General features: G+C 53.2%; 50 protein-coding genes and 1 tRNA gene (1 of these 51 only partly in view). 29 read left to right on the plus strand and 22 right to left on the minus strand.

Going from position 1 to position 57,405, the window contains the following annotated elements; translation table 11 throughout:
• From OC597_RS13165 to OC597_RS13195, 7 genes are all read right to left on the minus strand, one after another.
• A protein-coding gene (locus OC597_RS13165; protein ID WP_262209004.1) for a lipopolysaccharide biosynthesis protein crosses the window boundary here: on the minus strand, positions 1-97 show its start. The gene continues 1,301 nt to the left of window position 1, outside the view; the window shows 97 of its 1,398 coding nt (coding positions 1-97); it begins with the start codon at positions 95-97; its stop codon lies off the left edge, out of view.
• The gene (rffA, locus tag OC597_RS13170) at positions 94-1,224 is read right to left on the minus strand and encodes a dTDP-4-amino-4,6-dideoxygalactose transaminase (protein ID WP_262209005.1); all 1,131 of its coding nucleotides are present in this window, start codon (positions 1,222-1,224) and stop codon (positions 94-96) included. The genes OC597_RS13165 and rffA overlap by 4 nt, the downstream gene beginning before the upstream one ends.
• Positions 1,225-1,277: 53 nt before the next feature.
• Positions 1,278-2,327, minus strand: coding sequence for a TDP-N-acetylfucosamine:lipid II N-acetylfucosaminyltransferase family protein (locus tag OC597_RS13175; protein WP_262209008.1), 1,050 nt, complete (start codon positions 2,325-2,327; stop codon positions 1,278-1,280).
• An 82-nt stretch (positions 2,328-2,409) separates the two neighbouring features.
• A complete protein-coding gene (gene rfbA, locus OC597_RS13180) occupies positions 2,410-3,279 on the minus strand; it encodes a glucose-1-phosphate thymidylyltransferase RfbA (RefSeq protein WP_262209010.1) in 870 nt (289 codons plus the stop codon).
• Positions 3,280-3,298: 19 nt separating this feature from the next.
• Positions 3,299-4,363, minus strand: coding sequence for a dTDP-glucose 4,6-dehydratase (rffG, locus tag OC597_RS13185; protein ID WP_262209012.1), 1,065 nt, complete (start codon positions 4,361-4,363; stop codon positions 3,299-3,301).
• A 217-nt stretch (positions 4,364-4,580) separates the two neighbouring features.
• Positions 4,581-5,594: a UDP-glucose 4-epimerase GalE gene (galE, locus tag OC597_RS13190; protein WP_262209014.1), complete on the minus strand. Its 1,014-nt coding sequence runs from the start codon at positions 5,592-5,594 to the stop codon at positions 4,581-4,583.
• 636 nt (positions 5,595-6,230) lie between these two features.
• Positions 6,231-7,253 carry a LacI family DNA-binding transcriptional regulator gene (locus OC597_RS13195; protein ID WP_262209016.1) on the minus strand — a complete coding sequence of 341 codons (1,023 nt, stop codon included), beginning with the start codon at positions 7,251-7,253 and terminating at the stop codon, positions 6,231-6,233.
• A gap of 286 nt (positions 7,254-7,539) precedes the next feature.
• Here OC597_RS13195 and ascF point away from each other — a divergent pair, with 286 nt between their 5' ends.
• From ascF to OC597_RS13235, 8 genes are all read left to right on the plus strand, one after another.
• Positions 7,540-8,994: a PTS cellobiose/arbutin/salicin transporter subunit IIBC gene (ascF, locus tag OC597_RS13200; protein ID WP_262209018.1), complete on the plus strand. Its 1,455-nt coding sequence runs from the start codon at positions 7,540-7,542 to the stop codon at positions 8,992-8,994.
• Positions 8,995-9,021: 27 nt separating this feature from the next.
• Positions 9,022-10,452 carry a 6-phospho-beta-glucosidase gene (locus OC597_RS13205; protein ID WP_262209020.1) on the plus strand — a complete coding sequence of 477 codons (1,431 nt, stop codon included), beginning with the start codon at positions 9,022-9,024 and terminating at the stop codon, positions 10,450-10,452.
• 372 nt (positions 10,453-10,824) lie between these two features.
• Complete coding sequence (locus tag OC597_RS13210; protein WP_262209021.1) at positions 10,825-11,142, plus strand: hypothetical protein; 318 nt, start codon at positions 10,825-10,827, stop codon at positions 11,140-11,142.
• Between the two features lie 253 nt (positions 11,143-11,395).
• Complete coding sequence (locus OC597_RS13215; protein ID WP_262209024.1) at positions 11,396-11,938, plus strand: ScoMcrA-related endonuclease; 543 nt, start codon at positions 11,396-11,398, stop codon at positions 11,936-11,938.
• Positions 11,842-12,465 carry a restriction endonuclease subunit S domain-containing protein gene (locus OC597_RS13220; protein ID WP_262209026.1) on the plus strand — a complete coding sequence of 208 codons (624 nt, stop codon included), beginning with the start codon at positions 11,842-11,844 and terminating at the stop codon, positions 12,463-12,465. Before OC597_RS13215 ends, OC597_RS13220 begins: the two co-directional genes overlap by 97 nt.
• Positions 12,458-13,645 (plus strand): DUF4268 domain-containing protein, encoded by a 1,188-nt coding sequence (locus tag OC597_RS13225; RefSeq protein WP_262209029.1) that lies wholly within the window; start codon positions 12,458-12,460, stop codon positions 13,643-13,645. The genes OC597_RS13220 and OC597_RS13225 overlap by 8 nt, the downstream gene beginning before the upstream one ends.
• The gene (locus OC597_RS13230) at positions 13,646-16,780 is read left to right on the plus strand and encodes a type I restriction endonuclease subunit R (protein WP_262209031.1); all 3,135 of its coding nucleotides are present in this window, start codon (positions 13,646-13,648) and stop codon (positions 16,778-16,780) included. It abuts the gene before it with no gap.
• A gap of 61 nt (positions 16,781-16,841) precedes the next feature.
• The gene (locus OC597_RS13235) at positions 16,842-18,047 is read left to right on the plus strand and encodes a DUF3644 domain-containing protein (RefSeq protein ID WP_262209033.1); all 1,206 of its coding nucleotides are present in this window, start codon (positions 16,842-16,844) and stop codon (positions 18,045-18,047) included.
• A gap of 287 nt (positions 18,048-18,334) precedes the next feature.
• Here the strand turns inward: OC597_RS13235 and OC597_RS13240 are convergent, their stop codons facing one another.
• From OC597_RS13240 to OC597_RS13250, 3 genes are all read right to left on the minus strand, one after another.
• Positions 18,335-19,633, minus strand: coding sequence for a type II toxin-antitoxin system HipA family toxin (locus OC597_RS13240; protein WP_262209035.1), 1,299 nt, complete (start codon positions 19,631-19,633; stop codon positions 18,335-18,337).
• Between the two features lie 2 nt (positions 19,634-19,635).
• Positions 19,636-19,884, minus strand: coding sequence for a helix-turn-helix domain-containing protein (locus OC597_RS13245; protein WP_262209036.1), 249 nt, complete (start codon positions 19,882-19,884; stop codon positions 19,636-19,638).
• A 212-nt stretch (positions 19,885-20,096) separates the two neighbouring features.
• A complete protein-coding gene (locus OC597_RS13250; protein ID WP_262209038.1) occupies positions 20,097-20,732 on the minus strand; it encodes a carbonic anhydrase in 636 nt (211 codons plus the stop codon).
• Positions 20,733-21,062: 330 nt separating this feature from the next.
• On the opposite strand from OC597_RS13250, the gene OC597_RS13255 reads away from it, so the two are divergent.
• Positions 21,063-21,764 (plus strand): hypothetical protein, encoded by a 702-nt coding sequence (locus tag OC597_RS13255; protein ID WP_262209039.1) that lies wholly within the window; start codon positions 21,063-21,065, stop codon positions 21,762-21,764.
• Positions 21,765-21,946: 182 nt separating this feature from the next.
• Here the strand turns inward: OC597_RS13255 and OC597_RS13260 are convergent.
• The 3 genes from OC597_RS13260 to lptF all read right to left on the minus strand — a co-directional run bounded on the left by OC597_RS13260 (position 21,947) and on the right by lptF (position 24,500).
• Positions 21,947-22,031: transfer RNA gene (locus tag OC597_RS13260), tRNA-Leu, on the minus strand.
• A gap of 304 nt (positions 22,032-22,335) precedes the next feature.
• Entirely contained in the window at positions 22,336-23,406 is a 1,071-nt protein-coding gene (gene lptG, locus OC597_RS13265; RefSeq protein ID WP_262209041.1) for an LPS export ABC transporter permease LptG, read from the minus strand.
• Positions 23,406-24,500: an LPS export ABC transporter permease LptF gene (gene lptF, locus OC597_RS13270; RefSeq protein ID WP_262209042.1), complete on the minus strand. Its 1,095-nt coding sequence runs from the start codon at positions 24,498-24,500 to the stop codon at positions 23,406-23,408. Before lptF ends, lptG begins: the two co-directional genes overlap by 1 nt.
• A 280-nt stretch (positions 24,501-24,780) precedes the next feature.
• On the opposite strand from lptF, the gene pepA reads away from it, so the two are divergent.
• From pepA to OC597_RS13290, 4 genes are all read left to right on the plus strand, one after another.
• On the plus strand, positions 24,781-26,292 hold the full coding sequence (pepA, locus tag OC597_RS13275; RefSeq protein ID WP_012005018.1) for a leucyl aminopeptidase: 1,512 nt from the start codon (positions 24,781-24,783) through the stop codon (positions 26,290-26,292).
• Between the two features lie 84 nt (positions 26,293-26,376).
• Positions 26,377-26,826, plus strand: coding sequence for a DNA polymerase III subunit chi (locus OC597_RS13280; RefSeq protein ID WP_012005017.1), 450 nt, complete (start codon positions 26,377-26,379; stop codon positions 26,824-26,826).
• A 13-nt stretch (positions 26,827-26,839) separates the two neighbouring features.
• Positions 26,840-29,716 carry a valine--tRNA ligase gene (locus OC597_RS13285; RefSeq protein ID WP_262209044.1) on the plus strand — a complete coding sequence of 959 codons (2,877 nt, stop codon included), beginning with the start codon at positions 26,840-26,842 and terminating at the stop codon, positions 29,714-29,716.
• Positions 29,717-29,920: 204 nt separating this feature from the next.
• On the plus strand, positions 29,921-30,424 hold the full coding sequence (locus OC597_RS13290; protein ID WP_099065048.1) for a GNAT family N-acetyltransferase: 504 nt from the start codon (positions 29,921-29,923) through the stop codon (positions 30,422-30,424).
• 55 nt (positions 30,425-30,479) lie between these two features.
• Here the strand turns inward: OC597_RS13290 and OC597_RS13295 are convergent, their stop codons facing one another.
• Positions 30,480-31,487 (minus strand): acyltransferase family protein, encoded by a 1,008-nt coding sequence (locus OC597_RS13295; RefSeq protein ID WP_262209047.1) that lies wholly within the window; start codon positions 31,485-31,487, stop codon positions 30,480-30,482.
• A gap of 350 nt (positions 31,488-31,837) precedes the next feature.
• Between OC597_RS13295 and OC597_RS13300 the strand changes: the two genes are divergently transcribed.
• A complete protein-coding gene (locus OC597_RS13300) occupies positions 31,838-33,445 on the plus strand; it encodes a GMC family oxidoreductase (RefSeq protein ID WP_261285497.1) in 1,608 nt (535 codons plus the stop codon).
• A 23-nt stretch (positions 33,446-33,468) separates the two neighbouring features.
• On the opposite strand, the gene miaE is transcribed toward OC597_RS13300, so the two are convergent.
• Positions 33,469-34,233, minus strand: coding sequence for a tRNA isopentenyl-2-thiomethyl-A-37 hydroxylase MiaE (miaE, locus tag OC597_RS13305; RefSeq protein ID WP_085119538.1), 765 nt, complete (start codon positions 34,231-34,233; stop codon positions 33,469-33,471).
• Positions 34,234-34,277: 44 nt separating this feature from the next.
• Positions 34,278-34,706 carry a ribonuclease E inhibitor RraB gene (gene rraB / locus OC597_RS13310; RefSeq protein ID WP_099065051.1) on the minus strand — a complete coding sequence of 143 codons (429 nt, stop codon included), beginning with the start codon at positions 34,704-34,706 and terminating at the stop codon, positions 34,278-34,280.
• A gap of 163 nt (positions 34,707-34,869) precedes the next feature.
• Here rraB and argF (OC597_RS13315) point away from each other — a divergent pair, with 163 nt between their 5' ends.
• From argF (OC597_RS13315) to OC597_RS13345, 7 genes are all read left to right on the plus strand, one after another.
• On the plus strand, positions 34,870-35,889 hold the full coding sequence (gene argF / locus OC597_RS13315) for an ornithine carbamoyltransferase (protein ID WP_261257022.1): 1,020 nt from the start codon (positions 34,870-34,872) through the stop codon (positions 35,887-35,889).
• A 618-nt stretch (positions 35,890-36,507) separates the two neighbouring features.
• Positions 36,508-37,728, plus strand: coding sequence for an arginine deiminase (gene arcA, locus OC597_RS13320; RefSeq protein WP_261257020.1), 1,221 nt, complete (start codon positions 36,508-36,510; stop codon positions 37,726-37,728).
• 19 nt (positions 37,729-37,747) lie between these two features.
• The gene (gene arcC, locus OC597_RS13325; protein ID WP_455872215.1) at positions 37,748-38,665 is read left to right on the plus strand and encodes a carbamate kinase; all 918 of its coding nucleotides are present in this window, start codon (positions 37,748-37,750) and stop codon (positions 38,663-38,665) included.
• An 18-nt stretch (positions 38,666-38,683) separates the two neighbouring features.
• Positions 38,684-39,688 (plus strand): ornithine carbamoyltransferase, encoded by a 1,005-nt coding sequence (gene argF, locus OC597_RS13330; protein ID WP_262209053.1) that lies wholly within the window; start codon positions 38,684-38,686, stop codon positions 39,686-39,688.
• A 90-nt stretch (positions 39,689-39,778) separates the two neighbouring features.
• Positions 39,779-41,209, plus strand: a complete 1,431-nt coding sequence (arcD, locus tag OC597_RS13335; RefSeq protein ID WP_261257014.1) for an arginine-ornithine antiporter — start codon at positions 39,779-39,781, stop codon at positions 41,207-41,209.
• 64 nt (positions 41,210-41,273) lie between these two features.
• A complete protein-coding gene (locus OC597_RS13340; RefSeq protein WP_262209055.1) occupies positions 41,274-41,765 on the plus strand; it encodes an arginine repressor in 492 nt (163 codons plus the stop codon).
• A 324-nt stretch (positions 41,766-42,089) separates the two neighbouring features.
• Positions 42,090-43,658, plus strand: a complete 1,569-nt coding sequence (locus tag OC597_RS13345) for an ABC transporter substrate-binding protein (protein ID WP_262209057.1) — start codon at positions 42,090-42,092, stop codon at positions 43,656-43,658.
• Between the two features lie 18 nt (positions 43,659-43,676).
• On the opposite strand, the gene OC597_RS13350 is transcribed toward OC597_RS13345, so the two are convergent.
• From OC597_RS13350 to OC597_RS13375, 6 genes are all read right to left on the minus strand, one after another.
• Positions 43,677-44,291: a 2-dehydro-3-deoxy-6-phosphogalactonate aldolase gene (locus OC597_RS13350; RefSeq protein WP_262209059.1), complete on the minus strand. Its 615-nt coding sequence runs from the start codon at positions 44,289-44,291 to the stop codon at positions 43,677-43,679.
• Positions 44,278-45,189 (minus strand): 2-dehydro-3-deoxygalactonokinase, encoded by a 912-nt coding sequence (locus tag OC597_RS13355; RefSeq protein ID WP_262209060.1) that lies wholly within the window; start codon positions 45,187-45,189, stop codon positions 44,278-44,280. Before OC597_RS13355 ends, OC597_RS13350 begins: the two co-directional genes overlap by 14 nt.
• A gap of 14 nt (positions 45,190-45,203) precedes the next feature.
• Complete coding sequence (locus OC597_RS13360; RefSeq protein ID WP_261285491.1) at positions 45,204-46,694, minus strand: sodium:solute symporter family protein; 1,491 nt, start codon at positions 46,692-46,694, stop codon at positions 45,204-45,206.
• 137 nt (positions 46,695-46,831) lie between these two features.
• Complete coding sequence (locus OC597_RS13365) at positions 46,832-47,230, minus strand: RidA family protein (RefSeq protein ID WP_099065057.1); 399 nt, start codon at positions 47,228-47,230, stop codon at positions 46,832-46,834.
• A gap of 17 nt (positions 47,231-47,247) precedes the next feature.
• Entirely contained in the window at positions 47,248-48,687 is a 1,440-nt protein-coding gene (locus OC597_RS13370) for an N-acyl-D-amino-acid deacylase family protein (protein ID WP_207978054.1), read from the minus strand.
• Positions 48,688-48,726: 39 nt separating this feature from the next.
• On the minus strand, positions 48,727-49,590 hold the full coding sequence (locus tag OC597_RS13375; RefSeq protein ID WP_261432146.1) for a MurR/RpiR family transcriptional regulator: 864 nt from the start codon (positions 49,588-49,590) through the stop codon (positions 48,727-48,729).
• A gap of 192 nt (positions 49,591-49,782) precedes the next feature.
• On the opposite strand from OC597_RS13375, the gene OC597_RS13380 reads away from it, so the two are divergent.
• From OC597_RS13380 to OC597_RS13415, 8 genes are all read left to right on the plus strand, one after another.
• The gene (locus tag OC597_RS13380; protein ID WP_261256998.1) at positions 49,783-51,024 is read left to right on the plus strand and encodes an amino acid deaminase; all 1,242 of its coding nucleotides are present in this window, start codon (positions 49,783-49,785) and stop codon (positions 51,022-51,024) included.
• Between the two features lie 22 nt (positions 51,025-51,046).
• The gene (locus OC597_RS13385; RefSeq protein ID WP_262209065.1) at positions 51,047-51,844 is read left to right on the plus strand and encodes an ABC transporter ATP-binding protein; all 798 of its coding nucleotides are present in this window, start codon (positions 51,047-51,049) and stop codon (positions 51,842-51,844) included.
• A 121-nt stretch (positions 51,845-51,965) separates the two neighbouring features.
• Positions 51,966-52,922 carry an ABC transporter substrate-binding protein gene (locus OC597_RS13390; protein ID WP_262209067.1) on the plus strand — a complete coding sequence of 319 codons (957 nt, stop codon included), beginning with the start codon at positions 51,966-51,968 and terminating at the stop codon, positions 52,920-52,922.
• Positions 52,922-53,926: a FecCD family ABC transporter permease gene (locus OC597_RS13395; RefSeq protein WP_262209069.1), complete on the plus strand. Its 1,005-nt coding sequence runs from the start codon at positions 52,922-52,924 to the stop codon at positions 53,924-53,926. The genes OC597_RS13390 and OC597_RS13395 overlap by 1 nt, the downstream gene beginning before the upstream one ends.
• Before the next feature lie 314 nt (positions 53,927-54,240).
• Positions 54,241-55,176 (plus strand): aspartate carbamoyltransferase, encoded by a 936-nt coding sequence (pyrB, locus tag OC597_RS13400; protein ID WP_099065064.1) that lies wholly within the window; start codon positions 54,241-54,243, stop codon positions 55,174-55,176.
• Between the two features lie 12 nt (positions 55,177-55,188).
• Positions 55,189-55,653 carry an aspartate carbamoyltransferase regulatory subunit gene (gene pyrI / locus OC597_RS13405; protein ID WP_020825003.1) on the plus strand — a complete coding sequence of 155 codons (465 nt, stop codon included), beginning with the start codon at positions 55,189-55,191 and terminating at the stop codon, positions 55,651-55,653.
• 221 nt (positions 55,654-55,874) lie between these two features.
• Positions 55,875-56,261, plus strand: a complete 387-nt coding sequence (gene ridA / locus OC597_RS13410; RefSeq protein ID WP_261285485.1) for a 2-iminobutanoate/2-iminopropanoate deaminase — start codon at positions 55,875-55,877, stop codon at positions 56,259-56,261.
• Positions 56,262-56,471: 210 nt separating this feature from the next.
• Positions 56,472-57,323 carry an AMP-binding protein gene (locus OC597_RS13415; RefSeq protein ID WP_262209071.1) on the plus strand — a complete coding sequence of 284 codons (852 nt, stop codon included), beginning with the start codon at positions 56,472-56,474 and terminating at the stop codon, positions 57,321-57,323.
• The last annotated feature ends 82 nt before the right edge of the window (positions 57,324-57,405 follow it).

Below are 57,405 nucleotides of genomic sequence, written 5' to 3' on the forward strand. Positions count from 1 at the left end.
CCGAGAAGAGCCAGGTAATAACGGGTAAGGTAAGCAGCCCGAGGGCTGCGTTACCTATAGGTCCAATAGCGAATGCAAGTATCTTCCTGGTATTCACTCAAAAAACCCCAACACGCACTCAATGACCTTTTTAAGGTCACTCTCGCTCATGTTGTAATACAGCGGCAAACGAACCAATTTTTCACTTTCACTCGTCGTATATTTATCTTCACCGACGAAGGAGCCGAAGACTTTCCCGGCTGGAGCCGAATGCAGTGGAATATAATGGAATACCGCCATAATTCCCGCTTCTTTCAGGTGAGCGATAAACCGAGTTCTCTGCTCAATGTCGTTTAATTTAACGTAGAACATGTGCGCATTATGCGTGCAATCCTCTGGGATCGTCGGCAGCGTCAACAACCCTTTATCAGCAAGCGGCGAAAGGCTTTCATAATATTTTCCCCACGTCGCCAAACGGTTGTCGTTGATTTCATCAGCCAGCTCTAATTGCCCCCACAGACAAGCGGACTGAAGTTCGCCGGGCAGGAAGCTGCTACCAAAATCGACCCAGGTATATTTATCAATTTGCCCGCGGAGGAACTGGCTGCGATCGGTTCCCTTCTCGCGAAGAATTTCAGCGCGTTTGATAAAGCGCTCATCATTGATCACCAGCGCCCCACCTTCACCGCCGCTGGTGTAGTTCTTCGTTTCATGGAAACTGAAAGCCGCCAGATGACCTTTAGTGCCCAGATAGGCGCCTTTGTATTTACTCATGACGCCCTGCGCAGCATCCTCGACCACCAGGATATTATGCTGATTGGCCAGGCGCATGATCGCATCCATATCACAGGATACACCGGCATAATGCACCGGAACGATAGCCTTCGTTTTTTCGTTGATTGCAGCAGCCAGCAACGCCTCGTCCATATTCATGGTATCAGGGCGAATATCAACAAATTTAATCTTGGCGCCGCGCAGAACGAAGGCGTTAGCCGTGCTCACGAAAGTGTAGCTTGGCATGATGACTTCATCACCCGGCTGAATATCGACCAACAGTGCAGCGATCTCTAACGCAGCGGTACAAGAAGGCGTTAATAATGCATGCAAACACCCCAGTTGATTTTCAAACCATTGCTGACACTGCTTGCCGAAGGGGCCATCACCTGATAGCTTGCCGTTTTCCAGAGCTTTATTGATATACTGAATTTCGTTGCCTGTCACTGGTGGCTTGTTGAAAGGTATCATTTTATCCCTTACTTAAATTCTGAATTAAATTGGTGATTATTTACTGGGCAACATCATGAGCTAAATACTGCCCCCAACTGCCCGGCGAGATTCTCTGCGGAAAAATAGGCTTCGATTTTTTTCTCATTGTCATTCTTTTCGACTTCACTCAGGCTAACCAAAGAGAATCTTTGAAGATCAAAAACATGAATGCCTTTCTCTTCAAAGAAACTCCACTGCGTTGTACCCTTGTTCAAAAATACCGTTTTTCTGAGCCCCAACAGAGAAATAGTATTACCCATCGCTTGTTGTCGGTTGTGATTAAACACCGCAACATCCACCTTACCTAGCAACGCCAAATACTGATTGAAGGGCATAAAGTCGGTCAGAGGTACAAACTTACTCCCAAAACGCCGCTGCCCTTCGGCGACGACTTCAGCAGCATAGCCTTTCACCCCGTAGGACAAAGGGACAATAATCTCAATATTCTCATTTTTATACGTCTCCAATATATCAAACGCAGAAAAATGATTATTGGTCGGGTCAGCAGAATTGCCCAACAAGATAGTTTTTTTGCCATCAGTCGCTGCTACATCGCCATCTATAATATTTTTATTATAAATGTTACTGGTATACATCAGGCATTCGTGCAATCGCCCCGAGCAGCCATACCATTCCTTGGCGAGCGCATAGTCGCCCTTTACGTAGGTAACAAAATTGCCCATTCGCTTAATGGCCGGTCGACGGAATAACTCCGTGAGACGCCATTTTAGATTTCGTTTACCTGTCTGATATTGGTAAAGATCCCCCCCCCACATGAACCAATAACACTTTTTCAACACCCATGGCGTGAGCATCAGTAGCGCTGCCATTTTTATTCCGTGGAAGCTATGCAGGATAACTCTGTCTTTACGCTGGATGTCTTTAAACATCATCAGTGTTTTTTTAGCGCTTCTAAAAAGATCTTCCCCTAGATAGTTCACGTTACCCTGGAGCTCTATGCGATAGCGTTCCAGATCGCCATAAACCCAAAAAGTATGTTCACTGGCATCAAAATTTTCATTTACAAACTCAATAAATGAAGGAATGAATTTATCCAGAGGACAGATATGTACAATACTCATAACCACTCTATAGGCAGATTTATATCACTGACAATAACCATCCGTGACACCGGATGGCTGCATGTTAACCCTGGCGGCGACGTTATTTCTCCGCGATCAGTTGCGAGAGGTATTGACCATACTGGGTCTTGCTGAGTAGTTTTGCCTCAGCCGCAAGCTGTTCCCGGCTCAGCCATCCTTTTCTGAAAGCAATCTCTTCCAGACAAGCAACCTTAAAGCCCTGACGTTTCTCGATAGTATGAATAAACTGCGAGGCTTCGATCAGGCTGTCATGAGTGCCGGTATCCAGCCAGGCAAAACCGCGGCCAAGCAATTCGACGTTCAATGCCCCTCGATCCAGGTACATCTGGTTCAGAGTGGTGATTTCCAGTTCACCGCGCGCGGAGGGCTTGACCAGCTTAGCCATTTCAACCACGTTCTGATCATAGAAATAAAGTCCGGTTACCGCCCAGTTGGATTTCGGCACCGCCGGTTTTTCCTCAAGCGACAGCGCGCGGAAATTATCATCGAACTCCACCACGCCAAAACGCTCTGGATCCATCACCTGATACCCGAAGATGGTCGCTCCTTCAGTGCGCTTAACCACCGTATCTAACTTGTTACCAAAACCCTGCCCAAAGTGAATGTTGTCGCCGAGCACCAGCGCACAACTGTCTCCATTAATAAACTCTTCGCCAATCAAGAAAGCCTGGGCCAGGCCGTCCGGGCTCGGCTGGATTTCATAACTCAGGTTAATGCCAAAACTGCTGCCGTCTCCCAGCAGACGTTTAAACGACGGCATATCCTCAGGAGTCGAGATAATTAAAATATCGCGAATGCCTGCCAGCATCAGAACGGATATCGGATAATAAACCATAGGTTTATCGTAAATAGGCAACAGTTGCTTGGAAATACCGCGAGTGATGGGATAAAGACGCGTTCCTGAGCCGCCCGCTAAAACAATACCTTTCATTTTTCTTCCTTAAATTTGATTAATGGGTTAAGCCCAAGCGTTCACCGGCATAAGAACCATCCTTCACTCGGCTCCACCACGCCTGATTCGCCAAATACCACTGAACGGTTTTGCGAATGCCGGATTCGAAGGTTTCTTGTGGTGCCCAACCCAATTCCGCATCAATTTTGGAAGCGTCTATCGCGTAGCGCATATCATGCCCTGGGCGGTCGGTCACAAAGGTGATCAACTCCTCATAGTTTTTTAACTCACCCGGCTTGTTAGGCACCAGCTCATCCAGCAGGCGGCAGATGCTTTGTACCACTTCGATATTTTTACGTTCATTATGGCCGCCAATATTATAGGTTTCGCCCACCTTCCCCTCGGTGACAACCTTGTATAAAGCCCGGGCATGGTCTTCGACATATAACCAGTCGCGAATTTGCGCACCATTACCGTATACCGGCAATGGTTTGCCTTCTAGCGCATTCAGGATCGTTAGCGGGATTAACTTCTCCGGGAAATGATAAGGGCCGTAGTTGTTCGAGCAGTTGGTGACTATCGTCGGTAAACCATACGTGCGCAGCCACGCGCGTACCAGATGATCGCTGGAGGCTTTCGACGCTGAATAAGGGCTGCTTGGCGCGTAAGGCGTGGTTTCGGTAAAGAGATCGTCGGTTCCGTGCAGATCGCCATACACTTCATCAGTAGAAATATGGTGGAAACGAAACGCCTGCTTGGGTGCATCGTCCAGAGTTTGCCAGTACTGACGAGCAGCTTCCAATAGCGTGTAAGTGCCGACGATGTTGGTTTCGATAAAGGCCGCCGGGCCGTCGATGGAACGGTCCACGTGGCTCTCTGCAGCCAGGTGCATCACTGCGTCGGGTTGAAACTCGTCGAAGACGCGATCCAGCGCCTGACGGTTGCAGATGTCCACCTGTTCAAAGGTATAGCGATCGTTATCTGTAATCGGAGCAAGAGATTCGAGGTTGCCGGCATAGGTCAGGCTATCCAGCACCAGAATGTGATCAGCGGTATCATTGATAATATGGCGGGCAACGGCCGAGCCAATAAATCCGGCGCCGCCGGTAACGATAATTTTCATAAAACCCTCTAAAAATACGATGCGGTCGTCTATACGCCACATTATTTTTCACAGGCGCAAAGCAGAAAGGACATCTTCCCTTTCAGGCACCATGGTGATTTATTGGATAAATCGGCCAGGCGCTGAAGCGCGCAAGCCCAGAGATAATAAGGGGAACACCGCCGCCGGCGATGCAACCCCCGCGGCGGCTTAAAACGCAGACGGACCTAACCGGTGCTTAACGATAGCCTTTCGGGTTCTTGCTCTGCCAATTCCAGGTATCACGCATCATGGCTTCAATACCGCGACTCACACCCCAGCTTAGTTCTTTTCGAGCCAAGCTGGCGTCCGCCCAGAAAGCCGGTAGGTCGCCATCACGGCGCGGCAAAATTTGATAGGGAATAGGTACACCAGAAGCCTTTTCAAAGGCATGCAACATATCAAGTACCGAATATCCTACGCCAGCACCCAGGTTATAAGCTTTAAATCCTTGGACCTTATTCAGATGATCCATCGCCTTCAAGTGACCTTCAGCCAGATCCATCACGTGAATATAATCACGGACGCCAGTACCGTCTTTCGTCGAGTAATCGCCCCCGAAAATACCCAGTTTTTCCAGCTTGCCGATCGCCACCTGAGCAATATACGGCAGCAGGTTATTCGGGATACCGTTAGGATCCTCACCAATCAGCCCCGATTCATGAGCGCCGACTGGGTTGAAATAGCGTAGTGCAATGATCGAGAACTGAGGCTCTGCTTTGGCGAAGTCCTGCAAAATTTGCTCAACCATCAGTTTCGAGGTGCCATAAGGGCTAGTGGTGCCGCCAATAGGCGTGGTTTCCACATAAGGCACCGGCGAATTTGCACCATACACCGTGGCTGATGAGCTAAAAATAAAGCGATGAACACCTGCCTGACGCATAGCCTCCAGCAACACCAGGGTGCCGGAAACGTTATTTTGATAATATTCCAGCGGCTTACGCGTAGATTCGCCTACAGCCTTCAAACCGGCAAAGTGAATAACGGATGTGATGCTGTGCCCATCAAATATGCGATTAAGACACTCGTGATCCTGGACGTCACCCTGATAAAAAACAGCTGCTTTTCCAGTCAGTTGTTCCACTCGATGCAACGACTCTTCCGACGCATTCGAGAGATTATCCAACACCACAACATCCTCACCGCGCTCCAACAATGCCAAAACGGTATGAGAACCAATATAGCCAGCGCCGCCAGTTACTAAAATCGCCATAAAAACTCCTTGTGCACGCCTGTCACGTTCAAGATAACAGGCCTCTGAGAACACTACGCCGGTAAGTGGGCTTTTCACCTTCTTACGGCTTAATGCCACACGATTACGACAATCAATCGTCCTGCAAACGTCGCCAGACTGAAACCGCTTTCCCCTCCACAAACGGAGCGGGCGAAACCGCTCGATGACTGATGCCAGTTTTGTTTCTGAGGCACCCTAGCTCCGCAGGCGATTAGCCTAAAAACGCACGGTATTCGCCGATGTTTTACTCAACTCCGGCCATGACGTCGCAGACATATACCACCTCATACTATGATGGAACGCTACCGCCCTTGGCTCACAGGCACCAATCTCTGATAGTCATCCGACATTTTGCGGCACGGTACTGCCCTGTTTTTAAACCACATCGCACCACAGGTTCAGAGCTACGCGAGCGCGAATAGCTAACCGCAGGACAAGCAAGGAACTTATCCCCAGGTTCTGGATAACAACTGCGACGAGCGATTAGACTCTGGAGGTGGTCGTATTTTCGGGGATAACATAACGTATAGCTGCCTGAAAGAGCACCCTTGAGGCTCTCTTTCAGATTATTACTCAGGGTGATGGGGAAGTTTGTTGTTTTCTTGAACGTCACATTCATTCGGCAGGCAAATACGGCCCCGCCGCGACTGAATCACGCAGCATCAGGCTGGCCGGGAAGGTTGGGCGCTTGCTCAGCTCACCGCCGTCCAGCATCGATAGCAGCCGATGGATGGTTTCCTTAATCATTTCGGTCACCGGCATTTTCATGCTGGACAGCGAGGGAATGGTATAAGGCGCCAACGGAATATCATCGAACCCTATCACTGACACGGCGGACGGCACCGGGATTTGGCATTCCGTCAGCCGCTTGATCGCGCCGATGGCCATTTCGTCGTTGCTGGCAACAATCGCGCTAAAGGTGTGCCCGCTGGCTAACAGCGTATCGACCGCCGCCATGCCGCTTTGCGCATTCCACTTCCCTTCGACAATCAGCGCGTCTTTTACGCCAATATCATGTGCCGCCAGCGCCGATTTGTAGCCCGACAGCCGCTCCAGCCCGGTGGGGGAATCCAGCGAGCCAGTGATGAAAGCGATATCGCGATGCCCCCGGTCGATCAGCTGCTCCACCGCCGTCGCGCTGGCGGCGTGCTGATCGCTAAAGATGCAGTAGCTGTCGTTGAGCCTGAGCCGACGGTTGATAACCAGGATCGGCTGCTGGTGCTGGGAAATGATCTCGTCCATTTCGGCAATCGACAGAAAACGCGGGTAGATGATCACGCCATCGCAGCGCATATCCAGCAGGTATTGAATGGCGGCCTTTTCTTCTGCCGCGGTGTGCTTGCCGTCCGCCAAAATAAGCTGGCGGCCGTTTTCTTCCATAATGCGGGCCGACTGGAACATCAACTCGCTGAAGTAGTTACCGCTGTACAGCGTGTTGGTCACCACCAGCCCGATGGTTTGGGTGGATTTGGTCGCCAGATTGCGCGCCAGCAGATTGGGCCGGTAACCCGTCTCGGCGATGGCTTTATCCACCCGCTCACGCTTTTCCGGGCTGACATAGCCGCTGCCGGACAACACGCGAGACACCGTCGCTTTCGACACGCCCGCCCTGTTAGCTACCTCAAGTATTGTTGCCATCTCTGCGCCGTCAAAGTCGATTGAGTCTGCGCAGTCTACCCAAGACGCCCCCGGTTTGAAATGTTTTCACGCCAGCCCCTGCCGTAGCTGCTGGCTTAAAAGCGATCAGTATCACGAAACGAAAAACCAAAAAATCATAATCCTTGCCACCAACAAGATATCACATCATTATTTTGTGAAACCGGTTTCTTGTGGGCGTTTCATTCAGATGGAACGGCGGATCGCCCAGGCAGTAAAAGTTCGCCTTTGGGCAATCCGAATTCCTATCTAGAGAGACGATAATTCCATGCCGAAGAATTACGCAGAGATCTCCCCCGCTATCGTGAAGGCGTTGGGTGGCCTCAACAATATCGAAGCCGTTACCCACTGCATGACCCGCCTGCGGTTCGTGGTGAAAGACAAGGCGCTGATCGACACCCCGGCGCTGAAGGCCATTGATGGCGTCTTGGGCGTGGTGCACAGCGGCGAGCAATGCCAGGTGATCATCGGCAATGAAGTGTCGAAAGCCTATCAGGCGGTGCTGGCGCTGGGCATGCCGGGTGCGACGCCCAGCGCCACCACCCCGGCAAAACGCAAAATCACCCTGAGAGGGATTGGCGCCGGCATTCTCGACGCCCTGGTCGGCACCATGTCGCCGTTGATCCCGGCCATCATCGGCGGTTCGATGGTGAAGCTGCTGGCGATGATCCTGGATATGGCCGGCGTGTTCGACAAAGGTTCGTCGACCCTGGTGATATTGAACGTAATTGGCGACGGCGCGTTCTTCTTCCTGCCGGTGATGGTGGCCGCCTCTGCGGCGCTGAAATTCAAAACCAACATGTCGCTGGCGATCGCCATTGCCGGGGTACTGCTGCACCCTAACTTTATCGACTTGATGGCCAAAGCGGCGCAGGGCCAGGCGGTGGAGTTCGCCTATATCCCGGTGACGGCGGTGAAATACACCTATACGGTGATCCCCGCGCTGGTGATGACCTGGATATTGTCGTACATCGAGCGCTGGGTGGATCGCATTACCCCGGCGGTGACCAAGAACTTCCTTAAGCCGATGCTGATTGTGCTGATTGCCGCGCCGATCGCGATTGTGTTTATCGGCCCGCTCGGCATCTGGATCGGCAGCGGGATTTCGGCGCTGGTGTACACCGTGCATGGCTATCTGGGCTGGCTTTCCGTCGCCATTATGGGAGCGATCTGGCCGCTGCTGGTGATGACCGGTATGCACCGCGTATTCACCCCAACCATCATTCAGACCATCGCCGAGACCGGCAAAGAGGGCATGGTGATGCCCTCGGAGATTGGTGCCAACCTGTCGCTCGGCGGCTCTTCGCTGGCCGTGGCGTTCAAAACCAAGAACCGCGAACTGCGCCAGACCGCATTGGCCGCCGCTGCTTCCGCCATTGTGGCGGGGATTTCCGAACCGGCGCTGTATGGCGTTGCGGTGCGGCTCAAACGCCCGTTGATCGCCAGTTTGATCAGCGGCTTTATCTGCGGTGCCGTCGCCGGTATCGGCGGGTTGGCCAGCCATTCGATGGCTTCGCCCGGCCTGTTCACCAGCGTGCAGTTCTTCGACCCGGCCAACCCGATGAGCATTGTCTGGGTCGGCGGCGTGATGGTGCTTTCCGTGGTGCTGTCGTTCGTGCTCACGCTGCTTTTGGGCTTCGAAGACATCCCGGAAAACGAAGAACCCCAAACCGCGCCCCCGGCCCCCGCGACGAGTACCGTTAACGCCGCTAATACCCAATAGAACACTATTTAAGTTACAGAGGATTTCATGTCAGATTCTATATTCCCCGCAGGTTTTTTATGGGGCGGCGCCTTGGCCGCCAACCAGTCTGAAGGTGGCTATCTGGAGGGTGGGAAAGGGCTGACCACGGTCGACATGATCCCGCATGGCCCTAACCGCATGCCGGTAAAACTCGGCCTGGAGAAGCGCTTTAGCCTGCGTGAAGACGAGTTTTACCCCAGCCACGACGCCATTGATTTTTACCATCGCTACCGCGACGACATCGCGCTGATGGCAGAGATGGGCTTTAGCGTATTCCGCACCTCCATCGCCTGGAGCCGGATTTACCCGAACGGCGACGAGCTGACCCCGAACCCGGAAGGCATCGCCTTCTACCGCAGCCTGTTTGAAGAGTGCCGCAAATACGGCATCGAGCCGCTAGTGACCCTGTGCCATTTCGACGTGCCGATGCACCTGGTGACCGAATACGGCTCCTGGCGCAGCCGCAAAATGGTCGAGTTTTTCACCCGCTATGCCCGCACCTGCTTCGAAGCCTTTGATGGCCTGGTGAAGTACTGGCTCACCTTCAACGAGATCAACATTGTGCTGCACAGCCCGTTTTCCGGTGCCGGGCTGGTGTTTGAAGCAGGTGAGAACCCCGAGCAGGTAAAATACCAGGCGGTGCACCACGAACTGGTAGCCAGCGCCCTGGCGACCCGTATTGCGCATGAAGTGAACCCCGCCAACCAGGTAGGCTGCATGCTGGCCGGCGGCAATTTCTACCCCTGGTCCAGCAAGCCGGAAGACGTGTGGGCCGCGCTGGAAAAAGACCGCGAGAACCTGTTCTTTATCGATGTGCAGGCCAGAGGCAGCTACCCTTCCTACTCGGCCCGGGTGTTCCGCGGGAAAGGCGTGAGCATCGCGATGGAAGCGGGAGACGCCGAAATCCTGAAGAACACCGTCGATTTTGTCTCCTTCAGCTATTACGCCTCGCGCTGCGCGTCTGCCGATATGAACGACAGCAACAGCAGCGCCGCCAACGTGGTGAAATCCCTGACCAACCCGCATATTCCGCGCAGCGACTGGGGCTGGGGCATCGATCCGCTGGGTCTACGCATCACCATGAACATGATGTACGACCGTTACCAAAAGCCGCTGTTCCTGGTGGAAAACGGCCTGGGCGCACACGACGAGTTCAACGCCGACGGCGAGATAGTGGACGATTACCGCATCAGCTACCTGCGCGAACACATCCGCGCCATGGCCGACGCCATCGCCGACGGTGTGCCGGTGATGGGCTACACCACCTGGGGCTGCATTGACCTGGTGGCGGCTTCGACCGGGGAAATGAGCAAGCGCTATGGTTTGGTTTATGTCGACCGTGACGATAATGGCAACGGCACTCTCGCCCGTACTCGCAAGAAGTCTTTCTGGTGGTACAAAACCGTTATTGCCAGTAATGGGGCGAATTTGGGGTGATGGGGTTGGGTGTGGGATTCGGGGCAGCAAGGGCAAATAATGATGGTGAGAGTTGCGAGCTGGATTCCAGACCTGACAGTAAGACCCTGTAATTCTATACAGCCTGTTTTTTAGCCTTTCCGCCAGCGCTATAGTCTCTTGGCTGCGGCACAATCCGCAGCCGGAGTTAGCGTTCCGAATCCCCCAACCCTGTCCGAATATGATATAAATTCGGGCATGCCGATGCGCACCCAACAATGGTGGCTCGGGTGGTGCTTCCTCCGGGAAGGCCGGGATCCGTTGGGGCCGGTACGCTAACGCCGCTCGAGCTACCACCCCGAGTTTAGCGTCTCTTCTGGTAGCGGTATTTCTCCCCCAATGGAAATGACCGATATGGAAAACACCTCCTCAACCAACACACCTGAAACTGCGCCAAGCACCCTCACCCTCTATCGTCAATTGTTCAATCAGCTCGATCTCAACACTTTAGATGCAACGCAACTCTTAGACCTTGCCGCCCTCTCCGCCGAACAGGCCGAAGGGCTCTGCCAGGGCCTGATGCTGTTCGGCGACCTGCTGCAAAACAATCCACAACCCGATGACACCCAGTGGGAACAACTGAATCATTACCTCAATGCGACGGCTCACTTGGTGCCTGCGCTGTGTAATCTTTATGGCCGTGCACTGCGGCAGATGGAGTGCCAGAGCTGATAAGTTAAGAATCAGAGCAAAAAAATAATAAGAACGGTATTAGTTTTGTACCGTTCTTATCACTCCAGTAAATTTTATAGATCTGACTGACATATCACGATAAACACATTCACGAAGGTAGGCATTTCCCCCTTGGCCTGGCATAGTTAACGCATTCGATAAATCGATGAGTTAACTGCTGGATAACGACGCATGGCCGCTGGCAGTACGCAAACGCATTGATCAGAATCTGTTCTGCAATGAGGGGAATGTTTTGGCTATTAAGATCGCGATGTTATCTTCGAAAGATGCTGTTTTAGACGCAATCAAGGAATATAACAACCAAGGTTATGATAATTTCCTTAAAAAAAACAAAATTGAAAAAACAAGAACACACAAGGTCCGTTATGATAAATCTCTGTACGACATTAATGGGATCGCCACGGCAGCTTATATTCTCCAACTTGGGGAACCATCAGAGAAAATAAAATTCAGTATTCCTCTAGAAACGGTCATCCAAGAGTTTAAAAACCTTGGTTTTGAGGTCGTTGAAACACCGCACCCTCTGGAGAAATTAGAGAAAGGTATACTTTACAAGCGTAAAGACCTCCATGACCTCTATGGCGGACAAGAACAGGGTGGAATATCCGCACCAAAAGAATTCCCCGTGATCTTCATTTTTACTGGTGAGATTGGCGAAACGCATGGGTACAAAGATGGATGGTCTACCAAATTGGAATGGGGCCATTTGGTTCAAACATCAAAGTATCCACCTTTGTTGATGAAGGTGTTCCTATTATCAGCGGGCAGCATTTAAAAGCCCCCCTTCTCAAGGACGGTGATAATGACTTTGTCACATTCGAGCATGCTGATAAATTGAAAAACTCAAATGTATTTAGAGAGGATATTATTTTCACACACGCTGGAAATATAGGTCAGGTTTCAATTATTCCTGAGCTGTCATGTTATGACCGCTATGTTATATCTCAGCGACAATTTTTTTTGCGTGCAAACAATAAAATCACTTCCCCTTACTTTTTATTATATTTCTTTAGATCAAGCTTAGGGCAACATCTGTTGTTATCGAATGCCTCACAAGTGGGTGTCCCTTCTATTGCCCGACCGTCATCTCACCTGAAAAGTATAGAGTTAGTAGCACCCGAGTTTAAGCTAATAAAGATATTCGAAAAGTATTGTAAAACCTTAATCAACGGAGTTGTTCAGCGTAAAAAACAAACAACTTTATTGAAAAATCTCCGAGACACCCTCCTCCCCAAACTCCTTTCCGGCGAAATCACCCTGCTAGAAGCGGAACAAACGGTAAGCGAGGCGGAAAATGTATAAAGTCGATATGCCAACCAACAGCTTGCACTCCCTGCAGGAAGTATCCTTCAACAGCCTCGGCTTTACCGAGCGTTATCACTTACAAGAGTGGTTGGCAAAAAACCCTCAAGCGTTAACGCGCGATAATGACGATGAACTGCTGATTATCCAAAAAGAATTCGCGGGCTTTGACGATACCAAAGAGCGTCTCGACCTGCTGGCGATCGATAAACAGCGCAATCTGGTGATTATCGAAAACAAACTCGATGACTCTGGGCGTGATGTTGTCTGGCAAGCGCTGAAGTACGCCGGTTACTGTGCCAACCTGCGCAAAGATCAGATTCTCGACATCTTCCAGCTTTATCTCGATAAATACGAACCGGAAGAAACCCGTCCGGCTGCTGAGGTAATGGCGGAATTTCTGGAGTGTGAAAGTCTCGACGAGATACAGATTAACCTGAGCCGCACACAGCGAGTAATGATGGTGGCTGCCAGTTTCCGAAAGGAAGTTACTAATACAGCACTGTGGCTGATGCAGTTTGGCCTACGGGTACAGTGCTTTAAGGTTAAACCCTACAAATTTAATGACGATGTGTTTGTTGATATTCGCCAGGTGATCCCAACCCCGGAAGCGGAATCCTTCATGATCGGCATGGCGCAGAAAGAAGCCGAAGAACAGTCTACCAGTGGTGGTGTCAAAGCGATCTTGATGATACGTAAAGCCTTCTGGACCAAAACGCTGGAGCGCCTGAAGGCCAGTACTTGCACGTTGTACAACAATATTAGTCCCTCGACCGACCACTGGCTCAGTGCAGGTTCAGGTATCAGCGCACTTTCTTACAACCTGATTTTTAGTCAGAAAGAGACTCGAGTTGAATTCTGGATTGCCAAAGCCTCTGCCGAAAGCAATACCTTTGCTTTTAACTGGTTGTATGAGCGTAAAGATATAATTGAAAATACCTTTGGTCATGCACTGAAGTGGGAACCTTTACCGGGCAAAAAATCGTGCCGCATATCTTTTGCCACTCCCGCCACCAGCCTTGATGAGAGTAATTGGCCAATAATGATCGATTGGCTACTGGTGAACCTGACCGTATTTGAAAAAGCGCTCGATCCTTTTATTGCGCCGTTAAATATGGCGCTCAAGGAAGTATCAAACGCGCCGGAAGAAATTGAAGCACCAGAGACAGAGGAAGTGTAAATGCTGAGTGAAGACGATTTAGAGCAACTCAGTCTAGGCTGGTTTGCCGGGCAAGGATGGGAAGTACTGCACGGACCGGATATCGCACCTGATGGCGCGAACCCACTGCGTATTTCTTTCCATGATGTGTTCCTACGCCCGGTTTTTCTGGAGCAATTAAAGAAGCTGAATCCTCATATTCCAGCCGGCGTATTTGATGAGGTGATTACCCGCATCATTCGCCCAGAAAGTCCTGATATCGTCGTCAGCAATAAAGCTTTCCATCATCTGCTGTTAACCGGCGTGCCGGTCGAGTTCAAGCGTGATGACAAAGTGATTCACGATACGGTTCTGCTGATGGATTTTAACCATTCTTGTAATAACCGTTTTACGGTGGTTAACCAAGTTGCGATCAGTGGCATTAAACAGTTACGCCGCCCTGATGTGATTTGTTATATCAACGGCCTGCCCATAGCGGTTATTGAGTTGAAAAGTCCAATTGATGTTAACGCCGATATTTGGGCAGCATTTAATCAGCTCCAGACTTATAAAAACGAAATCAGCGATCTGTTTATTTGTAATGAAGCACTGGTCGTCAGCGACGGTTATAACGCACGTATTGGTTCCCTGACGGCCGACGAGGAACGTTATCTGCCGTGGAAAACCATCAGTAACGAAGATGATAAACCATTGCTGGAATGGCAATTAGAAACCGTGGTTAAAGGCTTCTTCAATCGTGAATTACTTCTTGATTACATTCGTTATTTCATCCTGTTTGAAAATGACGGTAAGCACCTTATCAAAAAAATTGCCGCTTACCATCAGTTTCACGCAGTGCGTGAAGCCGTGAATGCGACTATCGTCGCTTCTACAGGTAAGTTTTTGCCACTGCGTAGTGATATCAAACCAGGCAGTAAGAAAGCCGGTGTTGTATGGCATACCCAAGGTTCTGGCAAGAGCATTTCCATGTGCTGCTATGCAGGGAAACTCTTGCAGCAGCCAGAAATGAATAACCCGACAATTGTAGTGGTTACTGACCGTAACGATCTGGATGGACAACTCTATGCTACGTTTTGCCAGGCTAAAGACCTGCTGAAGCAGGAGCCTCAGCAGGCCAGCGGCCGCGACCAACTGCGCGAAATGCTGGCAGCCCGCGAATCCGGCGGTATTATCTTTACGACTGTACAAAAGTTTTCGCCGCTGGAAGGTGAGAAAACCCATCCAACATTGAACCTGCGCGACAATATCGTGGTGATTTCTGATGAAGCCCACCGCAGTCAATACGGCTTAAGTGCCACTCTAGATAGGGAAACTGGCGCGTATAAATACGGCTATGCCAAACATATGCGTGATGCTCTTCCAAATGCATCGTTTATGGGTTTCACCGGCACACCGGTCGCTTCAGAAGATAAAGATACCCGTGCAGTATTTGGTGAGTATGTCTCGATTTACGATATTCAGGATGCGGTAGATGACGGTGCAACAGTGCCTATTTACTACGAATCTCGACTGGCAAAACTCGATCTGAATCATGAAGAGCTAGAAGAGCTTTCAAGCCAAGTCGATGAGTTGGTTGAAGATGAAGAGACTGATCAGAAAGAGAAAACTAAAGGTGACTGGAGCCGTCTTGAAAAGCTGGTAGGTTCGGAACCTCGTATTAACCAGGTAGCAGCCGACCTGGTTAAACATTTTGAAGCCCGCAACGCAACGATGAATGGCAAGGCGATGGTTGTCGCCATGAGTCGTGATATCTGTGTGCGCCTTTATGACGCGCTGGTGGCGCTGCGGCCCGAGTGGCATAGCGATGATGTCGAAAAAGGTGAGATAAAAATCATCATGACCGGCTCAGCCTCGGATAAAGCGCACCTTCAGCCCCACATTTACAATAAACAAACCAAAAAACGCCTCGAAACACGGTTTAAAGATCTGAACGATCCACTAAAAATCGTGATTGTGCGCGATATGTGGCTAACCGGTTTCGATGCGCCATGCTGCCACACCATGTATATCGACAAACCGATGCGTGGGCATAATCTAATGCAGGCCATCGCTCGCGTGAACCGCGTGTTTAAAGATAAACCCGGTGGTCTGGTAGTGGATTACATTGGTATTGCTAATGAGCTGAAACAGGCGTTGAAAACCTATACCGACTCGAAAGGTAAAGGCCAGACGACGATTGATGCCAGAGATGCCTTTGCTGTATTGCTGGAAAAACTCGATATCATCCACGGCATGTTTGCCAAAACCACAACTGCACCGGGTTTTGACTATTCAGCTTTTGAAAACAATCCACGGCGTATTTTGCTTGATGCCGCTAATTATATTCTTGGACTGGATGATGGCAAAAAACGTTACTTTGACGTTGTGCTTGCGCTAAACAAAGCTTGGTCGTTGTGCAGTACTCTAGATGAAGCTAAACCATTGCAGAAAGAACTCGCCTTTCTATCTGCGGTGAAAGTGGCAATTATCAAACTCACGACAACGGATAAAAAATTCAGCCAGTCCGAGAAAAACTCACTGCTGAGTCGTATTCTCGATAACGCTATTATCGCAACCGGCGTGGACGATGTGTTTGCTCTGGCCGGATTGGATAAGCCCAACATCGGCTTGCTTTCTGATGAGTTTTTGCAGGAAGTACACGACATGCCACAGCGCAATCTGGCCGTTGAATTACTGCAAAAACTGCTGAATGACGGTATTCATGCTCGCACAAACAATAACGTGGTTCAGGAGAAGAAGTACTCAGACCGTCTGAAGGCCGTACTGCTCAAATACAACAATCGGGCAATTGAAACCGCTCAAGTGATTGAAGAACTGATCCAAATGGCGAAAGAGTTTCAGGCAGCAATGGCACGTGATGACGCGCTAGGTCTGAATCCTGACGAAATTGCCTTCTACGATGCACTGGCAGAAAATGAAAGTGCGGTACGCGAGCTTGGAGATGACATCCTCAAGAAGCTAGCAATTGAAGTCACCCTCAAGCTACGACAATCAACCACAGTTGACTGGCAAGTTCGTGAAAGCGTGCGGGCACGGTTGAGAATTCTGGTTCGGCAGACACTGCGTAAATACAAATATCCACCAGATAAAACATCAGACGCGGTTGAGCTGATACTGAAGCAGGCCGAGGTTGTATCGAATAGTTGGACAGCTTAATATATATAAAGGGAGGCAACCACCTCCCATTGTTTATTATTTAAGTCTACAAGGACATTTAATGAGCCGCTCAATAAAACAGTTAAAACTACTGGACTCCCTTAGGTTATATGAAAAAAACAATCAAAAGTTCACCGTGAAAAGCCTTGTTGAGTCCACAGGTTACAATGAAAACAGTATCAGAAAATACATTAATGAAAAACTGAACGGCGTTTATTTACATCCAATTAATGAAAAAGAATGGCGATGTGATGGACTATTGAAAATATCAAATGATGACTTCCTTAGAATGATGTCACAATCACTAAGAGCAAAAACTGTCACGCCAGAATTGAAAGTATATAAAGGGCTATTAAAACGTAGTTTAGATGCTTTCATTCTTTCACTCGAGGTATACAACAGGCCAAGTTTAGATAACCGTGTTGAGGCATTTTGCATCCTTTCCATCAATGCTTGGGAACTATTACTTAAAGCTGAACTAATTAAGGCTTTAAGTTTAGATGAAGTATTCAAACCTAATGGCCGTTCGATTAGTATAAACGATGCGTTAAATAAGAGGTTACAACAGAATGACCCCGTCAGAAAGAATTTAGAAACACTAATTGAGTTACGCGATAGTGCGGTGCACTTACTCATCCCTGAGTTACAGCCCGAGCTTTCAAGGATTTTCCAAGCAAATGTACTGAACTATCAACAGCGCTATTTAAATGAAACAGGCTCATCACCATTGTCTGGCCAAAGTATTGGGTTGCTCAGTTTAGTTATTGATGGCCCACAAAGCGATCTCTCTGTTATTAAAGAGAATTATGGGGATATGACAGCATCAGTAGCAGAGGAGTTTTTGGGAAGATTCAATAAAACAGCAGTAGAGTATGATTCTGTAGAATTCACAATCCCTATTGATTACAAGCTAACATTAACGCGAAATACTAAAGATAGTGATTTAGCATTAGGTATTGGCGAAAACGGGCACAATGCCATTATTATTAGAGAAACAAGGGATCCAGACATCACTCATCCTTATTATGAAGGAACCGCCATTGACAAAATAAATACTCAACAAAAATCCCACTTGATTACTCGATATTCATTCAGGGCTGTAATTAGCAAGCACAATATTCAAAAACACAAAAAATCCCCCATGCATTTTGAAATTGACAAAAGACATAGATATTCAGAAAAATTTTTAGCATGGTTTATTGATAATTTAAAACATCCAGAATGGCTAGATGAAGCTATAAAGTACTTAAAAAACAAAAAAAGATAATTTATATAGGTAACTTCCCCATCAGTTACCTATATAATCTCAAGGTGGCTTACAGAACGTTTTTAATAAATAAAATTAACAATTTGCATGTCATATTTATAAAAATTCGAAAAAACATTGTCACTCTAAAACCCCAGTATTATTGTCAAATAATAAGACTAACTACACAATTAGCCCAGCCCACACTGTGATTTGATAGCAGAAACCTAAATAGCAGATATAAAAAAACACCTAACGTGGGTGTCTTAATTTTGATGCTGTTCAATAACCAGCCACAAACAATCCCCCTACCCAGGCAGCCTCTCCGCCTGTCGCCGAACCCCGGCAAAAATAGCATCACTCACAGAGCGGGGAAAATCGTCCGGCAACATCGCTTCCACATTGGCGATCGCTTGCTCCGTTTGCGCTTTCAGCTCAGCCATCACCTGCAGCGTTTTCTCTTCGGAATACCCCACAGCTCTAGCGGTAGAGATAAAATGCCGTGGCAAGATCTGGCTCCAACGATAATGACGGCCCTTCCCAAGCGCAGCCATGGCCATTTTGGCTTTCTGTGGCGCAATTCCACGGGCATGCATAAATGGGTAGCCCGAGAGCACGTCATAGAGCGGAGTCATTCGATAGGTCGTCTCTGGTTCAATGAACAGGCTGAAGTTTTTAGCATGCCCATCAATGGCCGCCAGCATCCAGAATACGATTTGGCTTTTAAAGAAAGTGTCTCGATCCTGCAAGGGTTGCTGTGAGCCCAATAGCAGCTCCATCCCAGCCGCAATACCGGGCCCACCATCAGCCTCATATTTCAGTGCCGGGGGGATGCCTAAAGCCTGGCAAAAATCTTCCTGCGGCAAGCGAATCAGCCAACTGTTATCCCGCGCCCAACGCCGGTCAAAACGCTCCACGATCAGGACCCTTTGTCCACCAAAACGCGCTAACTGAGTCTGCGCTACCGGCAGGCCAAACTGTTCGGCAATACGTAAACATAACCACTCGTTCTCACAGCTTTCACTGAGATCCAGGTTGTTATACGCGATATGGCCGACGGGCAGTTTTATGATGTGGCTGGTTGGCGTACTCCCCTGTGGTCGGCACCACTGATTATTGAACCAAAGCAGCGCCGTCTTTTCCTGTGCACCTGCCAGCGAAATGCGGAAATCATCACTATCGGGTCCCATACCCAAAGGAGCTTCGCGGTAACCTTGCAGTAACTGCTCTATTTCTTCGTCACTGACCGGTACTGCATTCACTTGCTTTACCGGGGCCACCTCAGCATGTTCAGGGTAAAGCTGGATCGCTCCCACGCAGTCGCTGCCAATGCTGGCCAGCAAATCAAAAGGTCGTTTGGTTGTCGTTCTAAAGCGCGTCTGTATGCGGCTGCGAATAAACTCGCTGTCCGGCAGCAGATTGTCGAAAAAGTTATACACCACATCGCCGCGGAACGGCTCTGGTTGTAACGGCAGGGATAACGATATGGCGCGAGCGCTGGCTTGTGCCAGCCACTCGTCTTGGTAAACAAACGACATCGCGCCGCCCGTATGCTTTTCCAGCATTCCAACAACAGTGCCATTTAGCACCACACGTAGCTTTTCCATGCTCACCACTCCTGATCCCAGGTCTTGGGATCTACCGGCTTGCCGCGTGGAGTGACCTGTAGCTCCAAGTCCAGCGCAGCAAGCAGTTTGAATAACGTCTCCAGCCGGGTTCCGTTCGGGTTGTTTTCAAAGGCGGAAACCGTGGCCTGCTTTAATCCGATGCTGTCAGCGGTTTTACTTTGGCTCTGGTTACGCTTTTTACGCTCGTTGCGTAATGTATGTGCCAGCATCTGTGCAGAGGTGATTTTCATTTTATCCTCCCAAGCGGATGAAATGAGTATTATCCCCTGTAGCGGATAAATCAAATGTTATCCTCTATAGGGGATAGATGCCCTCGCCATATCGAAGGATCTGCTATGACTTTTAGTGAGTATCAAAAGCGGACATGATTCTTTAGATCTACCCCTAAAAAAATCCACGCCGAAACGTGGATTCAATTCGATAGTTAAGGCCAACCATCACTTTATTCGAAGTGAACTGCAGGGTTATCCGCCAGTGAAACGAAATTCTTCGTATTTTTATCCAGCGTGCGGATCTCGCCACTTTCGATGTCGTACACCCAACCGTGCAGACGCAGGCCGTTGTTGCGCAGACCCACGGCAACGGACGGGTGAGTCTTAATATTATTTAGCTGGGCTATTACGTTCTCTTCGACCATGGCGTTAACTTTGTCGATTTCGCTATCCCACGTTTTCTTCTCTACCACCGCTTTTGCCGCGTCAGCATAGTGCAGCCAGTGGGCCACAGCAGGCATCGGGTCAAGACACTGGCAAGAAGCTATAGCTTTCATGGCACCACAGTTCGAGTGGCCGCAAATCACGATATCCGTGACGCCCAGTGCAACAACCGCATATTCAATGGTCGCCGACACCCCACCCGGTTCCGGGCCAAAGGAAGGAACGATGTTGCCTGCGTTACGGATAACGAAAAGCTGCCCCGGTTCTTGCTGAGTCACAAGCTCGGGTACCAGGCGGCTGTCAGAACACGAAATAAAAAGCGCTTTAGGGTTCTGGCTGGAGGCAAGGCTGCGGAAGAGTTCCTTACTCTGTGGGAAAATATCTTTCTGGAAGCTGAGGAAACCTTCAATGATATGTTGCATAGCACGCTCTCTGGGTCTGTAGTCTCGATAACATGATAATCATCACTCCCGGTTAGTCCAGCACCTCTTAGACAGAAAAGGAGCGTTCAGGGAACGGCAACGATGAAGGCGTTTTCTTAACCACGTCCCTGATATCATTGGAAACCGCATTCAAGTCTTGAACCTCTGCCTACGGCAGTCTAACCCCAAGACTAAAAGTGCTAATATTATGTTCATATTCAACTCTGAAAGATAAAATATTATCACCACGGTTAAAAACAGCATCTTTACTTCCTGACACAAACCATCATCCCTACGTCAACATATCTTATTGAAAAGGAAGCACACGGAATGGCTCAGATGAAAAAGTTATGGTTGATTCTCCCCTTCATATTCGGGTTCTCCAGCGCGGAAGCTGACTTGTTGTCCCCTGCAGAGATTGATCAGTCTATTTTCGCCAAAGACAGCGATTTTTCAGATCAGTTTTATTTCAAAGGGCCGGGAAACAAGCAGTTGCAAGCCACATCCTGCGCCGACTTTTACCAAAAATATCAACAGTTCGGGCCACCGGTTGAGCAATCCAGGAATGCGATGGATTTTAATACGCTTCGGCAATATCTGGGGGCTTGCCTGGTTAATCACGGTTTACAGGCAGGCTCATTCACTGCTGGCCATAAAGGGTTGGTTATTGGCGCACCAACCAGCTTACCGGAGCGGTTACCCGCATTGATGTATCAGGCAATAAGTAATGAAAGCGTCAGGCTAAGAGATCAAAAGGTTCGTGCAGGAAAATCCCTGAAAGCAGTAGATACGTCCATCCATTTTGTAGATAGAAAAGACGGTGTCCTTAATCTGGCTGATAACAGTGACGGCAACTATGCGATTGATTTCTTAGGGGCGGGCCGTGCGATGACTAATGGGGAAAAAGTGTATGTCGTGGAACAAAGCTACAGCGTGGAAAATGCGACCTATCGCAGTACACGCTATTTCCTGCTGAAACCTGAAAAAGACGACCGCTACGGTGTAGAAACTGAAGCGATTACCTTTCCATAAACAGGGCCAAGCTCATTCTGAGCTTTTAGCACTCAACGAATTTCTGTCTACTCTGTTTTTAATCTGGCGATGAAATCGAGCATATCAGCATGACTGACGACACAGCCTTCATCCACATCAAGCCACGAATTCCAGGCACAAAAAAACCACCTTTCGGTGGCTTCTTGTTCACGCTGTACTAATGGTGCCGAAGGCCGGAATCGAACCGGCATGCCTCGCGGCGGTTGATTTTGAATCAACTGCGTCTACCGATTTCGCCACTTCGGCACTGCAAGTAGTATGCGGAAAACGTGGGCATTATACCTTTCAGCGATCCGCGTGCAACACTTATCCGTTGTTCAAAGAGTTAAGTGCTGAAAAAAGCGCCGACGGGGTCACATTTAGCTCATTTTGTGGGCGCAGCAAGCAGTGTCTCTACGAATAACATCGGTGATAACGTGCGGCAAACGGCACGGGCGCAGCATGCAGCGCCCCTACGTATTAATATCAGCAGGAGCGTGCCACCAGGCGCCACAAACAAAAAAGGCGCAACCCAATGGGCTACGCCTTCTTAAAACTGCCTGTCGTGCCGCTACTTGCGTTTTAGCAGCATATAAACGCTGATCAACAAGAACAGCATGCTTGGCAGCAACGCACCCAGCACCGGTGGCATGTTGTACACCAGGCTCAGCGGGCCGAATATCTGGTCCAGTACGTAGAACAGGAAGCCGAAGCTGATACCGGTCACCACACGCACGCCCATCGGCACGCTACGCAGCGGCCCGAAGATGAACGACAGCGCCATCAGCATCATCACCGCAACGGAAAGCGGCGAGAACACCTTGCTCCACATGTTCAACTGGTAACGGCTGGCTTCCTGGCCGCTCTGCTTCAGGTACTTCACGTAGTTGTGCAGGCCACTGATGGAGAGAGAGGTTGGATCCAGCGCCACCACGCCCAGTTTGTCCGGGGTCAGGTTGGTTTTCCATTCGCCGGTCAAGGTTTGGGTGCCGGTCACTTGTTTCGGGTCGGTCAGATCAGAAGTATCCACCTGCGAAAGCTTCCACACGCCGTCTTCAAAGCTGGCGGTCGCGGCATAACGCACCGTCTCCAGCCTGCGCTGGTCGTTGAAGTGGTAGATATTCACGCCGGAAAGCTCTTTCTCGCCCGCAACGCGTTCGATGTAGATAAAGTCGGTACCGTCTTTCGCCCACAGGCCGTTCTTGGTGGAAAGCAGTGAACCGCCGTACATCTGCTGCGCACGGTAGTTACGCGCCATCTGGTCGCCCTGCGGTGCCACCCACTCGCCAATCGCCATGGTCAACAGCACCAGCGGAATGGCGGTTTTCATCACCGAACCGGCGATCTGTATGCGGGTAAAGCCAGAAGCCTGCATCACCACCAGTTCACTGCGCGTTGCCAGTTGCCCCAGGCCGAGCAATGCGCCCAGCAGAGCCGCCATCGGGAAGAAGATCTCGATGTCCTTCGGCACGCTCAGCAGGGTAAACATCCCGGCGCTCAGCGCCGTATACTCGCCCTGGCCCACTCTGCGCAGCTGATCGACGAACTTGATGATGCCGGAAAGCGACACCAGCATGAACAGCGTCATGATGATGGTGTTGAAAATTGTCTTACCGATATATCGGTCTAAAACACCAAACATCAGGCCGCTCCTCTCAGGCGTGCACGCAGCTTACGCATCGGCACGGTATCCCACAGGTTCAACGCCAGCGCGATCGCGAAGTACGCCGCGTTGACCACCCACAGCCATATCATCGGATCCAGCTTGCCCTTGCCGCCGTTAGAACGCAGCGAGGTCTGCAGCAGGAAGAATATCAAATACAGCAGGATGGCCGGCAGCATGCTCAGCACGCGGCCCTGGCGTGGGTTCACCACGCTGAGCGGTACCACCAGCAACGCCATAATCACCACCGACAACACCAGCGTCAGGCGCCAGTGGAACTCGGCACGCGCGTCCGGGTCGTCAGACGCCAGCAGCGTCGTCATCGACATCTGCTCGGCCTGGTTGCCGTCCACGGCGACTGCACGGTGGCCTACCACGGCTTTATAGTCGTTGAAATCGGTAATGCGGAAGTCACGCAGCAGCGCGGTACCTTCAAAGCGGGTGCCCTTGTCCAGCGTCACCACCTGCGAACCGTCTTTCATCTGGTTGATCTGGCCGTGCTCGGCCACCACCACGGAAGGGCGTTGGTTGCCGTTCGGCCGCAGTTGCGCCAGGAACACGTTGTTGAAGGTGCTGCCTTTAACGTTGCCGATAAACAGCACCGCGTTGCCGTCTTGCGAGGTTTTGAACTGCCCTTCCGCCAGCCCGGCAATACTGGGGTTGGCTTTGGCTTCGCTGAGCACCACGTCCTGATAGCGCGAGGCCATGGGGCCTGCCCAGAACACGTTGACCGCCGCCACAACGGAGGTCATCAACGCCAGCATCATAGCCGCGATGATCAGGGTTCGTTTACCCAGTCCGCAGGCATGCATGACGGTGATTTCGCTGTCGGTATACAGCCGCCCAAGCGTCATCAATAGGCCGAGAAACAGGCTTAATGGCAGGATTAGCTGCGCCATCTTCGGCACACCCAATGCGAGCAAAGAAAGAACTAAATTTGTCGGGACATCGCCGTCCACCGCATCGCCTAACACCCTGACTAAATTCTGACAAAAGAAGATCAGAAGCAGGATGAACAAAATCGCGATTTGGCTCTTTAGCGTTTCCCGTACCAGATATCTTATGATGATCACGCTTATTACGCCTGTGAAAACTTGTCTTTTTGCAGGAAAATCGATAGTTTCATCGCTAATCCGCCATTTATTCTCATCATATGGCAACCGACACAGCTAAAATAGTATTACAACATCTAGCATTTGGGTGTCCTATAGGAACTTGCCTATAGTCGCCAAAACAGAGCAATTTACGCCGTTCAGGTTAACATAACTCGTTAACTCAATGGCGGGAGATCGTTACGGAGTGCGTCATTCTAGCCGTAGCGCCTGCCTTTGTCTTTAAGATTCAGGAGAGTGCATGGAGTTCAGTGTAAAAAGCGGTAGCCCGGAAAAACAGCGCAGTGCCTGTATTGTAGTCGGCGTTTTTGAACCGCGCCGCTTGTCCCCTATCGCAGAACAACTCGACAAAATCAGTGATGGTTATATCAGCGCTTTGCTGCGCCGTGGCGAACTGGAAGGTAAAGTCGGGCAGACGTTACTGCTGCACCATGTACCTAACATTCTCTCCGAACGCATCCTGTTAATTGGCTGTGGCAAAGAGCGCGAGCTCGATGAACGCCAGTACAAACAGGTGATTCAAAAAACCATCAATACCCTTAACGATACCGGCTCCATGGAAGCGGTCTGCTTCCTGACCGAGCTGCACGTGAAAGGCCGCAACACTTACTGGAAGGTGCGTCAGGCGGTGGAAACCGCAAAAGAAACGCTCTACACCTTCGATCAGCTGAAAAGCAACAAAGTGGAGCCACGTCGTCCGCTGCGCAAGATGGTGTTCAACGTGCCGACCCGTCGTGAACTCACCAGCGGCGAACGTGCGATCCAGCACGGGCTGGCGGTGTCTTCCGGCATCAAAGCGGCGAAAGATCTCGGCAATATGCCGCCGAACATCTGCAACGCCGGTTACCTGGCCTCACAGGCTCGCCAACTGGCGGACGCCTTCAGCACCAACATCACCACCCGCGTCATCGGCGAACAGCAGATGAAAGAGTTGGGGATGAACGCCTATCTGGCGGTTGGCGCTGGTTCGCGTAACGAATCATTGATGTCGGTGATGGAATATAAGGGCAACCCGAACCCGGACGCTAAGCCAATTGTGCTCGTCGGTAAAGGACTGACCTTTGATGCCGGCGGCATCTCGATCAAACCTGCCGAAGGCATGGACGAGATGAAGTACGACATGTGTGGCGCTGCCACCGTGTACGGCGTGATGCGCGTAGTGGCGGAACTGAACCTGCCGCTGAACGTGATCGGCGTACTGGCCGGCTGTGAAAACATGCCGGGCGGCAGCGCTTATCGTCCAGGCGACGTGCTGACCACCATGTCCGGCCAGACCGTCGAGGTGTTGAACACCGACGCCGAAGGCCGCCTGGTGCTGTGCGACACCCTGACCTACGTTGAGCGTTTCGATCCGGAGCTGGTGATTGACGTTGCCACCCTGACCGGCGCCTGCGTGATCGCGCTGGGCCACCACATCACCGGGCTGATGTCGAACCACAACCCGCTGGCGCACGAACTGATCGGCGCGTCCGAACAGGCCGGCGACCGTGCGTGGCGCTTGCCGATGTCCGACGAGTACTACGAGCAGTTGGACTCCAACTTTGCCGATATGGCGAACATTGGTGGCCGTCCGGGTGGAGCTATCACAGCGGCCTGCTTCCTGTCGCGCTTTACCCGCAAGTACAGCTGGGCACACCTGGATATCGCCGGCACCGCCTGGCGCTCCGGCAAGGCCAAAGGGGCCACCGGTCGTCCGGTCGCCTTGCTGTCGCAGTTCTTGTTGAACCGCGCCGGGTTAAACGGCGACGATTAAATCTGAGTGGTAATTCAGGTATAATCCCGAGGGGCACAGCATGCTGTGCCCCTACACTTTTTATAGGCAGCGGTGAATCAGACCATGAAACAGGCAACGTTCTATCTAATCGAACACGCGGAACCCGCAGGTGCGCTCAGCGCGCATGAGGCCGTGGCCTGCGCCGTTGCCGCCGAACGCTGGCGTTCCGGCAAGCGGGTGTTGATCGCCTGCGAGAGCCAGGAACAGGCCCAGCGGTTGGACGAAGCGCTGTGGCAGCGCGATCCACACCAGTTTGTGCCACACAACCTGGCCGGTGAAGGCCCGCATTACGGTGCCCCGGTCGAACTGTGCTGGCCCGGCAAACGCGGTAACTCCCCGCGTGACCTGCTGATCGCCCTGCTGCCGCAGTTTGCAGATTTTGCTACTGCTTTCCATGAAGTGGTAGACTTCGTCCCATACGAAGACACCCTGAAACAGTTGGCGCGCGACCGATATAAAGCTTATCGCAGCGTCGGCTTCCATTTGACCACGGCCACGCCGCCAACTCACTGAACAACGATATAAAATGGAAAAGACAAACAGTCACCTCGATACCGCCTACGACCCGAAAGAGATCGAACAGAAGCTGTACGATCACTGGGAAAACCAGGGTTACTTCAAGCCCAATGGCGATACCAGCCAGGAAAGCTTCTGCATCATGATCCCGCCGCCGAACGTCACCGGCAGCCTGCACATGGGGCACGCCTTCCAGCAGACCATCATGGACACCATGATCCGCTACCAGCGCATGCAGGGTAAAAACACCCTGTGGCAGGCCGGTACCGACCATGCCGGTATTGCTACCCAGATGGTGGTTGAGCGCAAGATCGCCGCAGAAGAAAACAAAACCCGCCATGACTATGGCCGCGATGCGTTCATCGACAAAATCTGGCAGTGGAAGGCAGAATCCGGCGGCACCATCACCCGTCAGATGCGCCGTCTGGGCAACTCCGTGGACTGGGAGCGCGAGCGCTTCACCATGGACGAAGGCCTGTCCAACGCGGTACGCGAAGTGTTTGTCCGCCTGCACAAAGAAGATCTGATCTACCGTGGCAAGCGCCTGGTGAACTGGGATCCAAAACTGCGCACCGCCATCTCCGATCTGGAAGTGGAAAACCGCGAGTCCAAAGGCTCCATGTGGCACCTGCGCTACCCGCTGGCCGACGGCGCTAAAACTGCCGAAGGCAAAGATTACCTGGTGGTCGCCACTACCCGTCCGGAAACCGTGCTCGGTGATACCGGCGTGGCCGTGAACCCGGAAGATCCGCGCTACAAAGATTTAATCGGCAAAGAAATCATTCTGCCGCTGGTTGGCCGCCGCATCCGCATCGTCAGTGACGAACACGCCGATATGGAAAAAGGCACCGGCTGCGTGAAAATCACCCCGGCGCACGACTTTAACGACTACGAAGTCGGTAAACGTCACGGCCTGACGATGATTAACATCCTGACTTTCGACGGTGATATCCGTCAGGAAGCGGAAGTGTTCAACACCCTCGGCGAAATCTGCACCGACTACTGCAACGAAATCCCAGCCCAGTTCCGTGGCCTGGAGCGTTTCGCGGCGCGTAAAGCCGTGGTAGCCGCCTTTGAAGAGTTGGGCCTGCTGGAAGAGATCAAACCGCACGACCTGACGGTGCCTTACGGCGATCGCGGCGGCGTGGTGATCGAACCTATGCTGACCGACCAATGGTACGTGCGTACTGCCCCGCTGGCGAAAGTGGCGGTGGAAGCGGTTGAGCAAGGTGAGATCCAGTTCGTGCCGAAGCAGTACGAAAACATGTACTTCAGCTGGATGCGTGACATTCAGGACTGGTGTATCTCGCGTCAGCTGTGGTGGGGTCACCGTATCCCGGCCTGGTACGACGTGAACGGCAAAGTCTATGTTGGCCGCAACGAAGAAGAAGTGCGTAGCGAGAACAACCTGGGCCCAGAAGTGGTGCTGAACCAGGACGAAGACGTGCTGGACACCTGGTTCTCTTCCGGCCTGTGGACCTTCTCTACCCTGGGCTGGCCAGAGCAGACCGACGCGCTGAAAACCTTCCACCCGACCAGCGTGATGGTCAGTGGCTTCGACATCATTTTCTTCTGGATTGCGCGCATGATCATGCTGACCATGCACTTTATGAAGGATGAAAACGGCAAACCGCAGGTTCCGTTCAAAACCGTCTACATGACCGGTCTGATCCGCGACGACGAAGGGCAGAAGATGTCCAAGTCGAAAGGTAACGTGATCGACCCGCTGGACATGGTTGACGGCATCTCGCTGGAAGACCTGCTGGAAAAACGCACCGGTAACATGATGCAGCCGCAGCTGGCGGAGAAAATTCGCAAGCGCACCGAGAAGCAGTTCCCGAACGGTATCGAACCGCATGGCACCGACGCCCTGCGCTTCACCCTGGCGGCACTGGCTTCTACCGGCCGTGACATTAACTGGGACATGAAGCGCCTGGAAGGCTACCGCAACTTCTGTAACAAGCTGTGGAACGCCAGCCGCTTTGTGCTGATGAACGCCGAAGGCCAGGACTGTGGCTTCAACGGCGGCGAGAAAGTGCTGTCGCTGGCGGATCGCTGGATCCTGGCTGAATTCAACCGTACGGTGAAAGCTTACCGCGAAGCGCTGGATACCTACCGCTTCGATCTGGCCGCCAACATTCTGTACGAATTCACCTGGAACCAGTTCTGTGACTGGTATCTGGAGCTGACCAAGCCGGTCGTGAGCAACGGCAGCGAAGCGGAACAGCGCGGCACCCGCCATACGCTGATCACCGTGCTGGAAGCCCTGCTGCGCCTGGCGCACCCGGTGATCCCGTTCATTACCGAAACCATCTGGCAGCGCGTGAAAACCCTGACCGGCGAAACCGCAGACACCATCATGCTGCAGCCGTTCCCAGAGTACGACGCCGCGCTGGAAGATACGCAAGCGCTGAACGACCTGGAGTGGATCAAGCAGGCGATCACCGCGGTACGTAATATTCGTGCCGAGATGAACATTGCACCAAGCAAACTGCTGGAAGTGTTGCTGCGCAACTGCAACCCCGACGCTGAGCGCCGCGTGCAGGAGAACCAAAGCTTTATCCAGCGTCTGGCGCGTCTGGAGTCGATCGCCCTGCTGCCTGCCGGTGACAAAGGCCCGTTGTCGGTCACCAAACTGGTGGACGGTGCCGAGTTGCTGATCCCTATGGCCGGCTTTATCGATAAAGACGCCGAGATCGCGCGTCTGTCGAAAGAGATGGGCAAGCTGGATGCGGAAATCGCGTCGATCGAAGGCAAGCTGTCTAACGAAGGCTTTGTGGCGCGTGCGCCAGAAGCCGTGGTCGCCAAAGAGCGCGAACGTCTGACGGCCTGCAAAGAAGGCAAAGTGAAGCTGCAGGAACAGCAGGCGACCATCGCCGCGCTGTAATCTGTCGGTTCGCTGCAACTGTTAAAAACAGCGGGGACTTCCCCGCTGTTTTTTTTATTGCCGTTGCATCTGGCCCGCTTAAGATGTTATTACAAGATATTAATGCTGCATGGACGCCGCCGGGATAAAACTCCGGCGCGTTTTTGTCTGCAACAAAAATGAAATTTCGGAACCACTAAGGTTCTTCTTATGGCGAGTGTAAATATGACAACAGCAACCCCAGTACGTCTTCTGGTGCGCCCAATAACGGCTGATGATAATGCCGCTATTGCTAATGTCATTCGCGAAGTCTCCGCCGAGCACGGTTTGACAGCGGACAAAGGCTATACCGTTTCCGACCCCAATCTGGACGTCTTGTATCAGCTCTACAGCCTGCCACGCAGCGCTTACTGGGTGATAGAAGTCGATGGCAAGATTGCCGGGGGTGGCGGTGTTGCGCCGCTGCAGGGCGGTGAAGACGATATTTGCGAATTACAGAAAATGTATTTCCTGCCGGTTTTACGCGGCCAGGGCCTGGCAAAACGCCTGGCGCTGCAGGCACTGGAGTTCGCCCGTCAACAGGGCTTCCGCTGTTGTTATTTAGAAACCACCGCCAGCCTGACGCAGGCCATCGGCCTGTATGAGCATCTGGGCTTTGAGCATATCGACCAGGCGATGGGCACCACCGGGCATGTCGACTGCGAAGTCACCATGCTGAAGACGCTGTAATCTTGCTACTGCGCCCGCGGTAATCACGGGCGCAGCATGCAGCGCCCCTACGCCCTCACCCCGCCTTCTGTTCTTTCCCCGTCACCCCGCCCTTGATAGCCAACTCAATCCGGCTCAGCACCAGGCTGGTCAGGTACGACACGGCAATTAACAACAGCAGGATCAGTGGCGTATAGCGCGGCGCAAAGATCAGCTTTTGAGTGAAGTAATAGCAATAAAAACTGTGGGTCAGCCACATGTACAGCGAATGCTTGCCCAGTTCGCTCACCACCCGGTTCACCGTACTGCCCAGCCCATCGGCGGTTTTCATCAGCGCGATAATAAACAACGGTGTCACCAGCAGCAGCCCCGGGTTATGGGCGACAATAAACACGGCCACCGTCACCATCAGCAAGATCAGCGGATGGGTGCGGCTCAGGGTGGTGATCAGTTTCACCAGCCACGAGTTCGGTGGCATTTTCTGGCTGCGGCCAAACACCATGCCAAAGCCAAACGGCAGCAGCCAGGTGCAATATTCGATCAACACTTCTGGCGCCCCGGCGACATACTGCAACCCCTTGCCACACAGCGCCGCCAAAAACAGCAGCCCCAGCAATGGGCCGATATTCAAGCGCGATAACAGTGGCAAAGAGAGCACGTACAAAACATAGAGTTTAAAGAACCACCACTCGCTGTTATAAGTGGATTTAATGCCAATCAGGTTTTCGAAAAACAGCGACGGCGACAGGGAATATCTTTCGCCCGGAAAGAAGATGATGCCGATCGGCACAAAGATAAACAGCACTATCCAGTAGCTGATATATAAGTTTTTCAGCTTGCCCCAGATATATTTAAACGAGACTTCTTTTTTCAGCGAGAATCCGTAACCGGAGAGAAACAGGAACATCGACACGCAAATCTTGCCGAACAGACCAACAAACATCTCAATATCGACGCTGTTAACCATATGATAAACCGGGATGTCCGGACTAATACGGCTCGGGTAGGCAAACAGGTGGTGGATTAACATCAGAATGATGGCAATCCCTTTTAAATAATTAGATTTATTAATCGAAATTTCCATATTTCTTAATATCTTATCCAATAACAGGTTTCGCCATCATATAGCAGCTTTTTTACTCTGACACCCTCTTTCCAGATCGGATAAGTCTCATATTTAATATTCCTTTAAGAAACAATGTGCCGGATATTTATAACCCCCCGATTTCTCTCACCATCCCATGCCCTTCAAAAAAACCAACAAAATATTAATATCGTTATGTTATTTTTATCCATAAAAATCATATATATAATAAAATTCACAAATGTTTTTTGTGATATTCATTAACAAATTAATGAATTAAAATTGACCTGCCACCCGCTTGCGATACTCTGCCAATACAGGCTCATGCCGCAATCGCACAGGGAGCAGTCATGTCGGAAAACGCTTTTGATTACATCATTGTTGGCGCAGGGTCCGCCGGCTGCGTACTGGCAGCGCAGTTGATCCGTCGCACTCAGGCACGGGTGCTACTGCTGGAAGCCGGTGGCGACGACAATAACCTGTTCATCAAGATGCCGGCCGGCGTGGCGAAGATCATCGCCAAAAAAAGCTGGCCGTATGAAACCGAGCCGGAGCCGCATGCCAATAACCGCCGCATGCAGATAGCCCAGGGTAAGGTGCTGGGCGGCAGCAGTTCGGTCAACGGCATGATCTACATCCGCGGCCAACGGCAGGATTACGACGAGTGGGCCGACCGCTACGGCTGCGTCGGCTGGGGTTATCAGGACGTGCTGCCCTACTTCAAACGCGCCGAGGCCAACGAAAGCCTGTCGGATACCTATCACGGCGGTGAGGGTCTGCTGCCGGTCAGCGAGAACCGCTATCGTCACCCGCTCAGCATGGCGTTTATCCGCGCCGGTCAGGAGCTGGATCTCCCCTACCGCAACGATTTCAACGGCGACAGCCAGCACGGCGTCGGTTTCTACCAAACCACCACCCACAATGGCGAACGCGCCAGCACCGCACGCACTTACCTGAAAGCGGTGCGAAACGAACAGCGACTGGTGGTGAAACTGAATGCGCTGGTGCACCGGGTGGTGTTCGATAACAACGTCGCCACCGGCGTGGTGTATAGCCAAAACGGCGGTGCCGAAGTCACTGCCCATGCCACGCAGGAAGTGATCCTCAGCGCCGGGGCGGTAGGATCGCCGAAGATCCTGATGCTGTCCGGCATCGGGCCACGCGAACATCTGCAACAGTTGGGTATCGAACCGCTGGCGGATCTGCCGGTGGGCAAGAACTTCCACGATCACCTGCATATGTCGATCAACGTCAGTACCCGCGAGCCGATTAGCCTGTACGGCGCCGATCGCGGCCTGCAGGCGCTGCGTCACGGCACCGAATGGCTGGCATTCCGCAGTGGCGTACTGAGTTCAAACGTGCTGGAAGGCGCCGCTTTCACCGACAGCCTGGGTGACGGCAGGCCAGACGTACAAATCCACTTCCTGCCGCTGCTCGACAGCTGGGATGACGTGCCCGGTGAACCGCTGCCCAATATCCACGGGTTCACGCTCAAGGTCGGTTATCTGCAGCCGAAGGCCCGCGGTGAAGTGTTGCTGCGCAGTCGCGATCCCAAGGATCCGGTGAAACTGCATGCCAACTACCTCGGCCACCCGGAAGATCTGGCCGGCAGCGTGCGCGCGGTGAAGTTCGGCCTGCGTTTCCTGCAAACCGCCGCTCTCAAACCGATTATCAAAGATCTGCTGATGCCACAACCCGCTTGGCTGAACGATGAGGCGCAACTGGAAGAGTTCGTGCGCAACTTCTGCAAAACGGTATATCACCCGGTGGGCAGCTGTCGCATGGGACAATCCCCGCAGGACTCGGTGACGGATTTACAACTGCGGGTGCACGGTTTTGAACGGCTGCGGGTGATCGACTGCTCGGTGATGCCACAGGTGACCAGCGGCAATACCAATGCGCCGACCATCATGCTGGCGGAAAAAGCGGTGGATTTGTTGCTGGGCGCGCCGGAATAACATCATTCACGGGTGCCCGGCAATCAGGCGGTGACGGGCACGCCGCTGTGGAAGCGGAACTCGCTGTCCGGGGTTTGGATCAGCGCCGCTTCGATACGGCCAAAGTGGGCCACTCGCTCGCTGATATCGCCACCGGCAATCTGTTCGGCCAATGTCAGGTAGTCCTGGTAGTGGCGCGCTTCGGAGCGCAGCAGCGAAACATAGAAGCGGTTTAGCTCGTCGTCCAGGTGCGGTGCCAACCGGGCGAAACGTTCGCAGGAGCGCGCTTCTATATAAGCACCGCAAATCAGTTTATCAATCAGCGTGACCGGATCGTGGGTGCGGATCTCACGGATCATGCCTTTGGCATAGCGGCTGGCAGTGATTTTCTTATACGGGATCTGCCGTGCCAGCATGATCTCCAGTACCTGCGAGAAATGATGCAGTTCTTCTTTGATCAGCAGCACCATTTTATCTGCCAGATCCTGACCATAGGCCGAGCCGTTTTTCGGCAGGATCTTGCGGGTGAAATTGTTTTGCTTGAACAGCGCTTCCGGCACGCCCTGCGCTTCATGCAGAAACGCCTCGTAAGGCCTGAGCAGGGCCAGCAGCGCATCACCGCTCTCCTTGTCCGCCACGTAGCGGCGGATCAGCCACATGCCGGTCTGCGCGGCTTTTAGCTCACACACCATATGGTCGGTCAGCAGCAACGGCAGGTTTTCCGGGCGACGCGCGGCGTCAATCCAGGCGTCTGGAGTTTCACAGTGCAGGAAGTTTAAAATCGGGGCTAACAGGGATTGGTATTTCATCGGCTCTTATCAGAGGGCCGGCTAGCGCCGGCCCACAGCGTTTATTAATGGCGTTTACCGTCGTCGTCTTCGTCGATGAAGTCACCTTCTTCTTCTTCATCGTCGCCTTCTTCGCCGTTCGGATCTTCAAAGTAGGTGCCCCAGCCGTCGTAGTTAACGCCACAACGTGCCGCCAGCGCCACCAACTGCTCAACCTGAGCGTCGATCACTTCGGCGTTCAGACCCACTTCGCTGATCACGTCACAGCACATCACCAGGGTACCGTCTTCCACTTCCAGCTCTTCGGCGTCGGTCACTTCAAAGCCTAACTTGAAGGCTTCGACAGCAGCTTTCTCCAGCACTTCAAACTTCTCGGCAGAGAGATGGTGTTCAATGGTGTAGAGCGCCTCTGGATCGCTGCCGTCTTCCAGCAGTTCTTCGATGATCAGGCGGGTCTCTTCACGTTGTTCGTCTAGCTGTTCGCTGTTTGCCATGCCTATATCCTCAAGTCAAATGGCCTGTATTGCGCCTATTTTCACACACCGTCGGCATTGCTTCCACGATAAACGTGAAAGATTTCCATTGCGGGGTTGAAATTGAATATTCATACATATAAAGTGAATTTAAATTCAATTTAAACGGTAAGGATATACGGCAATGAGTAGCATAAACCCGTTCTACAAACGTCACTTCCTGAGATTAATGGATTTCACCCCGGCACAACTGCAAGCGCTGCTGAAACTGTCGGCCGATTTGAAGCTGGCCAAGCAGCAAGGCAAGGAAACGCGCCACCTGCAGGGCAAAAACATCGCGCTCATCTTCGAAAAAGACTCGACCCGTACCCGATGCTCTTTCGAAGTTGCCGCATTCGATCAGGGTGCTCAGGTCACCTATCTCGGCCCGAGCGGCAGCCAGATCGGCCATAAAGAGTCGATGAAAGACACCGCCCGCGTGCTGGGTCGGATGTATGACGGTATTCAGTATCGGGGTTACGGCCAGCATCTGGTGGAAACCCTGGCCCAACATGCCGGCGTGCCGGTGTGGAACGGACTGACCAACGAGTTCCACCCGACGCAGTTGCTGGCGGACCTGCTCACGGTGCAGGAACACCTGCCGGGCAAGCCGCTGAACGAGGTGAAATTCGCTTACCTCGGCGACACCCGCAACAATATGGGCAACACTCTGCTGGAAGCCGCCGCGCTGGCCGGGATGGATCTGCGTCTGGTCGCACCGAAGGCCTGCTGGCCGCAGCCGGAGCTGGTCGCGGAGTGCCAGGCACTGGCGAAACAGACCGGTGCCAAGATCACCCTGACCGAAGACATTGCCGAAGGGGTGAAAGACGCGGACTTCCTGTACACCGACGTCTGGGTGTCGATGGGTGAGCCGAAAGAAACCTGGCATGAGCGTATCGGGCTGCTGAAACCCTATCAGGTCAATATGGCGATGGTGAAACTGACCGGTAACCCGAACGTCAAGTTCCTGCACTGCCTGCCGGCATTTCACGATGACCAAACCACCCTCGGCAAGCAGATGGCGGAACAATACGGGCTGCACGGCGGCATGGAAGTCACCGATGAAGTGTTCGAATCGGCGCACAGCGTGGTATTCGATCAGGCAGAAAACCGCCTGCACACCATCAAGGCGGTGATGGTCGCCACCCTGAGCGAAACGCTTTAACCCCACCAGCCAGATATTACGGGCGGGTTCTTAACCCGCCCATCACCTTCCCGACTAATTATTCCGCCTTCTTTCTCCGTTCAGTGGATTTTTATGCAACAAGCACGCATAACCCCATTCTGGCCGGAACATACCTTGGTGCTAATAATGTGTTTATTCAGCATAAAAAAAAGATAAACCGACCGTATCACAAAAATAAAAAACGCCGTTTTACCGTCAATAGGAATAAAAATTCAAAAAATCACGGATTGATAAGAATATAAATGACAACTTAGTGAATAATTACGCTAACCATCGGCACAAAGAAAACAAAAACAATAAGTTAGAATAAAGCACATTGAACTAAAACCCGCACAAACCTCTTTATTACTGGATAATTAACACGAGGCGCGAGTATTAATTCATTCTGAATAATAGATTTACAAACAAAACAATGACACCAATCAATTCATAGCTTGTTTCATTTCCCGTCCATTTATTACGTGATCTCCATCACAAAACACCCCAAGGCAAAGTTTATTATTCTCCGCAACGCAACGGTACCCATCCTTATGAAAGGAAATAACCTCTTTATTTCTTTTCGTTCGATGTTACTCAAATCTGAAAATAGGGAATGAAATGAATAAGAACTATGTAGGGTCTGAAATAGGCCAACTGCGCAGCGTTATGCTTCATCGTCCTAATTTAAGCTTGAAAAGATTAACGCCATCTAATTGTCATGAACTATTATTTGATGACGTGTTATCCGTCGAACGAGCAGGCGCTGACCACGATATATTCTCCAAAACGCTAAGAGATCAGAATGTCGAAGTATTACTGCTTACCGATCTACTGAAAGAAACCATGGGTATTCCCGCCGCCAAGCAATGGCTGCTGTCAACACAGGTCTCTGATTTCCGGCTTGGGCCGTCACTGGCGGCCGATATTCGTGGCTGGTTGGGCGACTTGTCCGATCTTCAACTTGCCCGCCATATGACGGGTGGCCTGACATATGCTGAGATCCCTGCCAGCTTCAGTAATATGGTGGTCGATACCCATCAGGGCACTGACTTTATTATGAAGCCACTGCCGAACCATTTATTCACTCGCGATACCTCATGCTGGATATATAACGGTGTGTCGATTAACCCCATGGCAAAACCGGCACGACAGCGTGAGACAAATAATCTGCGCGCCATTTATAAATGGCATCCTTATTTTTCCAAAGGTGATTTCACCACTTATTTTGGCAACGAAGAACGCAATTATGATCACGCCACGCTGGAAGGGGGGGACGTCCTGGTTATTGGCCGCGGTGCGGTATTAATCGGTATGTCAGAGCGTACTACGCCACAGGGAGTGGAATTTCTGGCGCAGGCACTGTTCCAATCCCATCAGGCAGAGCGGGTCATCGCATTGGAATTACCTAAACACCGTTCCTGTATGCACCTGGATACCGTTATGACCCACATCAACCTGGATACCTTCTCGGTCTATCCGGAGGTGGTACGTAAAGAATCGCAGTGCTGGACGCTAACGCCAGACGGGAAAGGCGGCCTGCATCGCCAGCAGGAGAAACACTTCCTGACCGCGATTGAACGCGCCCTGGGTATTACTCAGGTGCAGCTCATCACCACCGGGGGCGACAGCTTCGAAGCCGAGCGTGAACAATGGAACGATGCCAATAACGTCCTCACTATCCGCCCTGGCGTGGTTGTCGGTTACGAGCGCAACACCTGGACCAACGAAAAATACGACAAGGCCGGCATCACCGTACTGCCGATCCCCGGCGATGAACTGGGCCGTGGCCGCGGCGGCGCCCGCTGCATGAGCTGCCCGCTGGAACGCGACGCTATCTAACCCCCGACGGAATAAAAACATCATGACTAAACCTACTGTGGTGATTGCCCTGGGTGGGAACGCCCTGCTGCGCCGTGGAGAACCGCTTGAGGCGGATATCCAACGCCGCAACGTCTTGCTCGCCAGCCGCCAAATCGCTGCGCTGACCAAGGACTGGAACGTGGTACTGGTGCACGGCAACGGCCCGCAAGTCGGATTACTGGCGCTGCAAAACAGCGCCTACCCGCAGGTTGCGCCTTACCCGCTTGACGTATTGGGTGCAGAAAGCCAGGGCATGATCGGTTATCTGCTGGTGCAGGAGTTGAAGAACTGTCTGCCGGAACAACAAGTCAGTGCGTTGCTCACCCAGGTTGAGGTTGACCCTGACGACAGCGCCTTCGGCAACCCCAGCAAATATATCGGGCCGGTCTACGACCAGGACACCGCGCTGGCGCTAAGCCTGGATAAAGGTTGGACAATCAAACCGGACGGCAAGTATTTCCGCCGCGTGGTGCCTTCACCCAAACCACTCAACATCATTGAAACCGCCGCGATTAACGCACTGATTGCCCAGGGACATCTGGTGGTCTGCGCCGGCGGCGGCGGCATTCCGGTGCTGCGGCAGGAAGGCAAATTACAGGGGATTGAAGCCGTGATCGACAAAGATCTGTCCGCTGCCTTCCTGGCGGAACAAATCAACGCCGACGCTCTGTTGATCCTGACCGATGCCGATGCCGTGTATCTCGACTGGGGCACCCAACAGCAGCGAGCGCTGAGTAAGGTAACGCCGAACGATCTGGCCGACATCACCTTTGACGCCGGATCTATGGGGCCAAAAGTCTCGGCTGCTAGCCATTTTGTGCGCTCTCGCCACGGCATTGCCGGCATTGGCGCACTGCAAGATGCCACCCGCATTCTGACCGGCGAGCAAGGCACATTAATTACTCCAACACATTGAATAGAGAGGGGAAACCTTATGAGCATCAACTTACGTCATCGCCATTTTCTGAAGCTGCTGGATTTCCGTCCCGATGAGATCCAACACCTGATCGATTTGGCCTTCGCGCTGAAAAAAGCCAAATACGGAAAAGCAGAAAAACAACGCCTGTGCGGTAAAAACATCGCGCTGATTTTCGAAAAAACCTCTACCCGCACCCGCTGCTCGTTTGAGGTGGCCGCATTCGATCAGGGTGCCCGGGTCACCTATCTCGGCCCTACCGGTTCCCAGATTGGCATTAAGGAGTCGATGAAAGACACCGCCCGGGTGCTGGGCCGCATGTATGACGGCATCGAATACCGCGGCTTCGGCCAGGCGATTGTCGAAGAACTGGCGGAATTTGCCGGGGTCCCGGTATGGAATGGCCTGACCGACGAATTCCACCCGACGCAAATTCTGGCGGATTTGATGACCATGCTGGAGCATAAGCCGGGGAAAAAACTCCATCAAATCTCCTTCGCCTACCTTGGGGATGCGCGCAATAACATGGGTAATTCGTTGATGGTAGGCGCAGCAAAAATGGGTATGGATATCCGCCTGGTCGCACCTAAGGCCTTTTGGCCGGACGAAGCCTTGCTGGCCCAGTGTGCCGATATTGCTGCCGAGACCGGCGCCCATATCACCGTGACCGAACTGGTGGAGGAAGGCGTAAAAGGTGTCGATTTCCTCTATACCGACGTTTGGGTCTCTATGGGGGAACCCAAGGAAGCCTGGGCTGAGCGCGTCAAACTGATGCAGCCGTATCAGATCAATGCGGCGGTGCTGAAAGCCACCGGCAACCCACAGGTCAAGTTTATGCACTGCCTGCCTGCCTTCCATAACGAGCAAACCAAAGTAGGTAAAGAGATTGAACTTGCCTACGGTCTGAAAGGGCTGGAAGTCACCGAAGAGGTGTTCGAATCCTCCCACTCCATCGTGTTCGATGAAGCGGAAAACCGCATGCACACCATCAAGGCCGTAATGGTCGCCACCCTCGGCGACTGATTTGTGGCGCGGCGGTTACCCTGCCGCCGCGTCTCCTCATGTCTCTGCATCATTATTTTCCTGCTGCGCTGCGCAGCTGGAGGAGCCCTTATGTCTGAAAAAAAACTGGGACTGATGGCGCTTATTGCGTTGGTCATCGGTTCTATGGTGGGTGGCGGCGTGTTCAGCCTGCCGCAAAACTTCGCTTCTGTAGCCTCACCCGGTGCGCTGTTGATCGGCTGGCTCATTACCGCCGTCGGGATGATTTGCCTGGCATTGATTTATCAGAATCTCAGCGCCCGCTGTCCAAAGTTGGAAGGGGGGATTTACAGCTATGCCCGCGCCGGGTTCGGTGACTTTATAGGTTTCCAGTCTGCCTGGGGTTACTGGTTCGCCGCCTGGCTGGGCAACGTCTCTTATTCGGTACTGCTGTTCAGCGCCCTCAGTTTCTTCTTCCCGGTATTCGGCCTGGGCAATAACTGGCAGTCAATCCTGGGTGCCTCCATTGTGCTGTGGCTGGTACATGCGCTGGTGTTGCGCGGCGTGCAAGAGACCGCGATGATCAATACCGTGCTGACGGTAGTCAAGGTACTGGTATTGCTGGTATTTATCGCCGCAGTGGTGATCGCCTTCCGCATCGGCATTTTCACCGCAGACTTCTGGGGCCGTATGATGGTGATCGACGGCAGTCATCCCGCACTGTTTGAACAGGTAAAAGGCACCATGCTAATTACCACCTGGGTGTTTGTCGGCATCGAGGGTGCCACCGTGGTCTCCTCACGTGCAGCCAAACGCGCAGATATCGGCAAGGCAACCGTGATTGGGTTACTGGGCTGCCTGGTGATTTATATTCTGGTCAGCGTGCTGTCGATGGGCGTGCTGGATCAAGCCACGCTGAGCGGATTAAAAAATCCATCAACCGCTGGGGTGTTGGAGTCCGTGATCGGTATTTGGGGCGCACGCCTGGTCGCCGCCGGGGTCGTTTTGTCGGTAACCGGCGCACTGCTAGCCTGGACGCTGTTCGCCTCAGAACTGCCGTTTGTCGCGGCCAAAGACGGCATGTTCCCAAAAATATTCACCAAAACCAATGCCAATGGTTCACCGGCAACGTCGTTATGGATCACCAATGGTTTGATTCAGCTGTTCCTGCTGCTGACGTTGTTCTGTAGTGCCGGTTATCAGGCTCTGTTCTCTATTGCCACCGCCGCTATCCTTCCCCCTTACCTGTTCAGCGCCGCCTATGGTTTGAAACTGGCGATCACCGGAGAAAACTACCGGGCAGAGGAGACGCGCACCCGCGATCTGGCCCTCGGATTAATTGGTACCCTCTACGGTTTTTGGCTGTGTTATGCGGCTGGCAGCCAGATGTTGCTGAGTTCGCTGCTGTTCGTTCCCGGTTTGCTGGTCTTCCTGTGGCACAAGAAAACCCAGCGTGCAGAGCGGCTTTTGAAGGGCTATGAAGCACTAATTGCCACCTTTTTGGTCATTATCGCCTGCATTACCGTTTATATGATTGCGACCGGTCATATCACCCTCGGTTAATCACACTTTATTGCATTGATTTATATAGAGTTATCGCTCTTTTTCAAACCAAGGCAGTATTAAAATGACGAATAAAATAGAAACCTCATGGACAAAGGAACAACGAAAACTGGCACTGTGCCGCAAACTGGTGGTCAGCCAACGTTATTCATCACAGGAGGAGATCCGTCATCAAATGATGCGCAGCGGCTATCAGGGCATTAGCCAGTCGACCGTATCTCGCCTGTTGAAAATTCTGGGGGTCATGAAGGTGCAGAATGCCAAGGGGAAAAAAGTCTATTCCCTCAATGCGCTGCACCACCCGGCCCCTTGTATCAGCGAGCCTTTGTCAGCCATGCTGATCGACGTCGAGCATAACGATAATTTTGTGCTGATCCACATGCATTCCGGCTATGCAAAAGCCATGGCGCGTATTATCGATCTTTGCGCCTGGCCCGCCGTGCTGGGCGTGATCGCCAGCAGCAATGTGGTGTGGATAACGCCGCGCGATACACGCTATGTTGCCCAGTTGCATCAGCGCCTGCTGAACCTGCTGGAAAGCAACGCCGGTCTTTGATGACTAACCAGCCCTGTATTGAACAGGGCTTTCAGACTGCTGATAAACATGTAGGGGTCGAACATGTTCGACCCGATTTAACCCATTGATTGTCCTATAGGGCGCAGCATGCGGAGCCCCTACCACGAAACAACGGAGCACCTTTAAAATGGCGCTTCGCGCTCTGGCCTCTTATAGTTTTTTTGTCTATCAAATAGCCGATTAACCTTTGTCAGCCACCGGCAAAGGTTCTACCGTGCATGCTGACGGCGAAACGCCGCGAAAACTAACGATAACAAAGACTTCTCGGCACCGGAGCCCGCGGTGCATTCAGGGGAAATATCAATGAAAGCCAAAGTCCTGCCACTGTTAATACTTGCCGCACTGTCCACCGCCACGCTGGCCGCCACGCCGCCCAATACATTGGTGGTAGTGCAATCGCTGGACGATATCGTCAGCCTCGATCCGGCGGAAGCCAACGAACTGTCCAGTATCCAGACCGTGCCGAGCCTGTATCAGCGGTTGGTACAGGCGGATCGCGACGATCCGGCGAAGGTGGTACCGGTGCTGGCAGAAAGCTGGCAGGGCGACGCGGTAGCCAAAACCCTGACCATCAAACTGCGCCCACAGGCGGTATTTGCCTCCGGTAACCCATTGACCGCCGATGACGTGATCTTTTCCTACAGCCGCGCGGTGAAGATGAACAAGTCACCGGCGTTTATCCTCAACGTACTCGGCTGGCAGCCGGATAACATCGACGCGCAGCTGAAAAAAATCGACGAGCATAGCCTGCTGCTGAGCTGGACGGCTGACGTCAGCCCGTCGGTGGCGCTGAATATTCTCTCCACGCCGATCGCCTCGATCGTCGACAGCAAGGCAGTGCAGCCCAACGCCAAAGACGGCGACTACGGCAACGCCTGGTTAAAAATGCACTCCGCCGGCAGTGGACCGTTCAAAATGCGCGTTTACCAGCCGCATCAGGCGATCGTGCTGGATGCCAACCCGACCTCACCGGGCAGCAAGCCGCTGCTGAAAAGCATCATCATTAAAAGCGTGCCGGACTCCGCCACCCGTCGCCTGTTGATCCAGCAGGGCGACGCCGACGTGGCACGCGAGCTTGGCCCGGACCAAACCGTGGCGCTGAAGGGGCAGCCGGGTGTGAAGGTGCTGGAGATCCCATCCGCCGAGCAAAACTATCTGGTGTTCAACACCGGCAACACTGCCAACCCGCTGCTGAAAAACCCGGCCTTCTGGGAGGCGGCGCGTTATCTGATCGACTATCAGGGCATCACCAAAGATCTGCTGAAAGGCCAGTACTTTGTTCACCAGAGCTTCCTGCCAGTCGGCTTGCCGGGGGCGCTGAAAGACAACCCGTTCAGCTTTGATCCCGCCAGGGCCAAAGCTATCCTGGCCAAGGCCGGTATCACCAACGCCGCACTGACGCTGGACGTGGAGAACAAGCCGCCGTTTATCACTATCGCTCAGGCGTTGCAGGCCAGCTTTGCCGAGGGCGGCGTGAAGCTGGAACTGTTGCCGGCCGCCGGCAGCCAGGTCTATTCGCGGGTACGCGCTCGCCAGCATCAGGCCGCGATCCGTTTGTGGATCCCGGACTACTTTGACGCCCACTCCAACGCCAGTGCCTTTGCCTATAACGACGGCAAGACCAGCACCGTAGCGGGCCTCAATGGCTGGCAGATCCCGCAGTTAAGCCAACAAACATTGGCAGCGGTGGCCGAAGCCGATCCAGCCAAGCGTACCGCGCTGTATACCGCTATGCAGCAGGAGCTGCAGCGCAGTTCGCCGTATGTGTTTATCGATCAGGCCAAAACCGAAGTGGTGCTGCGCGATAACGTCAAAGGCTACCAGCAGGGCCTGAATGCCGACATGGTCTACTACGATCGCGTCAGCAAGTAAGCGTTGTCCGGCGCAGGGTTACTCCACCGCCCTGCGCCAGGCGGCGGCAAAACGCCCGGCCTTATGCCGGGTTTCCTCCGACGTTTGGCCTGCGCGATACAGATCGGATCCCAACCCTGCGCCAGTGCAACCGGCGGCAAGGTAGTCCGCCAGGTTCTCAGGGGTGATGTCGCCCACCGCGTAAAGTTGGGTGGTTTTCGGCAACACGCTCACCAGTGCCCGGATGTAGCCTGTGCCCAGCGCGCCCGCCGGGAAGATTTTCACAATATCCGCGCCCGCCGCCAGTGCCGCAAACACCTCGCTCGGCGTCATCGCCCCCACGCAGCTAATCAATCCCGCGGCTTTGGCTCGGCGGATCAACAATGGATCGGTATTGGGTGTCACCATCAGCGGCGCACCGCTGGCGATCAGCGCCTCCAGCTTTTCGTCGTCGATCACCGTCCCGGCACCAATGTGCGCTCGCGCACCGTAGTGCTGTTGCAACAACTGCACGCTTTGCTGCCAGTCGGGCGAGTTGGTGGGCACTTCGATCATTTCAAACCCGGCCTCGAGCAGACCACTGGCGTGCTCCAGTACCTCTGCGGGTGTAATACCACGCAGAATAGCCACCAGCGGTAATTTATAAGGCTGCATAAATCCTCCCGAATCCGTTCAACATGGCGACATGCGCCTCGATAACCACTGCTTTTTTCCCGGCGATATGACACGCGGCCAGATAATGCGTCACCAGCGGGGCATCCCCCACCAGCGCCAGCCTCTCGCTTTGCGGCCAGCGCAGCACCAGCTGCGTCAGTTCTTCACCAATCAACACGCCGGATAACCAGGACGCCACGCGGGTCGCCGCCAAGTAACCCAGTACCCGTCGCGAGCGGGCGTAGAACAGGCGATTCAACAGGCTATCTTCCCCTCGCAGCGACGCCTGTACGCCATCGGCAAACGCCTGTGGGTCGTTCTCGCCCTCCGCCAAACCTTTGCCCAACAGGCTATGTTGCAACAACAACTGATACAGCTCACCGGTGATGGCGGTAGAGAAATCTTCTATCAGCACACCATCGGCCTGAAGACTGGGTTTGACCCACTTGCTGTGCGTGCCGGGGAACAAATAAATATCGGCCTGCCCGCAGGCCAACGCCCCCAGCAGTTGCACCTCTTCACCGCGCATCACGTTGGCACGCTCCTCGTCCCACAGTGCCAGCCCCGGACGTAACCATACCGGGCTGCGCAGCGAGGACGGCACGGCAATGCACCCGGCGGCAATCGCCTCCACCGGCAGCGGCAACCTTTGATAGCCGCTGTCCAGCCAGCCGCTGTCACTGCCGACCATGCCAGCCATCAGTACCGGAATTTGCCGCGCTTCGATCCATGCCCGCCACGGTGCCAGCAGCGCCATCAATACGGCATCGTGGCTGCCCGGCTCGACAAACTTCACCCCTTGTGCCGTCTGCTGCTGTGCGACACACGCGCCGTTCTCTATGCGCCAGGCACGCAGGTGGCTGGAGCCCCAGTCAATGGCAATGTAATTTGCAGTCATGCTTTCTCCTGCGCTTACGCGTTACGGCCAGCGGTGGCGCTTTTACCCAACGGCACCTTGACCGCCGGACGGTTTTCCCGCTCGCGGGTAATCATCTCCAGCGCCTGCTCGCGGCTCATTTTGTTGGCCGGTGTCACCAGCGTCACCACTACCGCGCCAATCAGGCTGAACATCACCGACGGGAAGCAAGGGTTGCCCCAAAACGCCAACCAATCGCTGTTCATCAGCACCGCCATTGAGGTTGCCGCCCCGCCGATCAGCGCTGCCAGTGCCCCCTGCCAGTTAAAGCGGGTCCAGAAACGGCCCAGAATTGAGCAAATAAACAGGCCGGACATGATCATTGAGATCATTTTGGTGATGTAGCTGATGATGTCGTTGGAGGTCAGGGCAAACACCAGCGCCAGCGCAATCACCAGCACCAGGAAGATCCGCGACAGGCGAATCGCCTTGTCTTCCGCCGGCATATGGCCGGTAAACAAGGTGTAGAGATCACGCAGGATGATCGACACCCCAGCGATGGCATCCGAACTGCCCGAGGACATGTTCGCCGACATCCCGGCCACCAGGATCACCATGGCCACCGCGTGCGGCAGCACCTGAGTGCCGAACAAGAAAGCGAAACCGCTGTTTTCCAGATTGGGGTTCATGGTCCAGACCGCCATACCGATGATGGCCGGCAGGAAGGAGAAGAACAGGTAAAGAATGCCGGTAATGGTGAAGGACTGGCGCACTGACGAGACGGTTTTCGCCGAGTAAATACGCTGGCGATAAGAAGGAGTAGCCAGCACGCCGACGGCGATCACCAAGGCCAATGAGAATGCCGGTAACATGCCCAGTTTGTCGATGGCAAACAGGCTTTGCGCAGCGGGATCTACCGCGTGCTGAATGTTGGCCCAGCCACCGACATGCTGTACCGCCAGCACCGCCATCAAAATAAAACCGAGGAACAGCACAATAGATTGCACCGTATCGATCCAAACCACCGCAGAATATCCGCCGATACCCACATAAACCACAAAGGCCAGGGCAATAATCACTTTAGCCACGTTAATATCAATACCGCTGGCCCAGGCCAGATATAATCCGCCCCCCAGAATATGGGCACCCAACCAGCCAATAGAGGCAATAAATATCAGCAGCGCGACGACGTTTTTAATTATTTTACTGCCGCCGGTATAATAAGAAATTTCTTCACTCATGGTCATAAAGCGCATTTTTCTGACTGGGGCAAATAGCCAGGCGACCAGCAATATGCCCGTCGCCCCGCCAATGCCATACAGCATGCCTGCCCAGCCGTTGGCATAACCAAAGCCCACCGCGCCGACGCTGGAGCCGGTGCCAACCATGGTGCCGACCGTCGAGCCGAGCGTCAGAAACATCGGCAGGGAACGGCCACCCAGCAGAAAGTCATCGCCGGTTTTTTGGTGGCGCGAAACATACCAGCCAAGTGCAATCATGGCGAGGGCATAGATAGCGAACCAGATAAGGAAAGATAAATTATTCATATCTCACATCCTGTCAGTGTTGGGTAGCAGTAAAATAAGAAAATAAAAATAGCGTTATCTCACCTGAAATAAATCAGGCGTTTTATTATTAAGGGTGGTTAAACCACCCTATTACTTTTTATATTTTTAGAAAGGGACTATCGGGTAATGCGTGCCGCGTTATAACAGGTAATATCAACTTCAACTTTGCAATCCACCACCAAATCGGCCACCGCGCAAATACGCGCCGGTGGATGAGCGGCAAAAAATTCACGGAACACTTTATTGAATGACTGGAAATAACGGGCATCGGTCAGAATGACCTTTACGTGTACCACGTCCTCCAGGCCATATCCGGCTTCCTGCATAATATCCAGGCAGTTTTGGATCGCCAGGCGGGACTGCTCAATAATACCGCCCTCTACCACTTCACCGTCTTTCATCGGCGTCTGGCCGGAGATATACAGCCAGCCACCCGCTTCTACCGCTCTGGAAAAGGGCAGGTGTTGCCCACCGGTGCCGGTGCCGCCATCAATACCGTATCTTTTGATCGTCATGCCTTGCTCCTGTCGATTTATTTGCCCTGGCGGCATAAAAACCGCCCGGCGCGCAGGCCAGTAACGGCCTGATGTTCATAACTCAGTACGCCGTTCACCCACACCGCGTCAATCCCGGCGGCGGGTTGTTGTGGCTGGCTGAAGGTTGCGCTGTCTTTCACTTTCAACGCATCGAACAACACCAGATCGGCGTAGTAACCCGTTTTGATCAGCCCACGCTGCGGCAGTTGATAACGCGCCGCGGACATGCCGCTCATTTTGTGCACCGCCACGGTCAGGGGGAAAAGGCCTTCGTCACGACTGTAATGGCCCAGTACGCGCGGGAAGGCGCCCCACAGGCGCGGATGCGGCATCGGATCGTTCGGCAAGCCATCCGACCCGACCATGGTCAGCGGATAACTCAGCACCCGGCGTACATCCTGCTCATCCATGTTGTAGTAAATCGCGCCCGCCGGCATCAGCTGCTTGCCGGCCTCATGCAGGCTCATCGACCAGGTTCCGGCGATGTCCCGCAAAGACTGCCCCGCCATCTCCGGGTGCGTTTCGGACCAGGTGATGACGATGTCGAATTCATCGGTGATCTGTTTTAAATCCAGCGTCGACGAGCTGGCGGAATAGGGATAGCAGTCACAGGACACATCCTGCGTCTGGCGCACCTTGTCGAACAGTTTTAGCGTTTCCTGGGTGCGGCCCCAGTTTTTGGCCCCGGCACATTTATGGTGTGAAATCACCACTGGCACCCGGCCATGACGGCCAATGCGGAAGGCCTCATCCATCGCCTCGAGTATAGGTTCAAACTCCGAGCGCAGGTGAGTGGTGTAAATACCCTGCTCGCCCGCCAACTCTTCCGCCAGTGCCATCACCTCTTCGGTGGGGGCCGAAAACGCCGTGGCGTAGGCCAGACCGGTGCTCAACCCCAACGCGCCCTGTTGCAATGCCGTACGCAATTGCTCGCGCATGGCGACGATCTCCCCGGCATTGGCCGGGCGGAACAGGTCATCCATCTGGTTGCTGCGCAAGGTGGTATGCCCAATCAGCGTCGCGACGTTCACCCCAGGCGTCACGGCTTCCACCTGCTGACGGTAGGCCGCAATGGTCGGGTAAACGAAATGTTCTTTCTCACCCAGCAGGTTCATCGGATCCGGCACCTGGGTTCTGATCACCGCACCGGCCGCGCTGATGCCACAGTTGCCGACAATCACCGTCGTCACACCCTGGGAAATCTTCGGCAGCATTTCAGGCATGCGGATCACGTTGGTATCATCATGGGTATGCACGTCGATAAACCCCGGTGACAACACCCGCTCCCGGCCATCGATCACCACCTCGGCGTCGGCTTCTATAGCAGGGGCAATCGCCGCGATCCGATCGTCTTTGACCGCAACATCCGCCCGGTACTGCGGCCCGCCGCTGCCGTCGATCACCGTGACATTTTTAAACAGATACTGATACCGCATGAATCCTCATCCTTCCGTTATTGTCTGTGGGATACCGGCTCAGTCACCCAACGGCTGCCGATCGGCCCCTCCGCGATGGCTGTCCAGCGCCAGCTTGATACGGCGCAACCGGTCCCTGGACTGGCGTTTATTCGCCATGGCCAGTGCCGTCGCCAGCACGTCCACCATCGCCAACATGGCGTAGCGCGAGGTGCTGGGTTTGTAGATGTAGTCATTTTCCCGCACCACCAGCGCCAGCAGTACGTCTGCCTGTGCCGCCAGCGGCGTTCCTGCGGGGGTAATCGCCACCACTTTGGCTCCGTACTGGCGGGCAATGGCGGCACTTTCCACCACTTCCTGCGTGTAGCCGCCCAGCGACAGCGCCACCACCACATCCTGTTTGCTCACCGCCGCCGCCATCATGCGGACCAATAGACCGTCACTTTGCGCGTTCACCGGCAGCCCGAGCCGGAACAAACGATGCTGCACTTCTGCCGCACAAATGGTCGAGCCGCCGCCCATGCCAATCGCCAAAATTTGCCGCGCATCGCTGAGCCACCCTACCGCTTTGCCCAGCGCCGCTTCATCGATGGTCCGCCGGTTAATGTTCAGGACATTGATGATGGTTTCATAAATCCCCTGGATCCCTTCCAGGTCCGGCTCTTCATGAATAAACCTTTGCCCCACCGCCAACGACTGCGCCAGCTTGACCTTGAGATCACGCACGTCCCGGCAGCCCAGCGTTTTGGCAAACCGCGTAATCGAAGCCTGGCTAACGTTGGCCTGCCGGGCCAGTTCGGCAATCGGCAGCGCGGTCACGGCGTCGGCATCGTCCAGAATGAATTGCGCGATACGTTTCTCGGCGCTGCTCAGCTCGATAAAACGCTCCGTAATGCGCGAGATAATGTCGATTTCAACACCCATCGCCTCACCTCATAGTGGTTAAATTTTGTCATTTACAATGCAAGAAAACAGTGGAAGACTACACAAAAATCAGTTCTAAAAATGATACTTTGTACCCAACTCGCGATAATAAATATTTAAAAACCAGTTAAATCAATAATTTTAATAGCGATACTCAATTTAAAAAAGATAGAACCCTTAAAGGATAATGTTATGAAATACCAAAAAGATTTCTCCGTTACCCACAAAGCCGCCGTGATGCACAATCACCCTGATGCGCCGGCAAACCTGCTCAATGAGGATGTCTGCCTGCCGGCCGCCGCCATTAAATCCAGCAGCCTGAAAAACAATATTGCCTGGATGCAAAACTATGCCGATGTGCGCGGCGTCTCTTTGGCCCCACACGGTAAAACCACCATGACGCCGTGGATCTTCCAGCGTCAGGTCGCGCAAGGTGCCTGGGCGATTGGCGTCGGTTCGGCCTGGCAGGCAAAAGTGGCCATGGAAGCCGGTGTGCCTCGGGTACTGATGGCGAACCAACTGGTCGGCAAGGCCAATATGCAGCTGATCGCCGAACTCAAAGCGCAGCACCCCAATAGCGGTTTCTTTTGCTGTATCGACAGCCTGAGCAATGCGCAAACCCTCGCGGCGTTTTTCAGCCAGCGCGGGCAAACTCTGGACGTATTGTTGGAATTGGGGGTGCCCGGGGGGCGCTGTGGCTGCCGCAGCGTGGCGCAGGCGGAACAACTGGCACAGGAAATAGCCGCACTGCCGGGGTTACGTCTGCAGGGTATCGAACTGTATGAAGGCGTGATGCACGGCGATGACGCCCAGAGCAAAATCGAACAATTCCTGCGTGATGCCGCCGGTCTGCTGCGTACGCTGCACCAGCAAGGCTTGTTGAACGCCGGGGAGGCGATCCTGACCGGTGCCGGTTCTTCCTGGTATGACGTGGTGTGTAATGTCTGGCGTGAAGAAGCGTTGCCGGCAAACTGTCGGGTGGTGATCCGCCCCGGCTGCTACATCACCCACGATCAGGGCATTTACCAGGACGCGCAAAATGCCGTGTTGGCCCGCGACAGCTACGCCTGCGACCTGGCGGGGGAATTAACCTCGGCATTGGAGCTGGTGGCGCTGGTGCAGTCGGTGCCGGAACCGGGCCGGGTGATCGTCAACTTCGGCAAGCGGGATGCAGCCTTCGACGCCGGTCTGCCACAGCCAATCGCCCATTACCGCAACGGGGTTCGCCAGGAAAGCGACACGCAACAGCTGATGACCCATGGCATAATGGATCAGCACGCCATGCTGAGCTGCCCGGCAGAATTCCCGCTGCAGGTGGGTGATATTCTGGTGTTCGCCACCTCGCACCCGTGCCTGACCTTTGATAAATGGAAAACGCTGTTTTTGATTGATGATGATTACAACGTTATCGAAACCATAGAGACGTTTTTCTGATGACGGAAGAAAAGGATATCTGATGAATAACCTGCCCACCGACAGTCTCTTATCGGTGCAGAATCTTTCCCTGGCCAGCCCAGGGAAACCCCCACGGATTAACCGGATCACCTTTGCCCTGCAGGCAGGGGAGTCCGTCACCCTTATCGGCCCAAACGGCAGTGGAAAATCCACGCTATTACGGCTGATAACCGGTGAGCTCAAGCCCAGCGAAGGTGAAATTCTCTTTCAGGGAACATCCTTATCCGCCATAAAACCCCAGCAACGCGCCCGCTCTATCGCCTTGCTTAGCCAGCACGACAATGCAGATTTACGGCTTAAGGTTAACGAGTATGTGGCCCTGGGCCGTTTGCCCTGGCAGGCTGAAAAGGGGCAATCCGGGCACCCGTTGATTGTGGCACAAGCCATGGATGACGTGGGTATCCGCCATCTGCAAGATATGCCATTAGGCCGGCTTTCGGGTGGCGAACGTCAACGTGCCGGGTTCGCCCGGGTGCTGGCACAGCAGCCGACATTGCTATTACTTGATGAGCCCACCAACCATCTCGATCCCCTGGCCCGACACCAACTGCTGTCGCTGATCCATGAAAAAAACATCGCCACCTTAAAAGTGCTGCATGATCTTGAGTTGGTCCAACCCTTTTCCGACAAAGTCATCATGATGAATCATGGGGAAATCCTTTGTTATGGCCCCCCCGATGCGGTGCTGGAGTCAGCGCATCTGCAACAGGTGTTTGGTATGAAATCGCTGCAAGCTCGCCACCCGGTCACCGGCGCAGCCTTACGCTTTTTCGAGGCGTTACCGACCTCATCCCGCTGAAATTCACCCAAATCGACGGTTGTTTGATCTAACTACATTTGCCATACAAATTATTCAGGTATGTTGCCCCGGTTTCCAATCAACCGGGCGACTGACTCCGGTTTATGAACCTGGAGTCGATGTGAAAAAGTTATTCCTCGCCGTATTACTGGCATTAGCCTCAACAAGCGCCGCTGCTTCTGGCTTCCCTGTCACGGTAGACAACTGTGGCCAGCCACTGACCTTCAGCCAGGCCCCACAGCGTGCCGTGATTCAAGACATCAATATGTCGCAAATGGCGTTTGCCCTGCAGCTTCAGCCAGCCATGGTTGGCGTCACCGGGATCTCCGGCTGGTATAAAAACATCCCTGAATTCACTCAGCAGCGAGGGGCTATTCCTGAGCTGGCACCGAAATATCCGACCATCGAAAATCTTCTCGCCATTAATCCTGACCTGTTCTTCGCCGGCTGGAACTATGGGCTTCGTGGTGATGTAACCCCACAGGCGCTGGCAAAATTTAATATCAAAACGCTGGTGCTGAGTGAAAGCTGCATTCACATCGATAGCCATCGCCCACGGGCCAGCCTGGATTTGTTATACGACGACATCATCAGGCTCGGTAAAGTCTTCGGCAAACAGGAAGATGCACAAACGCTGGTCAACGGCTGGAAGCAGCAAGTGGCCGATATCCATAGCAAAGTTGCCACGCAAAAGCCGATAAAGGTGTTCCTTTATGATTCCGGTGAGGATAAGCCCTACACCAGCGGGGCTTACGCGATGCCGACGGCGATTATTGAAGCCGCCGGAGCGAAGAATGTGATGGATACCCTGAACACCAGTTGGACGACCACCAATTGGGAAAGCGTAGCGGCGACAGAGCCTGAATTTATCATTCTGGTGGATTACCAGTCAGAGACCACCGGCGATATCGACGCACGGCAACGTTTCCTGGAACAACATCCCTTGATGAAACACACCCTGGCGGTGATCCATCATCGCTATTTGCGATTAAAATATCAGGAGCTGACGCCGGGGCCGGTCAATATTGAGGCCATCCATAAACTGGCTCACGCGCTTCATCCCACCGCCTTCATCTGATGACGGAAAAAATGCGCTTTAGGCTGGCGTGGATAGTCGCCCCGCTGTTGCTGGCAGGGTTGATCCTCGCCAATGTCGCACAAGGCAGTGTGTCGCTCTCCTTTTCGCAGGTGATGAACGCGCTGGGCATCACTCATGGCGAAGTGCCGCCGATGATCAAAAGCATCGTGCTGGAACTGCGACTGCCGCGAACGCTGCTGGGGTTACTGGCAGGCGCCGGATTGGCACTGGTCGGCGCGCTATTACAAACCACCACCCGCAATGACCTGGCCGATCCCTTTCTGTTCGGCCTTTCCTCAGGCGCCTCTGCCGGCGTGGTCATGGTGATCACCCGGCTCGGTAATAGCCTCGGGGCCTGGGCATTACCGGTTTCCTCTTTTGTCGGTGGGATACTTTCCGCTGCGGTGGTGATGATTATTTTTATGACTCAATCGCAGAAAGGCACCGAGAAACTGATTATCTGCGGCCTGGCGGTCTCTTTTTTATTCGGTGCCTTCACCAATTATCTGGTGTTTTCCGGCGATCAACGCACCGCCAGCAGCGTGCTCTTCTGGACCCTGGGTGGGCTGGGGCTGGCTCGTTGGGATAATTTGATTTTTGCCTTGATAGCACTGCTGGTACTGGTGGTATTGATTGCCTTACGCTGGCGCTCGCTGGACGGCTTGCTGGCGGGCGAGCAAACCGCCGGTTCCCTGGGTATCAACACCCGTCGCTTACGCACCGAGGTCTTTCTGTGTTGTTCGCTGGCGACCGCGTTACTGGTGGCATTAACCGGCGTGATTGGGTTTGTCGGTTTAATGGTCCCCCACCTGGCACGCCCCTTTACCGGCGTTCGTCACCGGCGTCTGCTGCCGTTGGTGGGCGTACTGGGTGCCATATTGCTCTCTGCCGGGGATCTGCTAAGCCGGGTCATTACCGCGCCACAGGAACTGCCCATCGGGATTATTACTGCCGGTCTTGGCGGTATTTTCGTGCTGGTTATTTTGCTACGACAGACCCCGTAAACATCGATTAACGCGGTCTGTCGCTGAAAGCCACCAGCCAATCGATTGCGAAAGGACAAAAATCGGCGTTTTAGCGCTTGCAGTGCTCAAAAGCGCGAGTATAATGCGCGACAATTTGCCAGGAGAAAGCATGAAAAACGACGTTTGTTTTGTTAGCCACAACCGACAAAACCGACTGCCAATCGGCAGCACACTGCCGTTGTTTCTCCTGTTGCTAAACCGATCGTTTCAAGCCCCTCGTTGAGGGGCTTTTTTTTGCCTGAAAAATCTGTTCAAAGCCCCGCGCCACGGGCACGAGTCGAGGAGAGTGAAAAATGGCCAACCCGCTGTATCACAAACATATCATCTCTATTAACGATCTCAGCCGCGAGGATCTGGAGTTGGTGCTGCGCACCGCCGCCAGCCTGAAAGCCAATCCACAGCCCGAGCTGTTAAAGCACAAGGTGATCGCCAGTTGCTTCTTTGAAGCCTCAACCCGTACCCGCCTGTCGTTTGAAACCTCGATGCACCGCCTGGGTGCCTCGGTGGTGGGCTTTGCCGACGGCAGCAATACCTCGCTCGGCAAGAAGGGGGAAACCCTGGCCGACACCATTTCGGTGATTGGCACCTACGTCGATGCCATCGTGATGCGTCACCCGCAGGAAGGCGCTGCGCGGCTGGCGGCCGAATTCTCCGGCGGCATTCCGGTGCTTAACGCCGGTGACGGGGCCAACCAGCACCCGACTCAGACGCTGCTCGACCTGTTTACCATTCAGGAAACCCAGGGCCGCCTGAGCAACATCAATATCGCCATGGTCGGCGACCTGAAATATGGCCGTACCGTGCACTCACTGGCACAGGCGCTGGCCAAGTTTGAAGGCAACCGCTTCTTCTTCATCGCCCCGGACGCGCTGGCGATGCCGGCCTACATCCTGCAGATGCTGGAAGAGAAAGGTATCCAGTACAGCCTGCACAGCAGCATTGAAGAAGTGGTGCCGGAGCTGGATATTCTCTACATGACCCGGGTGCAGAAAGAGCGTCTGGATCCTTCCGAATACGCCAACGTGAAGGCGCAGTTCGTGCTGCGCGCGGCAGATCTGGCCGGGGCACGCGACAACCTCAAGGTGTTGCACCCGCTGCCACGCATTGATGAGATCACCACCGACGTGGATAAAACGCCGTACGCCCACTACTTCCAGCAGGCGGGCAACGGTATTTTCGCCCGTCAGGCGCTGTTGGCGCTTGTATTAAACGCAGATTTGGCTCTTTAAGGGGGAACCGTCATGACTCACGATAACAAACTGCAGGTTGAAGCGATCAAGTGCGGTACGGTGATTGACCATATTCCGGCGCAGATAGGTTTTAAGCTGCTGACGCTGTTCAAGCTGACCGCCACCGACCAGCGCATCACTATCGGCCTGAACCTGCCTTCCAACGAGCTGGGCCGTAAAGACCTGATCAAAATCGAGAACACCTTCCTGACCGAACAGCAGGCCAACCAGCTGGCGATGTACGCGCCAAAAGCCACGGTTAACCGCATCGACAATTACGAAGTGGTGCGCAAGCTGACCCTCAGCCTGCCGGATCATATCGACGGCGTGCTGACCTGCCCGAACAGCAACTGCATCAGCCGCAGTGAGCCGGTGTCTTCCAGCTTTAGTGTGAAATCCCGCGACGGCGACGTGCACCTGAAGTGCCGCTACTGCGAGAAAGAGTTCGAACATCAGGTAGTATTGCAGGCAGACTGAAATATGCCTATTGACCGGGAACGGCGCTGTTAATCTGCTCGCCACTCCCTATAATGAGTCACTGAAGAAAATACCCACGTTTATTACCCAATGGATTTCGAGCCGCAGTTAGGCGGCAAGTGTGGGAATCCCCAGGAGCTGACTTAAGTCAGTGACTGGGGTGAGCACACGCAGTCAACAACGCTGCGGTTTGAAAGACGAAGGGTAAATTAGGAGAAAAAATGTCACGTAACATTAGCACTGAACTCGCCCCGGCAGCCATTGGTCCTTACGTGCAGGGCGTTGATCTGGGCAGCATGATCATCACTTCCGGCCAGATCCCGGTCGATCCTAAAACCGGCACCGTTGCCGACGACGTAGCCGCGCAGGCACGCCAGTCACTGGAAAACGTTAAAGCGATCGTTGAAGCTGCCGGCCTGAAAGTCGCCGACATCGTGAAAACCACGGTCTTCGTAAAAGATCTGAACGATTTCGCCACCGTTAACGCCGCTTACGAAAGCTTCTTCACCGAGCACAGCGCGCCGTTCCCGGCCCGTTCTTGCGTCGAAGTTGCCCGTCTGCCGAAAGACGTGAAGATCGAAATCGAAGCTATCGCCGTTCGTCGTTAATTCCACGCTAACGCGCCCAACGGTCAGCCATCGGCTGGCCGTTTTTACTTTCAGGAATTTTATTATTCCAATTAATTTATAACGATAGGCCTACTCCCTCCACATTTACATTCCCACATCAAAAACACGTCTATAATTATTCTTCACCCGGCCGGGCCATGACTCTTCGTAGTTTGTTATTCAGACTAATAATCTCAGGAGAATATCCCCATGGCTCAAAGCGTATTGGATCATTTTATCCAACAGGTTGCTTATTTCCCCGAAAAGCTGGCGATAGTCAGTAACAATAAGCACATCACTTATCGGCAACTGGATGATGCCAGTAACCAACTCTGTGGTCGGTTGCAACAGCAAGGGATCAGCCCGGGTGGCTATGTGCCTCTGGTGGCGCTGCGCACACCGGAATTACTGATCGGCATGCTGGCGATTATCAAAGCCGGTGCCAGCTATATTCCCATCGATGCCCAATACCCTGAAAAAAGAATTCAAGATATCGTCAGACAGAGCGAGTCTAAAACAATAATATTAAGTAACTTATCAATCGATTTTGAAAAAAAAGACTCAAGCATAAATCCTCTTGTGATCGATAATATAACTTCAGGTGAATTATTTCCCTCTGAATTAATAAAGCCGAACGGAGATGCACCGGCCTATATTATTTTCACCTCCGGCACCACGGGCAGTCCCAAGGGAGTAATGATTGAGCATCATTCACTGCTGAATATTGTTCTCTGGCATAACCAAAAATTTGCCGTGGATCACCAAAGTCGTTCAACGCTGATGGCCGGCATCGGCTTTGATGTGGCGCAGTGGGAAATCTGGGCAGCATTGACCAGCGGCGGCACGCTATATTTGCCGGATGAAGAGACCCGCTTGCAACCCTCTGCCTTGCTCAACTTTTTTGCGCACCACCAGGTTACCCATGCTTTTGTCCCCACGGTGCTGGTGGCAGACATCGTCAGCGCGCCGCAGCCGGAAAACCTGGCGTTGCGCTACCTGTTTACCGCCGGTGAAAAACTCAACCCGGTCGATCTCAGTCGGGTGAATGTAGTGGCACACTGAATTTGGCCACCTGAATAGAGGTGATATCATCGCCTCATAGTCAAAAAAGGTGACATTATGACCGGACGTAACAGACGTAATT

The organism is Serratia proteamaculans (genome assembly GCF_946227095.1).
Classification (GTDB): domain Bacteria; phylum Pseudomonadota; class Gammaproteobacteria; order Enterobacterales; family Enterobacteriaceae; genus Serratia; species Serratia proteamaculans_E.

Coding starts and splice junctions, on each gene's coding strand:
- OC597_RS13290 (WP_099065048.1), top strand. CDS start 29,921: ATGACAACAGCAACCCCAGTACGTCTTCTGGTGCGCCCAATAACGGCT.
- OC597_RS13295 (WP_262209047.1), bottom strand. CDS start 31,487: ATGGAAATTTCGATTAATAAATCTAATTATTTAAAAGGGATTGCCATC.
- rfbA (WP_262209010.1), bottom strand. CDS start 3,279: ATGAAAGGTATTGTTTTAGCGGGCGGCTCAGGAACGCGTCTTTATCCC.
- OC597_RS13415 (WP_262209071.1), top strand. CDS start 56,472: ATGGCTCAAAGCGTATTGGATCATTTTATCCAACAGGTTGCTTATTTC.
- OC597_RS13225 (WP_262209029.1), top strand. CDS start 12,458: ATGTATAAAGTCGATATGCCAACCAACAGCTTGCACTCCCTGCAGGAA.
- OC597_RS13365 (WP_099065057.1), bottom strand. CDS start 47,230: ATGACGATCAAAAGATACGGTATTGATGGCGGCACCGGCACCGGTGGG.
- miaE (WP_085119538.1), bottom strand. CDS start 34,233: ATGAAATACCAATCCCTGTTAGCCCCGATTTTAAACTTCCTGCACTGT.
- OC597_RS13235 (WP_262209033.1), top strand. CDS start 16,842: ATGAGCCGCTCAATAAAACAGTTAAAACTACTGGACTCCCTTAGGTTA.
- pyrI (WP_020825003.1), top strand. CDS start 55,189: ATGACTCACGATAACAAACTGCAGGTTGAAGCGATCAAGTGCGGTACG.
- OC597_RS13205 (WP_262209020.1), top strand. CDS start 9,022: ATGTCAGATTCTATATTCCCCGCAGGTTTTTTATGGGGCGGCGCCTTG.
- OC597_RS13240 (WP_262209035.1), bottom strand. CDS start 19,633: ATGGAAAAGCTACGTGTGGTGCTAAATGGCACTGTTGTTGGAATGCTG.
- ascF (WP_262209018.1), top strand. CDS start 7,540: ATGCCGAAGAATTACGCAGAGATCTCCCCCGCTATCGTGAAGGCGTTG.
- lptG (WP_262209041.1), bottom strand. CDS start 23,406: ATGTTTGGTGTTTTAGACCGATATATCGGTAAGACAATTTTCAACACC.
- OC597_RS13355 (WP_262209060.1), bottom strand. CDS start 45,189: ATGACTGCAAATTACATTGCCATTGACTGGGGCTCCAGCCACCTGCGT.
- OC597_RS13210 (WP_262209021.1), top strand. CDS start 10,825: ATGGAAAACACCTCCTCAACCAACACACCTGAAACTGCGCCAAGCACC.
- OC597_RS13195 (WP_262209016.1), bottom strand. CDS start 7,253: ATGGCAACAATACTTGAGGTAGCTAACAGGGCGGGCGTGTCGAAAGCG.
- OC597_RS13360 (WP_261285491.1), bottom strand. CDS start 46,694: ATGAATAATTTATCTTTCCTTATCTGGTTCGCTATCTATGCCCTCGCC.
- OC597_RS13350 (WP_262209059.1), bottom strand. CDS start 44,291: ATGCAGCCTTATAAATTACCGCTGGTGGCTATTCTGCGTGGTATTACA.
- OC597_RS13385 (WP_262209065.1), top strand. CDS start 51,047: ATGAATAACCTGCCCACCGACAGTCTCTTATCGGTGCAGAATCTTTCC.
- OC597_RS13285 (WP_262209044.1), top strand. CDS start 26,840: ATGGAAAAGACAAACAGTCACCTCGATACCGCCTACGACCCGAAAGAG.
- OC597_RS13245 (WP_262209036.1), bottom strand. CDS start 19,884: ATGAAAATCACCTCTGCACAGATGCTGGCACATACATTACGCAACGAG.
- OC597_RS13255 (WP_262209039.1), top strand. CDS start 21,063: ATGGCTCAGATGAAAAAGTTATGGTTGATTCTCCCCTTCATATTCGGG.
- OC597_RS13395 (WP_262209069.1), top strand. CDS start 52,922: ATGACGGAAAAAATGCGCTTTAGGCTGGCGTGGATAGTCGCCCCGCTG.
- pepA (WP_012005018.1), top strand. CDS start 24,781: ATGGAGTTCAGTGTAAAAAGCGGTAGCCCGGAAAAACAGCGCAGTGCC.
- OC597_RS13380 (WP_261256998.1), top strand. CDS start 49,783: ATGAAATACCAAAAAGATTTCTCCGTTACCCACAAAGCCGCCGTGATG.
- OC597_RS13175 (WP_262209008.1), bottom strand. CDS start 2,327: ATGAGTATTGTACATATCTGTCCTCTGGATAAATTCATTCCTTCATTT.
- OC597_RS13345 (WP_262209057.1), top strand. CDS start 42,090: ATGAAAGCCAAAGTCCTGCCACTGTTAATACTTGCCGCACTGTCCACC.
- OC597_RS13280 (WP_012005017.1), top strand. CDS start 26,377: ATGAAACAGGCAACGTTCTATCTAATCGAACACGCGGAACCCGCAGGT.
- OC597_RS13340 (WP_262209055.1), top strand. CDS start 41,274: ATGACGAATAAAATAGAAACCTCATGGACAAAGGAACAACGAAAACTG.
- rffA (WP_262209005.1), bottom strand. CDS start 1,224: ATGATACCTTTCAACAAGCCACCAGTGACAGGCAACGAAATTCAGTAT.
- OC597_RS13220 (WP_262209026.1), top strand. CDS start 11,842: ATGGTCTACCAAATTGGAATGGGGCCATTTGGTTCAAACATCAAAGTA.
- ridA (WP_261285485.1), top strand. CDS start 55,875: ATGTCACGTAACATTAGCACTGAACTCGCCCCGGCAGCCATTGGTCCT.
- rraB (WP_099065051.1), bottom strand. CDS start 34,706: ATGGCAAACAGCGAACAGCTAGACGAACAACGTGAAGAGACCCGCCTG.
- rffG (WP_262209012.1), bottom strand. CDS start 4,363: ATGAAAATTATCGTTACCGGCGGCGCCGGATTTATTGGCTCGGCCGTT.
- OC597_RS13230 (WP_262209031.1), top strand. CDS start 13,646: ATGCTGAGTGAAGACGATTTAGAGCAACTCAGTCTAGGCTGGTTTGCC.
- OC597_RS13250 (WP_262209038.1), bottom strand. CDS start 20,732: ATGCAACATATCATTGAAGGTTTCCTCAGCTTCCAGAAAGATATTTTC.
- OC597_RS13300 (WP_261285497.1), top strand. CDS start 31,838: ATGTCGGAAAACGCTTTTGATTACATCATTGTTGGCGCAGGGTCCGCC.
- argF (WP_261257022.1), top strand. CDS start 34,870: ATGAGTAGCATAAACCCGTTCTACAAACGTCACTTCCTGAGATTAATG.
- arcA (WP_261257020.1), top strand. CDS start 36,508: ATGAATAAGAACTATGTAGGGTCTGAAATAGGCCAACTGCGCAGCGTT.
- OC597_RS13375 (WP_261432146.1), bottom strand. CDS start 49,590: ATGGGTGTTGAAATCGACATTATCTCGCGCATTACGGAGCGTTTTATC.
- arcD (WP_261257014.1), top strand. CDS start 39,779: ATGTCTGAAAAAAAACTGGGACTGATGGCGCTTATTGCGTTGGTCATC.
- OC597_RS13370 (WP_207978054.1), bottom strand. CDS start 48,687: ATGCGGTATCAGTATCTGTTTAAAAATGTCACGGTGATCGACGGCAGC.
- pyrB (WP_099065064.1), top strand. CDS start 54,241: ATGGCCAACCCGCTGTATCACAAACATATCATCTCTATTAACGATCTC.
- argF (WP_262209053.1), top strand. CDS start 38,684: ATGAGCATCAACTTACGTCATCGCCATTTTCTGAAGCTGCTGGATTTC.
- galE (WP_262209014.1), bottom strand. CDS start 5,594: ATGGCGATTTTAGTAACTGGCGGCGCTGGCTATATTGGTTCTCATACC.